This is a genomic window from Nocardioides sp. L-11A (genome assembly GCA_029961745.1).
Lineage (GTDB): Bacteria > Actinomycetota > Actinomycetes > Propionibacteriales > Nocardioidaceae > Nocardioides.
Genome location: CP124680.1, coordinates 574,699 through 632,369, shown reverse-complemented (window position 1 = coordinate 632,369; position 57,671 = coordinate 574,699). Strand labels below are relative to the sequence as shown.

General features: G+C 73.2%; 46 protein-coding genes and 1 tRNA gene (1 of these 47 running past the window's edge). 24 read left to right on the top strand and 23 right to left on the bottom strand.

The genetic code is table 11. The features are described 5' to 3' along the window. On the top strand, positions 1 to 35 hold the 3' end of the coding sequence (locus QJ852_02850) for a hypothetical protein (GenBank protein WGX97381.1). The gene continues 910 nt to the left of window position 1, outside the view; only the last 35 of its 945 coding nucleotides appear in the window; its start codon lies beyond the left edge, outside the window; the stop codon is at positions 33 to 35. Next, on the top strand, positions 32 to 1,468 hold the full coding sequence (locus tag QJ852_02845) for a hypothetical protein (GenBank protein ID WGX97380.1): 1,437 nt from the start codon (positions 32 to 34) through the stop codon (positions 1,466 to 1,468). Before QJ852_02850 ends, QJ852_02845 begins: the two co-directional genes overlap by 4 nt. Before the next feature lie 77 nt (positions 1,469 to 1,545). On the opposite strand, the gene QJ852_02840 is transcribed toward QJ852_02845, so the two are convergent. Further along, on the bottom strand, positions 1,546 to 2,103 hold the full coding sequence (locus QJ852_02840) for a hypothetical protein (protein WGX97379.1): 558 nt from the start codon (positions 2,101 to 2,103) through the stop codon (positions 1,546 to 1,548). Between the two features lie 203 nt (positions 2,104 to 2,306). On the opposite strand from QJ852_02840, the gene QJ852_02835 reads away from it, so the two are divergent. The 4 genes from QJ852_02835 to QJ852_02820 are packed head-to-tail and all read left to right on the top strand — an operon-like array spanning position 2,307 to position 7,235. After that, a complete protein-coding gene (locus QJ852_02835) occupies positions 2,307 to 3,311 on the top strand; it encodes a diiron oxygenase (GenBank protein ID WGX97378.1) in 1,005 nt (334 codons plus the stop codon). Positions 3,312 to 3,345: 34 nt separating this feature from the next. After that, positions 3,346 to 5,037, top strand: a complete 1,692-nt coding sequence (locus QJ852_02830) for an FAD-dependent oxidoreductase (protein WGX97377.1) — start codon at positions 3,346 to 3,348, stop codon at positions 5,035 to 5,037. A gap of 20 nt (positions 5,038 to 5,057) precedes the next feature. Continuing rightward, positions 5,058 to 5,768 carry a TetR/AcrR family transcriptional regulator gene (locus tag QJ852_02825; protein WGX97376.1) on the top strand — a complete coding sequence of 237 codons (711 nt, stop codon included), beginning with the start codon at positions 5,058 to 5,060 and terminating at the stop codon, positions 5,766 to 5,768. Then, the gene (locus tag QJ852_02820; GenBank protein ID WGX97375.1) at positions 5,769 to 7,235 is read left to right on the top strand and encodes an NAD(P)/FAD-dependent oxidoreductase; all 1,467 of its coding nucleotides are present in this window, start codon (positions 5,769 to 5,771) and stop codon (positions 7,233 to 7,235) included. 153 nt (positions 7,236 to 7,388) lie between these two features. Here QJ852_02820 and QJ852_02815 read toward each other — a convergent pair whose 3' ends face one another. Beyond that, positions 7,389 to 7,913: a TetR/AcrR family transcriptional regulator gene (locus QJ852_02815; protein WGX97374.1), complete on the bottom strand. Its 525-nt coding sequence runs from the start codon at positions 7,911 to 7,913 to the stop codon at positions 7,389 to 7,391. 75 nt (positions 7,914 to 7,988) lie between these two features. Between QJ852_02815 and QJ852_02810 the strand changes: the two genes are divergently transcribed. Together QJ852_02810 and QJ852_02805 are read left to right on the top strand one after the other, a co-directional pair. After that, complete coding sequence (locus QJ852_02810) at positions 7,989 to 8,636, top strand: lysophospholipid acyltransferase family protein (protein WGX97373.1); 648 nt, start codon at positions 7,989 to 7,991, stop codon at positions 8,634 to 8,636. Between the two features lie 44 nt (positions 8,637 to 8,680). Further along, on the top strand, positions 8,681 to 11,119 hold the full coding sequence (locus tag QJ852_02805) for a hypothetical protein (GenBank protein ID WGX97372.1): 2,439 nt from the start codon (positions 8,681 to 8,683) through the stop codon (positions 11,117 to 11,119). On the opposite strand, the gene QJ852_02800 is transcribed toward QJ852_02805, so the two are convergent. Together QJ852_02800 and QJ852_02795 are read right to left on the bottom strand one after the other, a co-directional pair. After that, the gene (locus QJ852_02800; protein ID WGX97371.1) at positions 11,088 to 12,530 is read right to left on the bottom strand and encodes a VWA domain-containing protein; all 1,443 of its coding nucleotides are present in this window, start codon (positions 12,528 to 12,530) and stop codon (positions 11,088 to 11,090) included. The genes QJ852_02805 and QJ852_02800 overlap by 32 nt on opposite strands. A gap of 7 nt (positions 12,531 to 12,537) precedes the next feature. Beyond that, positions 12,538 to 13,431 (bottom strand): MoxR family ATPase, encoded by an 894-nt coding sequence (locus tag QJ852_02795; GenBank protein ID WGX97370.1) that lies wholly within the window; start codon positions 13,429 to 13,431, stop codon positions 12,538 to 12,540. 121 nt (positions 13,432 to 13,552) lie between these two features. On the opposite strand from QJ852_02795, the gene QJ852_02790 reads away from it, so the two are divergent. The 3 genes from QJ852_02790 to QJ852_02780 all read left to right on the top strand — a co-directional run bounded on the left by QJ852_02790 (position 13,553) and on the right by QJ852_02780 (position 16,825). Further along, positions 13,553 to 13,933, top strand: coding sequence for a hypothetical protein (locus QJ852_02790; protein WGX97369.1), 381 nt, complete (start codon positions 13,553 to 13,555; stop codon positions 13,931 to 13,933). A 361-nt stretch (positions 13,934 to 14,294) separates the two neighbouring features. Then, positions 14,295 to 15,620 (top strand): right-handed parallel beta-helix repeat-containing protein, encoded by a 1,326-nt coding sequence (locus QJ852_02785; protein WGX97368.1) that lies wholly within the window; start codon positions 14,295 to 14,297, stop codon positions 15,618 to 15,620. A gap of 5 nt (positions 15,621 to 15,625) precedes the next feature. Continuing rightward, positions 15,626 to 16,825 carry a Dyp-type peroxidase gene (locus QJ852_02780; GenBank protein ID WGX97367.1) on the top strand — a complete coding sequence of 400 codons (1,200 nt, stop codon included), beginning with the start codon at positions 15,626 to 15,628 and terminating at the stop codon, positions 16,823 to 16,825. Between the two features lie 33 nt (positions 16,826 to 16,858). On the opposite strand, the gene QJ852_02775 is transcribed toward QJ852_02780, so the two are convergent. From QJ852_02775 to QJ852_02755, 5 genes are all read right to left on the bottom strand, one after another. Continuing rightward, positions 16,859 to 17,671 (bottom strand): hypothetical protein, encoded by an 813-nt coding sequence (locus QJ852_02775; GenBank protein WGX97366.1) that lies wholly within the window; start codon positions 17,669 to 17,671, stop codon positions 16,859 to 16,861. A gap of 125 nt (positions 17,672 to 17,796) precedes the next feature. Next, complete coding sequence (locus QJ852_02770) at positions 17,797 to 22,518, bottom strand: SdrD B-like domain-containing protein (protein ID WGX97365.1); 4,722 nt, start codon at positions 22,516 to 22,518, stop codon at positions 17,797 to 17,799. Positions 22,519 to 22,722: 204 nt separating this feature from the next. After that, the gene (locus tag QJ852_02765; protein WGX97364.1) at positions 22,723 to 24,303 is read right to left on the bottom strand and encodes a LuxR C-terminal-related transcriptional regulator; all 1,581 of its coding nucleotides are present in this window, start codon (positions 24,301 to 24,303) and stop codon (positions 22,723 to 22,725) included. 195 nt (positions 24,304 to 24,498) lie between these two features. Further along, complete coding sequence (locus tag QJ852_02760; GenBank protein ID WGX97363.1) at positions 24,499 to 25,188, bottom strand: class F sortase; 690 nt, start codon at positions 25,186 to 25,188, stop codon at positions 24,499 to 24,501. Between the two features lie 326 nt (positions 25,189 to 25,514). Then, on the bottom strand, positions 25,515 to 26,210 hold the full coding sequence (locus QJ852_02755; GenBank protein ID WGX97362.1) for a response regulator: 696 nt from the start codon (positions 26,208 to 26,210) through the stop codon (positions 25,515 to 25,517). Between the two features lie 356 nt (positions 26,211 to 26,566). Between QJ852_02755 and QJ852_02750 the strand changes: the two genes are divergently transcribed. Beyond that, positions 26,567 to 28,408 carry a hypothetical protein gene (locus QJ852_02750; protein ID WGX97361.1) on the top strand — a complete coding sequence of 614 codons (1,842 nt, stop codon included), beginning with the start codon at positions 26,567 to 26,569 and terminating at the stop codon, positions 28,406 to 28,408. Between the two features lie 177 nt (positions 28,409 to 28,585). On the opposite strand, the gene QJ852_02745 is transcribed toward QJ852_02750, so the two are convergent. Next, a complete protein-coding gene (locus QJ852_02745; GenBank protein WGX97360.1) occupies positions 28,586 to 29,257 on the bottom strand; it encodes a response regulator transcription factor in 672 nt (223 codons plus the stop codon). Between the two features lie 141 nt (positions 29,258 to 29,398). Between QJ852_02745 and QJ852_02740 the strand changes: the two genes are divergently transcribed. Next, positions 29,399 to 31,741, top strand: coding sequence for a hypothetical protein (locus QJ852_02740; GenBank protein WGX97359.1), 2,343 nt, complete (start codon positions 29,399 to 29,401; stop codon positions 31,739 to 31,741). 108 nt (positions 31,742 to 31,849) lie between these two features. Here the strand turns inward: QJ852_02740 and QJ852_02735 are convergent, their stop codons facing one another. The 4 genes from QJ852_02735 to QJ852_02720 all read right to left on the bottom strand — a co-directional run bounded on the left by QJ852_02735 (position 31,850) and on the right by QJ852_02720 (position 37,307). Continuing rightward, the gene (locus QJ852_02735; protein WGX97358.1) at positions 31,850 to 34,408 is read right to left on the bottom strand and encodes a VaFE repeat-containing surface-anchored protein; all 2,559 of its coding nucleotides are present in this window, start codon (positions 34,406 to 34,408) and stop codon (positions 31,850 to 31,852) included. 196 nt (positions 34,409 to 34,604) lie between these two features. Beyond that, the gene (locus QJ852_02730) at positions 34,605 to 34,934 is read right to left on the bottom strand and encodes a hypothetical protein (protein ID WGX97357.1); all 330 of its coding nucleotides are present in this window, start codon (positions 34,932 to 34,934) and stop codon (positions 34,605 to 34,607) included. Between the two features lie 79 nt (positions 34,935 to 35,013). Beyond that, a complete protein-coding gene (locus QJ852_02725; protein WGX97356.1) occupies positions 35,014 to 36,573 on the bottom strand; it encodes a sigma-70 family RNA polymerase sigma factor in 1,560 nt (519 codons plus the stop codon). A 203-nt stretch (positions 36,574 to 36,776) separates the two neighbouring features. After that, the gene (locus tag QJ852_02720; protein WGX97355.1) at positions 36,777 to 37,307 is read right to left on the bottom strand and encodes a GNAT family N-acetyltransferase; all 531 of its coding nucleotides are present in this window, start codon (positions 37,305 to 37,307) and stop codon (positions 36,777 to 36,779) included. Positions 37,308 to 37,378: 71 nt separating this feature from the next. On the opposite strand from QJ852_02720, the gene QJ852_02715 reads away from it, so the two are divergent. Continuing rightward, the gene (locus QJ852_02715) at positions 37,379 to 38,764 is read left to right on the top strand and encodes an MFS transporter (protein ID WGX97354.1); all 1,386 of its coding nucleotides are present in this window, start codon (positions 37,379 to 37,381) and stop codon (positions 38,762 to 38,764) included. Here QJ852_02715 and QJ852_02710 read toward each other — a convergent pair. Together QJ852_02710 and QJ852_02705 are read right to left on the bottom strand one after the other, a co-directional pair. Then, complete coding sequence (locus tag QJ852_02710) at positions 38,718 to 39,554, bottom strand: cytochrome c biogenesis CcdA family protein (protein WGX97353.1); 837 nt, start codon at positions 39,552 to 39,554, stop codon at positions 38,718 to 38,720. The genes QJ852_02715 and QJ852_02710 overlap by 47 nt on opposite strands. 5 nt (positions 39,555 to 39,559) lie before the next feature. Beyond that, positions 39,560 to 40,366 (bottom strand): DsbA family protein, encoded by an 807-nt coding sequence (locus QJ852_02705; GenBank protein WGX97352.1) that lies wholly within the window; start codon positions 40,364 to 40,366, stop codon positions 39,560 to 39,562. A gap of 137 nt (positions 40,367 to 40,503) precedes the next feature. Here QJ852_02705 and QJ852_02700 point away from each other — a divergent pair, with 137 nt between their 5' ends. After that, entirely contained in the window at positions 40,504 to 41,166 is a 663-nt protein-coding gene (locus QJ852_02700) for a GntR family transcriptional regulator (GenBank protein ID WGX97351.1), read from the top strand. A gap of 104 nt (positions 41,167 to 41,270) precedes the next feature. Here QJ852_02700 and QJ852_02695 read toward each other — a convergent pair. Beyond that, positions 41,271 to 41,360, bottom strand: a tRNA-Ser gene (locus QJ852_02695). A 231-nt stretch (positions 41,361 to 41,591) separates the two neighbouring features. Here QJ852_02695 and QJ852_02690 point away from each other — a divergent pair. From QJ852_02690 to QJ852_02675, 4 genes are all read left to right on the top strand, one after another. Next, entirely contained in the window at positions 41,592 to 42,770 is a 1,179-nt protein-coding gene (locus QJ852_02690) for a GAF domain-containing protein (protein ID WGX97350.1), read from the top strand. 102 nt (positions 42,771 to 42,872) lie between these two features. Continuing rightward, positions 42,873 to 44,396 carry an aldehyde dehydrogenase family protein gene (locus QJ852_02685; protein WGX97349.1) on the top strand — a complete coding sequence of 508 codons (1,524 nt, stop codon included), beginning with the start codon at positions 42,873 to 42,875 and terminating at the stop codon, positions 44,394 to 44,396. Next, on the top strand, positions 44,396 to 44,803 hold the full coding sequence (locus tag QJ852_02680; protein ID WGX97348.1) for a DUF779 domain-containing protein: 408 nt from the start codon (positions 44,396 to 44,398) through the stop codon (positions 44,801 to 44,803). Before QJ852_02685 ends, QJ852_02680 begins: the two co-directional genes overlap by 1 nt. Before the next feature lie 10 nt (positions 44,804 to 44,813). Continuing rightward, positions 44,814 to 45,182, top strand: coding sequence for a VOC family protein (locus QJ852_02675; GenBank protein ID WGX97347.1), 369 nt, complete (start codon positions 44,814 to 44,816; stop codon positions 45,180 to 45,182). Between the two features lie 6 nt (positions 45,183 to 45,188). On the opposite strand, the gene QJ852_02670 is transcribed toward QJ852_02675, so the two are convergent. From QJ852_02670 to QJ852_02660, 3 genes are read right to left on the bottom strand one after another with little or no spacing between them, the layout of a single operon-like run. Continuing rightward, positions 45,189 to 45,764 (bottom strand): TIGR03086 family metal-binding protein, encoded by a 576-nt coding sequence (locus QJ852_02670; GenBank protein WGX97346.1) that lies wholly within the window; start codon positions 45,762 to 45,764, stop codon positions 45,189 to 45,191. A gap of 31 nt (positions 45,765 to 45,795) precedes the next feature. After that, on the bottom strand, positions 45,796 to 46,230 hold the full coding sequence (locus QJ852_02665; protein ID WGX99521.1) for a nucleoside deaminase: 435 nt from the start codon (positions 46,228 to 46,230) through the stop codon (positions 45,796 to 45,798). A gap of 35 nt (positions 46,231 to 46,265) precedes the next feature. Then, positions 46,266 to 46,760 carry a tRNA adenosine deaminase-associated protein gene (locus tag QJ852_02660; GenBank protein ID WGX97345.1) on the bottom strand — a complete coding sequence of 165 codons (495 nt, stop codon included), beginning with the start codon at positions 46,758 to 46,760 and terminating at the stop codon, positions 46,266 to 46,268. A 226-nt stretch (positions 46,761 to 46,986) separates the two neighbouring features. Here QJ852_02660 and upp point away from each other — a divergent pair, with 226 nt between their 5' ends. The 3 genes from upp (at position 46,987) to pntB (ending at position 50,800) form a co-directional block, all read left to right on the top strand. Beyond that, complete coding sequence (gene upp, locus QJ852_02655) at positions 46,987 to 47,631, top strand: uracil phosphoribosyltransferase (protein ID WGX97344.1); 645 nt, start codon at positions 46,987 to 46,989, stop codon at positions 47,629 to 47,631. 190 nt (positions 47,632 to 47,821) lie between these two features. Next, positions 47,822 to 49,372 (top strand): Re/Si-specific NAD(P)(+) transhydrogenase subunit alpha, encoded by a 1,551-nt coding sequence (locus QJ852_02650; GenBank protein WGX97343.1) that lies wholly within the window; start codon positions 47,822 to 47,824, stop codon positions 49,370 to 49,372. A gap of 3 nt (positions 49,373 to 49,375) precedes the next feature. Continuing rightward, positions 49,376 to 50,800, top strand: a complete 1,425-nt coding sequence (gene pntB / locus QJ852_02645; GenBank protein ID WGX97342.1) for a Re/Si-specific NAD(P)(+) transhydrogenase subunit beta — start codon at positions 49,376 to 49,378, stop codon at positions 50,798 to 50,800. Between the two features lie 82 nt (positions 50,801 to 50,882). On the opposite strand, the gene QJ852_02640 is transcribed toward pntB, so the two are convergent. After that, positions 50,883 to 53,135 (bottom strand): ATP-binding protein, encoded by a 2,253-nt coding sequence (locus tag QJ852_02640; protein WGX97341.1) that lies wholly within the window; start codon positions 53,133 to 53,135, stop codon positions 50,883 to 50,885. Between the two features lie 213 nt (positions 53,136 to 53,348). On the opposite strand from QJ852_02640, the gene QJ852_02635 reads away from it, so the two are divergent. Both QJ852_02635 and QJ852_02630 read left to right on the top strand, forming a co-directional pair. After that, the gene (locus QJ852_02635; GenBank protein ID WGX97340.1) at positions 53,349 to 55,538 is read left to right on the top strand and encodes a hypothetical protein; all 2,190 of its coding nucleotides are present in this window, start codon (positions 53,349 to 53,351) and stop codon (positions 55,536 to 55,538) included. Then, complete coding sequence (locus QJ852_02630; GenBank protein ID WGX97339.1) at positions 55,535 to 56,152, top strand: response regulator transcription factor; 618 nt, start codon at positions 55,535 to 55,537, stop codon at positions 56,150 to 56,152. The genes QJ852_02635 and QJ852_02630 overlap by 4 nt, the downstream gene beginning before the upstream one ends. Positions 56,153 to 56,347: 195 nt before the next feature. Here QJ852_02630 and thpR read toward each other — a convergent pair whose 3' ends face one another. Both thpR and QJ852_02620 read right to left on the bottom strand, forming a co-directional pair. Next, positions 56,348 to 56,905, bottom strand: coding sequence for an RNA 2',3'-cyclic phosphodiesterase (gene thpR / locus QJ852_02625; protein WGX97338.1), 558 nt, complete (start codon positions 56,903 to 56,905; stop codon positions 56,348 to 56,350). Between the two features lie 3 nt (positions 56,906 to 56,908). Beyond that, positions 56,909 to 57,643: a VIT family protein gene (locus QJ852_02620; GenBank protein ID WGX97337.1), complete on the bottom strand. Its 735-nt coding sequence runs from the start codon at positions 57,641 to 57,643 to the stop codon at positions 56,909 to 56,911. Positions 57,644 to 57,671: the final 28 nt, after the last annotated feature.

Sequence of the window (57,671 nt, the reverse complement as noted above, 5' to 3'; positions counted from 1 at the left end):
TCGTCGCCCCCGCGCTCGGGGAGGCGATCCGGTGACCGACGCCCACGAGACCGAGCTCGGCCGCGCGGCCGGCAGCGCGGCGGACGGCGGCGAAGCCGCATCGCGCGACGCCCGCGGTCCGAGCGGAGCGAGCGACCGTGCGGCGAGCTCGATATCCGACACGCTCGGCCCAGACGGGCCGTACGACCAGATGCTGCGCCTGGCCGACCTGTTCGACGACGCGGGCGCCCGGATGCGGGAGTGGTCCCAGCTCGGCGCCGACGTGCTGGTCGACCCCGAGGTCGCCGAGGCGGCCCCGCTCTCGCCGGCCACCTGGGCCACGGCCGAGGAGGAGGTCCGCGCCGCGACCTCCGGCAAGGGCAGCCTGCTCAGCCGGTCGATCGAGCTCGACGCCGACGCGCTGGTGCTGCGGGCGACGGTGATGACCTACCGCTGGATCGACGAGCTCCAGGCGGCGGCGTACCAGACCCTCGGCTCGATCGCCGGCAAGGCGATCGGGTATCTCGCGCCCGAGGTCAACCTGGGCGGTGCCATCGTCGCCGCCGGTCTGATCGAGACCGACGCGCTCGACCGCGACGGCGTCGCGGCCTATCTCGGCGAGCTCGCCGAGGCCAACCCCGAGCTGATGGAGCACGTCACCACCGGCGGCGGCGTCCTCGACAGCCTGCAGATGCGGGGCCTGCTCACCGCCGGGGTGCTGTCGGGCGGCGCGGGGCGCTCGGCCCGGGTCGGCGGCCTGCGGGCGGCCGGGATCGCGCCGCTGGCCGACGACTGGGGCGCCGCCCTGCGCGACGTCGCGGTCGGGATCACGGAGCCCGCGCCCGCGCCGCCGACCACAGCGGTGGACGACCCGGCGGAGGCGCCTGCCGGCCTCGGCGACCTGATGACCCTGCTCGACGGCAGCGCCGCCGGCGATCCGGTCCGGATCCTGCGGGTCGCGCCCGGCCGACTCCTGGCCTTCCTGTCCGGTGCGCCCGCGCCGGCCCCCGCCCCGGGTCGGCTGCGCCTGGTCTCCGGCGACCCGTCGAGCGAGGCGGCCGCCGTGGTCCGCGCCCTCGCCGACGCGGCCGGGCCCGAGGCACCCGACGACGGCCCGCCCCGGGTGATGCTCGTCGGCCGCGGCAGCGGCGGGGCGGTCGCCCTCGAGGTGGCGACCCGCGCCGACCTGCCCGGCTTCGTGGTCGACCAGGTCGTCACGGCCGAGGCCCCCTCGACCCAGCTGGCCCGGCTGCCCGACGACGTGCGCCTGCTCTCGCTCGAGGACCGCAACGACCCGGTCGCCCTGCTCGGCTCCCTCATCAACGCCGGTGCGGCCAACCGCCTCACCGTCGTGTACGACGCCGGGGCGGACCCCGGCGTGCCCGCTCTCGTCGCGGGCGGACGGGCGGCCGACCGCGCGGACCACCCGGATCTGGTCGCGGCGCTGGCCCGCTGGCGCGCGCTGGGCTACCTGCGCCCCGGCGCCTGACGCCCCCGGTCGCGGGTTCACCTACCGAATTCGTCGTCGCGAGGCCGGTCGGACGACAAATCCGGTAGGTGAACCGTTCAGATGCTGAAGTCCCCGGGCAGCATGCCGGAGGTCCGGGCGTAGCGGACCGTCCACTCCTCGCCGTCGGGGGGACGGTGCGCGACGGTGGCCCGCCGCTCGTCGGCCCGACCCTTGCGCAGGGCCGCCATCGCCGCCTCACAGCCGGCCGCGGCGTCGACGACGCGGGCGTACAGGTTGACCACCAGCCTCCCGTCGCCGCCGCGCTTGCCACGGTCGTAGCCGTCGACGTAGCCGAGCCCGCGCTCGTCGAGCACCGCCGCCAGCCACGCGGTGGCGTGGTCGATCAGGCGCTCGTCGGAGCGCTTGTCGCGGGTGGGGTACTGCACGACGATCCAGGCGCGGAGGTCGTCGTCGACCTCGGTGAACCCGTCGGCGAGATAGGGGGCCGCGAGCTCCGCGGCGCTCGACGCGTCCGCGGCGAGGCCGAACTCGGTGATCCGGCCGGTCCGGCCGACGATCCCCTCCCGTCGGACCCACTCCCCCGTCCCCTCGCTCACCCAGATCTGGACGAACCGACGCGGCTCCCCGCCCATGACCAGCTGCACCGCTCGCACCCCTCCCGCTCCCCCGTGGATCAGGAGCCGGACGATACCGCCTCGTCGCGAGCGATCCCCGTCACACCTCGGCGGTCAGGCCGGGGCCATCGGCACGTCTTCGCCCGATTTCCTTGACAAAACCGGGGTCAATGTATGCAACATGTTGTTGCGCTAACAGCGCGCACGCTCCCGCTTTCGATGAAGAGAACGGATGGACGACCATGACTGCGACCGCCGACGCCCCGATCGACACCCCTGCCCCGAGCGACCTGGACGGCCTGAGCTACCAGGACACGCTGCGCGTCCTCTCCGAGGCGTCGGTCCACCAGCACTTCGACGCCTTCCTCGACATCGCCTGGGACAGCCCGGAGTTCGAGGTGATCCCGGACGACCCGCGCTGGATCCTCCCCGAGATCGACTCCCTCGGCGGCACCGAGTGGTACCGGTCGCTGCCTCAGGAGCGGCAGATCGAGATCGGCATGTACCGGATGGCCAACATCATGAAGGTCGGCCTCCAGTTCGAGCAGCTGCTCATCTCGGGCGTGATGAACCACCTGATCGGCATGCCCAACGGCCAGGCGGAGTTCCGCTACTCGACGCACGAGGTGACCGAGGAGTGCCACCACACCCAGATGTTCCAGGAGGGGGTGAACCGGATCGGCATGGACGTCCAGGGCGGCCCCGGCTGGTTCGTGAGGGTCGCCCCGCTGCTGGCGCTGGCCGGCCGCGGCCTGCCGAACATCTTCTTCATGGGCATCCTGGCCGGCGAGGAGCCGATCGACTACCTGCAGAAGTCGGTGCTGCGCTCCGGCCACGAGATGCACCCGATGGTCACCCGGGTCATGCAGATCCACGTGGCCGAGGAGGCCCGCCACATCGGCTTCGCCCACTCCTACCTGGTCGAGCGCTCCAAGGACTACGGCGCGCTCCAGCGGTTCGGGCTGTCCCTGGCCTATCCCGTGATCATGCGGGTCCTGTGCGACGTGATCATGAAGCCGACGCCGAAGATGCAGAAGGACCTCGGCATCCCCAAGAGCGTGATGCGCGAGGTCTACTGGAAGTCCGAGAAGTCCGAGAAGCTCCTGCGCGACACCTTCGGCGACGTCCGGATGCTCGCCGACGAGCTCGGCCTGATGAACCGGGTCTCGCGTCGCGTGTGGCGCGTCCTCGGCATCGACGGCCGCGCCTCGCGCTTCCGCAGCGAGCCCAAGTCCGCCGCGGTCTGACCGGACGCCCCGGACCCGCCCGAGAGCCCGCGCCATGGCCTATGTCGTCACGCAGTCGTGCTGCGCCGACGCCTCGTGCGTCGTCGCCTGCCCGGTCAACTGCATCCACCCCGCGCCCGGAGAGCCGGGCTTCGGCACCACCGAGATGGTGTACGTCGACGCGGCGGCCTGCGTCGGCTGTGGAGCCTGCGCCACGGCCTGCCCGGTCGGCGCGATGGTGCCCGACGCCGCTCTGACGACCCGGCAGCTGCCCTTCCTCGATCTCAACGCGTCCTACTACGACGCCTTCCCGCACGCCGACCGCACGCCCGTCGCGCTGGTGCCCCAGCAGCGGCGGCTCACCCGCCCCGGACCGTTCCGGGTCGCGGTGGTCGGCGCCGGTCCGGCCGGCCTCTACACGGCCGACGAGCTGCTCAAGCACCCCGAGGTCGACGGCGTCGACGTCTACGACCGGCTGCGCACGCCGTACGGCCTGGTCCGGCACGGCGTCGCCCCGGACCATGCCTCGACCAAGCTGGTCACCCGGCTGTTCGAGGCGATCGAGCGCCAGCCCCGGTTCCGCTACTTCCTCGGCGTCGACGTGGGCGCACCCGGCGACGCCGACCGCGTGACCCTGGACGACCTGCGCGCCCACTACGACGCCGTCGTCTACGCCGTCGGCGCGTCCGCCGACCGCACCCTCGACATCCCCGGCGAGGAGCTCGCCGGCTCGCTCCCGGCGACCGCGCTGGTCGGCTGGTACAACGGCCACCCGGAGCAGCAGGACCTCGACGTCCCGCTGACGCACGAACGCGCCGTGGTCGTGGGCAACGGCAATGTCGCGCTCGACGTTGCCCGCATCCTGGCCCGCCCCCTCGACGTCCTCGAGCGCACCGACCTGGCGCCGGGGCCGCTCGAGCAGCTGCGTGCCAGCGACGTCCGCGAGGTCGTCGTCCTGGGCCGGCGCGGTCCCGCTCAGGCGGCGTTCACGGTGCCCGAGCTGATCGGCCTCGCCGCGCTCGACGACATCGACGTGGTCGTCGAGGCCGACCCCGCCCTGCTCACCGGCGACGACCAGCGCAGCACCCTGCTGCGCGAACTCGCCGAGCGGCCGGTCGACCCCGCCTCCGCGAAGCGCCGGATCGTGCTCGCCTTCACCTCCTCGCCCGTGGAGGTCCTCGGCACCGACGGCCGGGTCACCGGCGTCCGGGTCGCGCGCAACGAGCTCGTCGCGGACCCCGACGGCACGGTCCGCGCCGTCGCCACCGACGACGTCCGCACCATCGAGGCCGGCCTGGTCGTGCGCTCCGTGGGCCACCGCGGCCGTCCCGTCGCCGGGCTGCCGTTCGACGAGCGGACCGCCACCGTGCCGCACCACGAGGGCCGGGTCGAGCCCGGCCTCTACGTCGTCGGCTGGATCAAGCGCGGCCCGGTCGGCTTCATCGGCACCAACAAGACCGACGCCCAGGAGACCGTCGAGACGATCCTCGACGACCTCGACGCCGGGCTCCCCGCGCCGGCCGGGACGGCGGCCGCCGTCAGCACCCTGGTCGCCGCCCGCCACCCCGGCTTCGCCGACCTCGCCGCCTGGCAGCGGCTCGATGCCGCCGAGCGCGAGCAGGGCGCACGGACCGGCCGCCCGCGCGCCAAGATCACCGACGTCGCCGAGCAGCGCGCCGTCGCCGCACCCCCGGCCGACGTACGCCGGCGAGGGCTGCTGCGGCGTACCGTGGCGCTGATGTCGTGACGAGGCGAGGAGCGCAGACCATGGGGACGGCGAAACGGGACCAGACCGACGGTCGCAAGCGACGCTGGCAGCAGCACAACGCCGACCGCCGGCAGGCCGTGATCGACGCCGCCCTCACCGTGCTCGCCCGCGACCTCGAGCCCGGCGCCGAGCTGAGCGTCCAGCAGATCGCCGACGAGGCCTCGGTGCACCGCACCGTCCTCTACCGCTACTTCGAGGACCGCACCGACCTCGACGTCGCCATCCAGCGGGAGATCTGCAACCGGGCCGGTGAACTGCTGCTCGCCACGGTCACCCTGGAGGGCACGCCCCGCGACATCGTGCGCCGGATCGTGGCCGCCTACGTCGGCTGGGGTGCCGAGAACGTCGCCCTGATGAGGTTCGCCGAGCGCGACATCGCCGGCGCCGCCTCCAAGCCGCTCGACGACGCCATCGGACAGATCGCCGAGCAGATCGAGCTCGTCATCGGCGGCTTCCTCGCCGTCCTCGAGGCCGACGTCGAGGAGGACGACCGCGACGCGCTGACGCCGTGGGTCTTCCTGCTCGTCGGCGGCGTGATGGCCGCTGTGCGCAGCTGGAGCTCCCGCGAGGAGCTGCGCCCGCCGGCCCCACAGTTCACCCGGCTGCTCGCCGACGTGACCTGGCTGCAGATCGAGGGTCTCGCAGCCTCCCGCCGGATCGAGGTGCCCGACCTCCCGATCGAGCAGCTCCTCAACCTCAAGGAAGCCTGAATGAGCGACACCACTGACGCGACCACGCACCTCGACGTCCTCATCATCGGCGCCGGGCTGTCCGGCATCGACGCGGCGTACCACGTGGGCAAGGCGTTCCCCGGCAGGTCCTACGCCGTCCTCGAGATGCGTGACTCCCTCGGCGGCACCTGGGACCTGTTCCGCTACCCCGGCATCCGCTCCGACTCCGACATGCACACCCTCGGCTTCAGCTGGAAGCCGTGGAAGGGCACCAAGGCCATCGTCGACGGGCCGGACATCCTCGCCTACCTCGAGGAGGCGGCGGCCGAGAACGGCATCGACCGGCACATCCGCTACCACCACAAGCTGGTCCACGCGGAGTTCTCCACCGAGGACGCCCGCTGGACGGTGACGGTCGAGCGCACCGACACCGGCGAGACCATCGAGCTCACGTCGAGCTTCCTGTGGTCGACGTCCGGCTACTACCGCTACGACGAGGGCTTCACCCCCGACTTCGCGGGCACCGAGGACTTCGAGGGCCGGATCGTGCACCCGCAGCTGTGGCCCGAGGACCTCGACTACCAGGGCAAGCGCGTCGTCGTCATCGGCTCGGGCGCGACCGCCGTGACCCTGATCCCCGCCCTGGCCGACTCCGGCGCCGGCCACGTCACCATGCTGCAGCGCACGCCGACGTACATCATCAGCCAGCCGACCTACGACAAGGTGTCGGCGCAGATGTACCGGCGGCTGCCCGACAAGGTCGCGCAGACGCTCGTGCGCACCCGCTACCTCACCAGCCGGATCGCGTTCTACGAGTTCTGCCAGGCCCGGCCCAAGGAGTCGCGCGCCCTGCTGCGCAAGCTGCTCGAGCGCCAGCTGCCCAAGGACGTCAGCTTCGAGGAGCACTTCAAGCCGCCGTACGACCCCTGGGACCAGCGGCTGTGCGCCGTCCCCGGCGGCGACCTCTTCAAGGCGCTGCGGCACCACACCGTCGACATCGTCACCGACCACATCGACCGGTTCACGCCGAAGGGCATCCTGCTGACCTCGGGCAAGGAGCTCGAGGCCGACATCATCGTCACCGCCACCGGCCTCAATCTGCAGATCTTCGGCGGCGCCACCCTCGGCATCGACGGCACCAAGATCACCCCCGCCGAGACCATGGCCTACAAGGGCCTGATGCTCAGCGACATCCCGAACTTCGCGTTCATCATCGGCTACACGAACGCCTCCTGGACGCTCAAGGCCGACCTGGTCTGCGAGTACGTCGTCAAGGTGCTGCGGCACATGGAGCGCACCGGCACCCGGATGGTCGTGCCGCGCCGCGACCCGGCGGTGGCCGAGGAGCCCTTCCTCGACTTCGAGGCCGGCTACGTCATGCGCTCCATCGACGCGCTGCCCAAGCAGGGCGCGACCTTCCCCTGGCGGCTGAAGATGAACTACTTCAAGGACGTGCTGGTGTTCCGCAAGCCGGTCGCCGACGACACCCTGGAGTTCACCGCCTGACGACAGTGCTTCCGGCGCGGTCGACGACGAGATCATCTGGGTGGCCCTCGCCAGCCGCCTGCCCGAGGAGGCTGATCACGTGCGTCGGATCCTCGACGACCGGTAGCCGGTCCTGGGCGCAGGGTGGGACGATCGACCGGCTCCGCGCTCCGCTCAGGTGGCCCAGGCGAGCAGGACGTCGAGCGCCGCGACCGGGTCGATGCCGGTCGGCTCGGTGGCGCGCCGGCTGGCGAGCGCGGTCAGCCCGTGCACGCCCGACCAGAGCGCGAGGCACTGCTCGGGCGAGGGGCGGCGGCCCGTGGTCCGGGCCAGGACAGCGCCGAGGTCGGCGAACCAGCGACCGGTGATCGCGCGCAGGTCCCCGCCGGCGCCCTCGAGCAGGTCGTGCCGGGAGATCAGGGCGAACAGCTCCGGTCGCCGGCGGCCGAAGTCCAGGTAGGCGTGGGCGGCGCGCCGCAGGTCGTCGGCGGCCAGGGCCGGCGCGATCCGGGCGTCCAGCTCCTCCAGGCCGCGCCGGGCGATGGCCGCGAGCAGGCCGTGGTAGGTCGGGAAGTAGCGCCGGGGAGCACCGTGGGACACCCCGGCCGCGCTCGCGATCGAGCGCAGCGAGATCCCGGCCAGGCCGTGCTCCTCGAGCAGCTCGGTGCCGACGGTGACGAGGCGGTCGCGGGCATCCACATAGACATTGTCTACCGGCCTGGGGCAGACTGCCAGTAGACAGTGTCTACTGGCAGTGCGCCGGAAGGAGGGGACATGTGGTTCTGGGTGCTGAGGCGGGTCCTGCTCGGACCGGTCGTCCGCTGGTACACGCGGCCGCGGGTCACCGGCCTCGATCACCTCCCCGCCACCGGGCCGGTGATCGTGGCGGCCAACCACCGCGCCGAGATCGACTCGTTCGTGCTCTCCCTGGTGCTGCCGCGCCGGCCGCGGTTCCTGGCGAAGGCCGAGTATTACGACGGCACCGGGCTGCGCGGCCGCCTGGACCGCTGGCTGTGCTCGGTGACCGGCCAGATCCCTGTCGACCGCGCGGGCGGCGACGCCGCGACCGCCTCCCTGCGCGCGGCCGAGGGCCTGCTGCGCGGCGGCGGCGTGTGGGCGATCTACCCCGAGGGCACCCGCTCCCCCGACGCCCGGCTGCATCGCGGCCACACCGGCGTGGTCCGGGTCGCCCGGGCGGTGCCGGACGCCGTCGTGCTGCCGGTCGGCCTGCTCGGCACCGAGGCCGTCGACCCGCCCGGCCGGAGCCGGCGGGGCTGGCGCCGCGGTCAGGTCACCGTCGTGGTGGGCCCGCCCGTCGACGTACGCGAGGGCGAGGTGCGGGGGGCGACCGACGCGCTGATGGCGGCGATCGGCGGGCTGACCGGGCAACGGCCCCTCGACAGGTACGTCGCGCGCCGCTGAGGCGCCCCGACAGGGCCCGGCCCCGGCTTGTGAGAATGGCCGGCGTGCGCCACCCCGACAACCCAGCCGCCGACTCCGGGGCACCGGCGGCACCGGCGGCCGCCCGCCGGGGGGACTGGACCGTCCGCCAGTCCCTCGGTGGCGCCGTGTCCCGAGGGCTGGCCCTGTGGCAGTTGGTGATGGTCTGGGCGATCCTGACCTCCGCCACCGCGCAGCCACCGGCGCTCCTCGTTCTGCTGCACCTCGCCCTCGGCCTGCTCGCGCTCGCGGCCGGGCGGGAGCTGCCGCGCGTCGTCGCTGTCGTGATCGCTCTCTACGCCCTGCTGCTCCTCGACTACCGCGCGATCGCCGACTCCGGGGACGCCCTCGGCTTCGTGACCAGCTGGACCTCGGTCCTGACCGCGGCCACGCCCTTCCTCGTGCTGCCCGTCTGGAGGGCAGCCGCCACGGCCGCACCGGCACTGGTCGGACTCGCGCTCGGGGCACCCGCGTCGTCGATCGACGGCGGCTCGCTCGCCGTGTGCCTGGCGCTGGCGATCACCATCGCGGCCGCCGCGGCCCTGATGCGCGCCCGCCTGCTCCTGCTGGCCGCGCGGCTCGACGCCGACGGTCTCGTCGAGGAGCAGGCGCTGCACGCCGCCGTCGCGCAGGCGGTCGCGTCGGAGATCGCCGAGGACGCTCGCACGGTTCACGACACCGCGATCAACACGCTGGGGGCGCTCGCCTCCTCCCGGTCCTGGAGCTCCGACGGCGCCGCGCTGCGCGAGCAGTGCCGCCGCGACGCGGCCACCGTCGAGTCCCGTCTCCTCCGCGACCGGGACGCGGTCGGCGACGACATCGGCCAGCCGCTGGTCGCCCCCACGCTCATCACCGTGCACCGCACCGGTCTCAGCGACCGCGAGTTCCAGCACTACAGCGCCCTTCTCCCCCGCCCGACCGCCCTCGGGCTCCGCAGCGCCGCCGCGGAGCTGATCCGCAACGCCGAGAGGCACTCGGGTGCCGGGCACGTCACCGTCGATGTCCGTCTCTCCGGCTCCTCGCTGGTGTGCAGCGTCGCCGACCGGGGCCGCGGTTTCGACGGCGCGCTCGTACCTGGCCGCGGCCTGGCCGAATCCGTCGTCGGGCGGGGCCGGGACGTCGGCTTCACCACCAGCATCGCCACCCGGGCGGGCGCCGGTACGACCGTCACGCTGACCTGCGCGCTCGACGCACCCCCGAGCGAAGGCGTCGACCCCAGCACCGTGACCGGGTCGGACGCGTCCCTGCCCGCCCTGGGGCGCGCGGCGACCCGGATCTGGACGGGGCTGGTGATCGGCGTCGGCCTGGTGATCACCGCGGTGACGCCCGCGCCGCAGCGCTGGCCCATGGCGGCGATGGTCGGCGTGCTCGTCGTGCTGGGAGGAGCGGAGTACCTCGCCACCCGGCGAACGGGCCGGACCCCGTGGTGGCTGATCTGCACCCATGTGGGCGCGATCCCCGCGCTCTTCGCCTTCGGCGCCCTGGTCCCGGACGTCGCCACGACCCCCGTCAGCTACTGGCAGGCACTCAGCGTCACGCCCCTGCTGTCGACGACGCTCGCGCGCCGAGGTCCGTGGCGGCGAGCACCGGGCATCCTCGTGGCGTCCGCGGTGTTCCTGGCGAGCTGCGCGGTCGTGGTCGGCGGCACCGTCGCGGGGGAGCGCGCGGCCGCGCCGACGGTCGTTCCCGCATGGGCGCTGGCGCAGCTCGGGCTCTTCGCGGGCATGGCAGAGCTGCACCGGCTCTTCGGCACCATGACCGCGCAGCTGCGCCGCGAGCAGCGCGAGATCCTGCGGCTGCGCCTGGCGACGGCGGCCGTACGGGCCCGGACGACGGCCCGCCGCCGCTGGACGGCCGCGGAGCTCCATGCATCCCTGGAGGTGTTGAAGCGGATCGGCGCCGGGATCGACGACCCCGGCGATCCGGCCGTCCGCGAGCGGTGCGGGCGCGAGGAGCACCACCTACGACAGGTCATCTCACTCAGCGCGATGCAGCCTCACCTGAACCCGTGGTTGGCGCGAGCCATGGCCGACGCGCGATCCCGCTCCGTGATCCTCACGGTCAGGATCGACGACACCGCCACCGTCTCCGAGGCGGAGGCGGCCACCGGGGGCGCCGCCGTCCTGCGGATCGTCGGCAATGCTCCCCGCGGCACCCGGCTCCAGGTCACCGTCCTCCACACGGCCAGCGGCCTGCGGACCTTCCTGGTGTCCGAGCAATGGTCGCTCGCGCCCTGGGCCGCGCTTCCCCTGCCACCGGGGTGGACGGTGTCCCACCGGTCCCTCGGTGCCCAGGACGTGCTGGAGCTGCACCTCCCCGCGTCCACGACGGCCGCCGCACTCCCCCGAGCGCCGGTGGATCCCCTCGCCCCTCCTGCCCGGCTCGCGCGGAGCTCTCGGCGCATCGACCTGCTTCGGGCCCGCGAGCTGATCCTCACCAGGCCAGGTCGTGCACGAACTCGCTGAGCTGGGTGAGGTTGCGGCACTCGATCATCCGCACGATCTCGCCGTACGCCGGAGCGGCGGAGTCGCCGGTGCCCCAGTTGCGCTCGTGCTCGGGGTTGAGCCAGAACGCCCGCTTCACCGAGCCGGCCAACCGCTTCAGGGTGTCCTCGTGCAGGTCGCTGTAGTTGGAGCGGGCGTCGCCGAGGATGAGCAGCGTGGTCTTCGGGGTGAGCGCGTCGAGGTGCGCCTCCTCGAACTTCGTGAACGCCCGACCGTAGTTGGTCCGGCCCCACAGCGCGGCGTGTGAGGTCGCCGCGGCGAGGTCGCCGAGCACGTCGACCGGGTCGGCGCCGGGCCGGAAGTGGCCGGTGACCTCGTGCACGTGGTCGATGAAGGTGAACGCCCGCATGCTCTGGAAGACCTCACGCAACGCGAAGACGAAGAGCAGCGTGAACTGCGCGAAGTTGGCCACCGAGCCGCTGACGTCGCAGAGCACGACGAGGTCCGTGCGGTGCGGGCGCCTGGGCCGGTGGTGGGTGGTGATCGGGACGCCGCCGGTCGCGATCGAGGCCCGGACGGTACGCCGGAAGTCCAGCGGGGCCGTGCGCGCATGACGGGAGTGCTGCTCCTTGGCGAGCCGGGTCGCGAGCCGGCGGGCGAGCGGGAAGATCTCCTTGCGCATCTCGTCCAGGTCGGCACGGCGGGCGGCCATGAACGCGAGCTTGTCGATGCTCGGGCGGATCGCGACGTCGGCGACGTGGTCGGGGCCCTTCTCCTCCGCGATCCGGCGGCGGGCGTCCTGCTCCACCAGTGCCGTGAACGAGCCGATCCGGCCGTGGGCCCGACGCCGGGCCTCCTCCTCGTCGGCGCCCTCGCCCATCAGACCGGCGACCAGCCGGTCGACCAGCTCCTGGGGCGCGACCCGCTGGAGCGCGGTGTAGGCCGACCACGACGACAGGCCCGGCCCCCGGCCGGGCATCGCGCCGAAGACACCGACCATCTCGGCAGCCATCCGGCGCAGCTCGGCCTCGTCGGGCTGCGCCGCCTCCAGCGCCTCGGCGAGACGGTCGCGGAAGTCCGCCAGCGCGGCGGCGTTGTCCCGGACCCCGGTCTCGGCGCCCTCGCCGGACCCGGCCGCGTCGCCGTCCCCGGCCTCGGCAGCCGCCCCGTCGCCCATCATCGCGGGGAAGTAGACGTCGAAGAGCGCGTCGAAGGTCGTGCGCTGCGCCTGCTTCTTGACCAGGGTGGCCGCGAACGCGTCGCGCACCGTCGCCCGCTCGCCCCAACCCTCGTCGTTGCGGCTCAGCGCGCCGAGCGCGGCCACGGCGTCGATGTCCTCGGCCAGCGACACCGAGAGCCCGGCCCCGCGCAGCGCCTCGACGAAGGCCAGCTGGCGCTCGAGGAGACCGGACTGCTCGGCGTACTCCGTCACGGCGTTCTCAAGCCCGGGCGAGCTTGAGCTCCTTGACCGCACGCTCGTGGTCGGACTGGTGCTTGAGGACGGCCCCCAGGGTGTCGGCGATCGCCGTCGCGTCGAGGTCGCGGATCTCCAGCGCGATCAGGGTTCGCGCCCAGTCGACGGACTCCGCGATCGAGGGCGCCTTCTTCAGCTCCAGCTCGCGCAGCCGGGCGATGGTCGCCACCACCTGCTCGGCGATCCGGTCGTCGAGCCCGGGCACCTGCTGCTGCAGGATCTGCCGCTCGCGCGCGGCGTCGGGGTAGTCGATGTGGAGGTACAGGCAGCGCCGCTTCACCGCCTCGGACAGCTCACGGCTGGCGTTCGACGTGAGGACGACGAAGGGGCGGCGGGTGGCCGCGACGGTCCCGAGCTCGGGGATGGTCACCTGGAAGTCGCTGAGCACCTCGAGCAGCAGGCCCTCGACCTCGATGTCGGTCTTGTCGACCTCGTCGATGAGCAGCACGGTCGGCTCCTCGCGGCGGATCGCCGTCAACAGCGGCCGGGTGAGCAGGAACTCCTCGGAGAAGATGTCGTCGTGGGTCGCGTCCCAGTCGACGCCCCCGCCGTCCCCGCCGCCCGCGTTGGCGGCCTGGATCCGGAGCAGCTGCTTCTTGTAGTTCCACTCGTAGAGCGCCCGCGCCTCGTCGAGGCCCTCGTAGCACTGCAGCCGCACCAACTCGGCGCCCGTCGCCCGCGAGACCGCCTTGGCCAACTCGGTCTTGCCGACACCGGCGGGGCCCTCCAGCAGCAGCGGCTTCTCCAGCGCGCCGGCGAGGTAGGTGGTGGTCGCCGTGGCGGCGTCGGCGAGGTAGCCCGCGGTCGCGAGCCGGGCGGCCGCGTCGGCCGGAGCATCGAACCAGGTCATGGACGCCATCCTGCCGTGCGGGCGTGTCGGACGCGTCACGCGGTCGTGACCCGAGCGGCCCGCGGTCGTTGTGATCGGCAGTGGGGAAGGCCCGGTTCCGGGCGATCGGCGAGCTGGCAAGGGGGACGTCGTGAACGACTCCGTCGCGTCCCCGGGCTGGGTCCGGGTGAGCGTCCACGCGGTGCGGACGGCGATCACGATCGCCGCGCTCACCCTGCTCGTCGGCTTCGGCGCGATCAGCCCCTCGGCGTCACCGCGACCGTACGGCCCGACGCCGCATCTCGACATGTCGTCGGGCCCGCTGGACGCGATGATGCAGGCCAACCGCTGCTCGGTCACCGGATTCGACCGCAGCGTGATTCCCAGCAAGGCGATCGTCCGCACCCCCCAGGGCACCACGGAGCTGGTCTCCTTCGACCGCGGCTGGGCCGTGTTCAGCGGCGAGGTCGCCGGCGAGCTGGTCGCGGTCTGTCTGGGGCCCGACGTCGCTCCGGCCGCCCGCCTCCCCTGACCTCGGCATCCGGCCGGATTCCGCTCAGGGAGTGCGCGCCAGGAGGCGCCCTGGAGGTGCGGCGAGCGCGCCGCGCTGATCCGCGCGTCCACGCAGATCAGCACGGGATCTCCGTTCCTCGGCCATGAGACCTCCTTGTTCTGTGCGTCCGCGCAGAACAAGGAGAAAGTCGACGCGGATCGACCTGTTTCGCCACTGATCTGCACGGACGCGCAGTTCCGATCAGCCACCTGGCCCCGGGCGCATCGGGGTGACCCGGATTCACCCGTCCGCAGCTGACCGGCGGGGCCGTGCGCCGCGAGAGCCCGTGGCTGACTACCGTTGGCGTGCGCACCGACGTACGAAGGAGCAGTGGTCGCCCGTGTCCGCAGTCCGACCTGCCGCAACGCTGCTCGCCGTACTCCTCGGAGCCGCCTGGCTGAGCGGGTGCTCCTCTGCCGACGAGGAGCCGGAGCCGGCGACTCCCGCCGCCGAGCGGTCCGAGGTCGTGCGGGTCCCCGAGGACGCGGCGACGCTCGGTGAGGCGCTGGAGTCGGTCGCGGAGAACGGACTGGTCCTCGTCGGCCCGGGCACTTACCCGGAGCAGGTGCTGGTCGAGATGCCGGGCGTGACCATCCGCGGCACCGACCGCAACGCCGTCGTGGTCACCGGCGAGGGCCGGCGGACCTCCGGGATCGTCGTGATCGCCGACGGCGTCACGGTCGAGAACCTCACCGTCACCGGTACGACGCTCTACGGCGTGCTGTTCACCGGCGTGCACGAGGGCCGCGAGGTACTGACCCCGGGCCAGGACGGCTACGAGTCGTTCGACCCCGAGCGCTTCCCGCCGTTGGAGCGGTTCCGGATCGACCACGTGACAGCCACCAACAACGGGCTCTACGGCATCTACGCCTTCAACACCCGGCACGGCGTGATCGTCGACTCCTGGGCGTCCGGGTCCGCCGACAGTGGGATCTACGTCGGCCAGTGCCGCGAGTGCGACACCGTCGTGTCCGGCAATGTCACCGCCCGCAACGCGGTCGGCTTCGAGAACGCCAACGCCTCCGACTCGCTCTCGATCGTCGGCAACCGGTTCAGCGACAACCGGGTCGGGATGACGCTCACCTCCAACTACCAGGAGGCGTTCGTCCCCCAGCGCGGCAACCTGGTGGCCGGGAACGTCGTGACCGACAACAGCGAGCAGCGGTCGCCCTCCCAGGCCGACGGCGGCTGGGGCATCGGCATCGGGATCGGTGGCGGACAGGACAACCGGCTGGTGCGCAACCTGGTCGCCGGCAACCTGCGCGCCGGCGTGCTCATCGACAGCGTCGAGGACGTCCCGAGCACCGGGAACGCCCTGGAGGACAACACCTTCCGCGACAACGGTGTCGACCTCGCGAACACCTCCGCCGAGCTCACCCCCGCCAGCGGCAACTGCGTCGCCGACGCCGCCGGCCTGTCCCTCCTCCCCCTCGACCTCCTCGGCCGCTGCGGCGCCGCGCAGCCGGCCGCCACCACCGCCGACCTGCCGGGCGGCCAGGCGCCCGAGGGGATGAGCTTCCTCGAGGTGCCGCTGCCGGGCGACCTGCCCTCGCTCGACGTCGGCGACGACGTACCGGTGCCGCTGCCGGCCACGATCATCCACCCGGACCTGTCCCAGATCACCGTCCCCGCCGCCTCCCTGCTCGCCGACCTCGGGCGAGGCTAGGTCCGGTGGAGGAGGAGCGGCGCCCGGCGACGACGCGCCGGCGACTGCTGGCCGGGTCCGCCGCCGGCCTGGCCGTCGGCGGAGCGGGCGGCCTCTGGGCCGGGAGCCGGACCGCCGACGACGCCGGTACGACGCCCGACGCCTCCGCCGACGGGCGCGGCGTCCCCGTCGCGGCGACCGGGAACCGGCAGGCCGGCGTCGACCGCCCCGCCACCCCGCCGCGCCAGCTGTCCTTCGTCGTCCTCGGCGAGCCCGCGGGCACGCGTCTGGACCGGGCCGCGGTGGCCGCCCTCCTCGCCGGCCTCGGCGAGGAGATCCGTGCCCTCACCGCGGCCGGGACACCGGACCCGCGGATGCCCGACGGCCCGGGGAACCTGACGGTCCAGGTCGGGATCGGCGCCGCCTGGGCGGACCTCGCCGCGCCGGGACTCGGCGACCGGGTCCGGCTGCCCGCCTTCCGCGGCAGCGACGCGCTGCCCGACCACCTCCGGGACGGCGACCTGGTGCTGGCCGTCGCCGCCGACGATCCCGCGCTTCCCGACCACGTCGTCGACCTGCTCCTCGCGGGCCTGACGGGTCCCGAGGGCCTCCGGGTGCGGTGGGTCCAGCGGGCGTTCCGCTCACCGGGGGAGGGCGCGGTCGTCCGCAACCCGCTCGGCTTCCGTGACGGCATCGTCCAGCCCGCGGACGCGGCCGCGATGGACGAGGGCGTGTGGCTCGCCGACGGGCCCGCGGCGGGCGGGACGATCGGCGTGGTCCGCCGATTCGCCCTGGCTGCCGCGGCCTTCGGCGCCCTCGACGCCGACGCCCGGGCGGCCGTGATCGGGCGCCGCGCCGACGGCACGCCGCTGAGCGGCGGCGACCCCGACGGCGAGGTCGACCTGACGGCGAAGACCCCGCACGGGGAGTACCTCGTGCCGGCCGACTCCCATGCCCGGGCCGCCCACCCCTCCTTCACCGGCTCCCCGCTGATGGCCCGGCGCAGCTATGCGATCCGGATCGACGGCGACGGCACGGCACCGCAGCCGGGGCTGCTGTTCTGGAGCTTCCAGAACGACGTACGGATCTTCGCTCGCACCCAGCAGCGGATGGATCGGGTCGACCGGCTGATGGACTTCGCGACACCGACCGCCGAGCTGGGCTACCTGGTGCTGCCGGGGTTCACCGCGGACCGGGCGCTCGGGGCGGGTCTCTTCGGCTCCTGATCGACCCGGCGCGTTTGAACGCGCCGGGTCGATTCAGCGCCGGGACGCCAGCACCTCGGTGGCCCGGTTGCGCAGGGCCGCGTCGGCTCCCCCGGAGTCGTCACCGGCGTCAGTATCGGCGTCGTCACGGACCACATCGATGCGAGCGAACTCGCCCTGGGCCTGGCCGAGGTAGGCCTCGAAGCGGAGCAGCGAGCCTTCGGCGTCGATCCAGTACCGGGTGCGGCCGGACTCGGTCGATCCACCCCCGGCGGACGGCGACGCCGTCGCCGACGCCGGCTGGGGACCTTCGAGGACGGAGACCCTGGTGCCGTCCAGCTCGTCGGCGCGCAGGTAGCGCGCTGTGCTCTGCCTCAGCAGCGCCGGGTTCTCCGGCCGGTCGCTGCCCAGGTTGAGGGCGAGCGCCAGGAAGATGTCGTGGGGATACTGTCGCGACATCGCCCGCTGGGTCCAGGCGCCCAGGTCGGGTGGCGGGTCGCCGACCGCCCCAGGGGCCGTCGCGACCGTGGCGAGGTCCCAGGCGGCGAAGCCGGTGTCCGTGTCGTCCTCGCTGGCGTCCTCACGGGTCGCGAAGGTGCCGTACGCCCGGTGCTCGCGCAGGTCGAGGGTGATGGCGTACGAGATCGTGGGCGAGCCGGGCCAGGCCATCGCGACCCGGATCGGGGACGCGGAGTACAGCTGGAAGCGCACCAGCGCCAGCAGCTCGGCCTCCTCGCCGGTCAGTGCCCGCGGCTTCTCGGGAGCCGGCGCCGCGTCGTCCGACCCGCAGCCGGTCGCCGCCATGGCCAGGCCGAGGACGCCGAGCGCGCCGCCGAGCAGGGTCCTGCGCTGTGCTCGCACCGTCATCCGCTGTCTCTCCGTCCTGATCCGATCCGGCCCATGCTCCCGGAACCCCACCGACGAGCCGCACCCCGGGTCCCGCTCACGCGGGAACCCGGGGTGCGGTTCGTCCGTGCTGCCGAGCCCCCGGCTCAGCTCACGGGGACCAGCGTCACCACCAGGTTCTTGCGGTAGTGGAACCGGCCGTTGCCGTAGGTCACCTTGTCGGTGCAGGTGACCAGCTGGACCCGCGACTTGCTCGTCATGGAGAACAGCTTCTTCGGCAGCAGCTTGGACCGGAGGTACCGCTTGGTCTTGACGACCTGGTACGTCCGGACCACGCCGGCCTTGTCGGTCAACTCGACGGTCTGGCCCTTCTTCGCCTTCTTGAGGTCGAAGAACGCGCCCGGCCGGTCGTGGTTGTCGGAGACGTGACCGACGATGACCGCCGTACCGATGACGTCACCCAGCTCGGCCGAGGTCCGCAGCCAGCCGGTGAGGTTCCGGTTGCCGGGGACGTTGGCCTTCTTGCCGGTCAGTCCGATCGGCTTGACCTTGGCCTGGATGCCGAGCTTGGCGAACCCGAGCTTGGCCGGCCGCGTCGTGCGGGCCGTGCCGCTGCGGTCGGCGCTGCCCTCGAAGCCGGTGTCGATCACCCGGACCGGGTTGACGCCACGGTGGACCAGGGTGGTCTCCTCGCTGAGTCCGCACGCGTGGGTGGCGGCCTTGTTGAGGTCGTCGGCCGTGGTGCTGGCGACCCAGGTGTAGTAGCCCGGGGCGTTGACCGTGATCGACGGGGTGGTCACCCGGCCGTTCTGGGGCGTGAACGCCACCGTGCCGACCGCGGTCGCGGGCGTGCAGGTCGCGGCGGCCCGGCTGCTGAACGGTCCGTACAGCGTCGCCGACCCGGTGGCGGTGCCACCGGCGCGGAAGCCGCTGATGGTGACGATGTCCGACAGCGCCACGCCCACCTTGGCCACGGCCTTCGACGTCTCCGTCGTCAGCGTGACCGCCGCCGGCAGCAGGACGAACCCGAAGTCCAGGCTCCGGTCGCTGTCGCCGTCCTCGAAGAGGCTCTTGGACTCCGCGCTCCAGGTCGAGGAGTCCGCCCCCCGGTCGTTGCCGGCCCCGGCCTGCGTCGGCTCGTACGGCGCCAGCGCCGTCTTGGTCGACGCCGCGTCGCGGTCGATCGAGACCGTGTAGGTCTGGCCGGAGGGAAGCAGCGGCAGCCCGTCGAACAGGTAGGCACCGTTGGCGTCGGTGGTCACCGGGCCCACGGGGTTGCCGTAGACGTCGGTCACCGGGTTGCCGTCGGGTCCGGTCAGGACCAGCACGACACCGGGGATTCCGGCCTCGCCCGCGTCCTGGACGCCGTCGCGGTCCGCGTCGACCCACACCAGGTCGCCGACCGAGACCGCCGGCCGCACGAACCCGAAGTCGAGCGTCGGGTCGCGGTCGCCGTCACCGGTCAGGTCGCCCGACTCCGCCTCCCAGGTCGAGGAGTCCGTGGCCGGCGTGCCCTGCCCGGTCTGGGTCGGGATGTAGTCGGCCAGTGCCGCGACCGTCGACGGGTGGTTCCGGTCGATCTTCACCGTGTAGTGCTGACCGGCCGGCAGGATCGGCAGGTCGTCGAACGAGTAGCCGCCGTCGGGTCCGGTGGTCACCGGGCCCACCACGTTGCCATGGATGTCGGTCACCGGGTCGCCGTTCGGACCCTCGATCGTGAGCACCACGCCCTCGATCCCCGGCTCGCCGCCGTCCTGGACACCGTCGCGGTCCGTGTCCGCCCACACCAGGTCGCCGACCGACACCTTCGCCGGCACGAAGCCGAAGTCCAGGGTCATGTCGCGGTCCTGGGGCTGCGTGAGCGGCCCGGAGGTGGCGCTGCCGGTCGACGAGTCCTTCGCGGGGTCGCCGCCCTGACCGGCCTGGGTCGGGACGTACGGCGCGAGCGCCGGCTGGCTGTTGTCGATCCGGACGGTGTAGCGATCATCCGGATCGGTGAGGACCGGCAGGTCGGTGAAGCTGTAGAAGCCGTTCGCGTCCGTCACGACCGGCCCGACGCCGGGAACCGGGTTGCCGTCGGGGCCCACCAGCGTGAGCGTGACTCCGGGGATGCCGGGCTCACCCGGGTCCTGGACGCCGTCACCGTCGGTGTCGACCCACACGAAGTCACCGACCGCGACCGGCTTCGGGGTGAACCCGAAGTCGAGCGTGAGGTCCTTCGCCCCCGCGGTGGTCAGCTCGGTGGAGTCCGCCGTCCACAGGGACGAGTCGAGCGCGGGGTCGCCGCCCTGACCGGCCTGGGTCGGGTTGTACGGCGCGAGGGCGGTCTGCGTCGACGCCGCCGTCTGGTCGATGGTCACCGTGTAGTGCTCACCGGCCGGCAGGACCGGCAGCTTGTCGAACAGGTAGTGGCCGTTCGCGTCCGTGGTCACCGGTCCGACCGGGGCGCCGTTCACGTCGACGACCGGGTCACCGTTCGCGTCGGTCAGCTTCAGCACGACGCCCTCGATGCCGGACTCGCCTGGGTCCTGGATGCCGTCGCCGTCGCTGTCGATCCACACGTAGTTGCCCACCGACACCGACGCCGGGCTGAAGCCGAAGTCGATGCTGTGGTCGTTCTCGCCGCGGTTGCCCGTGGTGATCGACGCCTGCGGATAGCTGGCGACGATCGTGCCGTCGGAGTCGAGGCGGTCCTGCTCCGGGCCGGCGCCCTGGTCCTCGTCGCTGAGAGTGACGCCCGCCAGCTTGCCGCTGCCCGTGTAGTCGGCCGGCTTGTCGAGGCGGATGACGTAGTCGGTGTTGAACCCGACACCGTCGGTGACGGAGTCGAAGTAGTACTCACCGCGCGAGTTGGTGACCTTGGTGGCGACGAGGTTGCCCTGGTCGTCGTAGAGGTTGACGGTGACACCGGCGATGCCTGCCTCGCCCGGGTCCTGGATGCCGTCGCCGTTCTGGTCGTCCCAGACCCGGTTGCCGATCTGGATCGGCGCGAAGTCGCAGAGCACCTCCATGTCGGCCATGCCCTGGCCCTTGCCGAAGCCGTCGGCCCCGGTCAGCCGGTTGCCGGTGTTGCCACCGCCGCCGGTGTCGACCTCGTCCGGGTCGCCCGTGGCGCCGCTGCCCACGGTCTGCAGGGCGTTGCCCGTACCGCGCGAGATCGAGGCGTAGCCCTGGGTGAAGATGCCCGCCGGGTCCATGATGTTGGTCGCGACACCGCGCTCGCCGCGGCTCAGCGCCATGCCGCCGAAGGCCGCCTCGGCGTGGATCGTGGCGTCGCCCTGGAAGTACTCGCCGGCCACCTGGCCGGTCGCGACCGGCGCGACACCGCAGGCACCGTTCATGTCCAGCGTGAAGGTGGTGTCCCCGGGCTCGATGCAGGCCTTGTTGATGTCACCGGTGACGTTGTAGTTGACCAGCCCGATGGACGAGCCACCGGTGCCCGTGGTGTCGGCGAAGTAGGTCGAGTTGACACCGAGCATCTGGTCGCCGGTGCGGTCGCGGAAGCCCACGATCAGGCTGCCGTCGTTCTCGACGACGATGTCGGTCAGCCACGCCTGCGGGTCCGGGATCTGGCCCGACTTGTTGCCGCAGGTGATGCCCTCGTCGTTCCACGGCCGGTAGGTCGTGTTGTCCCGGCCCCAGCATCCGGAGCCGCCGTTGCCCTGCCGGCGCGCGGTGAGCGGCTGGTCCATGACCGTACCGATCGGCGCGTAGGTGTCGGCGTCGTAGGTCAGCACGATCGCCTTCATGTCGGCGGGAGCCTGGCTGGACTCGGCCGAGCAGACGCCGCCGACGTAGAGCACACCCTTGCGCTCGCCCAGGGCGGCCGGGCGCCAGTCGGACGCCGCGGCGCAACCGGGGTTCGCGGACAGGTCCACGACGTGCGTCGGGGCGCCCATCGTGGCGGCGGACGCGTCGTACACGTAGAGCTTGCGCTCGAACAGGTTGATCACCTGGAGGTCGTCGCCGTCCTCGCTGACGTCGAGGTCGCCGAGCGACTCCTTGCCGACGGCGGGCGCGAAGTTCCAGTCCAGGCGTCCGCCCGGCAGCGTGTCGTTGGTGTGCGCGCGCGTGCCGACGTTCGGCACCGTGCCCCACAGCGTGGCGGGACCGCCGCTCGCGTCGGTCACGTAGATCGCACCGGCACCGCCGGGTCCGTAGGCGCTGCCGCGCTTGGCGAAGGCGCCCGCGAAGACCCGCCGGTCCTGCTTGCGGTAGCCGATGCCGTAGAGGGCGCCGGTCTCCGCCTTGTCGGACAGCGTGGTCTTGCCCAGGTCCGCACCCTCTGCGCGGTAGGGAGCGGTGACGAGCGTGTCGCCGTCGGCGTTGTCGGCCAGGCCACCGCCGCTGTTGAACATCGGCGGCTGGCAGGCCGTGACGATGAGGGGGTTCGACTGGCAGTAGTCGCTGGAGTCCCAGAAGGCCGTGGTCATCTCCACGGTCTGGTTGGCGTTGACGGTGACGAACTCCTCGTTCGGGGAGAGCCACTTCTTCGCCGGGGTCTCGGCCGTGCCCGTCTTCTCGTGCGCCGGCGCGGGTTCGAGGGTGGCCGGATCGGGGTTGATCGCCACGATCCGGTAGGAGCCCGGCGGGCCCACGATGTCGACAAGGCCGTCGGCGTCGGTCGTCAGGTCCTGGGTCGCCCCGGCCTGGTCGGTGACCCGGACGGTCACGCCGGCCAGGCCCGGCTCGATGAACGGGTCGTCCCATCCGCCGTCGCCGTTGTAGTCCTGGACGACGCGGACCTTGATGGTGCCGTCACCCGGCGCCGCCAGGGCCGGAGCCGCCAGCTGGGTGCCGCCCAGCACAGCCATCCCCGACGCCGCCACGGCCAGGGCCGTCAGACGTCGGGTCGTGTATCTGGGCACGGGTGGCGCCATCTGTGCGAACCAGCGCTTCTTCAACGTGTCACTCCTCGGTCGGGGCATGCCGTGGACATGCGCGCGATCGTATTTCCGAGCGGGAGCGCTCGGACGGCTTCGGTTAAAAGAGATGAACGGGGATGAGATGCACTCACCCCGGAGCCCCGGACGAGGACCACCAGACAGGACGGATCGGCTGGTCGCGCCACCTCAGGCCCCCGACCAGTCGGGCACGTCGTAGGTCCATTCGGGCGGCATCAGGGCGACCTTCTGCAGGACCTCGCCGCGGCTGGAGACGCCGAGCTTGGCGTACAGGCTGCGGATCTGGGTCTTCACCGTGTTGATCGAGACGCCCAGCCGCTCGGCGATCTCGGCACGGGCCACGCCCTCGAGCAGCAACCGGAAGACCTCCCGCTCCCGGGGCGACAGGGGTGCCGAGAGGGCCGGACCCGGCACCCACACCCCCACCGCGTCCCGAGGCGCCTCGGCGAGCTCGGCGGGCAGCCGCCCCTCGCGGAGCGCGAAGGCGACGAGCGGGCGGGGCAGGTACGAGACGAACGAGCGCCACCCCTGCCGCCGGGCCAGGTCGACGACTACCCCCAGGAGCCGCCGCGCACTGTCCTCGTCGCCGGCGGCGAGGCAGGCCGCCGCCTCCAGGCCACGGAGCCGGACCGACTCGCGCAGGGTGAGGTCGTGGGCGGCCCGGGCCACGCGCGCGGCGTACCGGACCGTCTCGAACTCGCCGCTGACGTAGAGCACCGTCGCCTCCGCGACCGCCGACCACGGCGACCGGGAGCTGCCCGGCTCGACGGCGACCCAGGCCTCCCGGACGTTGCCGACGGCGAGGTTGAGGTCGGCGCGCGCCGCCCGCGTCACCTCCCCCGCGATGCCGTCCTCGGCTTCGGCCCCGGCGGGCAGGCCCGTCACGGACCGGGCCAGCAGACGCAGGCCACGCTCGTACTGGCCCGTGAGCAGGTGGAGCTGCGCGTGCGACCAGAGCGCGAGCGGCCACAGGGTGCCGTAGGAGCCGGGCGGCCGCGCCTGCACCAGTCTCCCGGCCCCGGGCAGGGCGCGCCGGTCGACGAGCAGGATCAGCCGGGTCAGCCGCAACGCGTCGGCGGTCGCCGCGACCAGCGGGCCGGGAGCGGCGGCGAACTCCTCGGCCCGCGCGAGGTGCTCCTCAGCCGTGAGCAGCTCTCCGGCGACGGCACACACCAGCGCGAGGTGGGCGCCGACATGTGCCCGGCCGGCCGGCGAGCCGTGCAGCCCCTCGGCGTCGTACGCCGTCTGGAGCAGGTTGCGGGCGCCGGCCACGTCACCGCCCAGCAGCGCGGTGAGCCCGTGCTGCAGTCGGGAGAAGGCGACCAGGGCCGGGTCCACGTCGCCCTCGGGCACGACCGCGATCCGTGCGGCGGCGGACCGGGCACCGTCCAGGACCAGGCGGGCCTGGAGGACCTGTCCGGCCGCGCGGTGCTGGAGACCGGACAGCAGGTGGGCGAGCAGGATCTCCTCGTCCGGCCGATGTCCGCGACGGACCTGCGCCATGGCCTCGTCGACCAGCGCCCAGGCGTCGGCCCCCGTCGTCAGGCCGCTGGCGACCGCGACGAACCGCATGCCCGGGTTGCGGGCGACCGTCTCGGCCGGCAGCGCCGCGAGGACGGCGCGCAGGACCTCGGGCTCGGTCGTGTACCAGAGCTCCACCCAGTCGGCCTCGAAGGCGTCGGTCGCCTCGTCCAGCCGGCCACCCGCGACCAACGCGCCGAGGGTGTCGGCGGAGCTGACCGTGGACATCGGGCGGACTCTCCTTGCCGGGGCTCGTCCCCGGCCGAGTACCGGGGCACGCACAGTGCGTCGCGATGCAGCGTGGCGCAGTGGCGCACCCGGGGTGGCCGGATGTCCCCTGCAGGGGGCGGTTTTGCCCCCCGATCGGGGGACGCGGCATCACCCGCGCTCGAGTCGACGGCCCTCAGTGGTGGGGTGGTCCACTCATCCCGTCGCCGCACCATCGACGGGCGTCGCGTACCAGATCGTGCGGTGCGTCCAGCGTCCCGGGCCGAGCCGCTTGCCCGAGCACACCACGATCACCAGCTGTTCCGGCCCCCACCAACGGAATGCCTTCTTACGGGGGACCTTGGTGGCGCGGTACTTCTTGCGCTTGGTGACCTGGTAACAGGCAGTGGCGGAGCCGTTGGCGAGCAGAAGCCGGTCACCCACGGCGAACGAGCGGAGCAGCGCATTGCCGAGCGCCGAGTTGTCGGGCCAGGTGTGCGCCGCCAGGATCACGGTGCCCTTCCCGCCGCCCGGCCGGACCTGCGGGTCGAGGCCCATCAGCCACTTGCCGCGCTTGGTGACCGGCGGCGTGCCGACCGCACCCGAGGGGGTACGGCGCACGCGGACGACGCCCACGGACCGGCCGATCGCGGGGATGCTGGTGGTCGTCGGCGAGAAGGGGCCGGCCGGCGTGGCGCAGGCCGCGGCGACGCGCACCCGCTCGGCGGTGGTCGCGTCCGCGCCGGGGACGACGACCCCGCCCAGCGCGGCGGCGAGGCTGACGGTCAGCGCCGCAGCGACGCCTGCGTGGGCGACGGCACGCAGGCCGGTCGTGCCGTTCCTGCGGGCCGCAGCGGACCGGGCGCCTGCTCGACCCCCTGCGGTCGGGCTGGTTCGGGGGGGCATGGGCATGCGTACCTCCAGGAAGCTGATGCCTGCGGGCGCGGTCGCCGCGCGGGTCACGTCGGGGCCACCGGGGCTACGGCCGCGCGGCGCTGAACCAGGACGCGCACCGACGGTCGCCACGTCGCGCCGCGTTCCTCGCTTCTCCCACTGCCGGAGGGCGCGAGTCGTCGATCCCGTCCATCGACCTGGACGCTAGCGGCGCGATCGAGACCCACTCCACGCTTCGGCAGATCCGGTTGACGAATGTCCCCCGTAAAGGGGGCAGAGCCGGGTCATGGGAGGCCGGGCGACCCGGGCGCTCGAGCCTCATCGGGCGAGGGGCTCGGCTACCTGCGGTCGTTCTCGACGGTAGAGGCAGTCATCAGGCCGTCTCGGATCGCCTCCCGGTTGAGGTCGATCTTGGTCCGCACGGGACGCCCGACGTCGGCGTACTTGGTCTTGACCCGCTCGAGGTACTTCTTGACGGTGTCGCGCTTCACCCCGAGCGCGACGGCGACCGCGTCGAGGGTCAGGCCGGACGCGTAGAGAACCAGCGCGCGCTCCTCCTGATCGCTGAGCCGGGGTCGCTGAGCGTCTCCCGCCATCACGCTCGCCAGCTCCGGGGTGATCCACTGCCGGCGCCGGAGCACCGCCCAGAGCGCGGCGACGATGTCCTCCTCGGTGTCCCGCTTGCCCACGAAACCGGTGACTCCGGCGCGGATCATGGCACGCACGAGCGGCACCGAGGCCATCGCGGAGAGCACCAGGACGCGCATCCCGGAGCGCACCAGCCGCTCGACGACGGCCGGGTCCGCGTCGCGACCACGGTCGACGACGAGGTCGAGGACGACGACGTGCGGCAGTGACTGCGGCGACCCGCCCGCCATCCAGGCCATCAGCTCGTCGAGCGTCTCGCAGGAGCGCACCACCCGCAGGCCGGGCTGCCGGCCGACCAGCTCCTCGGTACGCAACCGCTGCAACCGGTGGTCCTCGACGATCGCGACGCGCCAATACGCCGGCCCGCCGTCCTGCACGTGTGTCACTGGCTCCGAGCCTTCCTGATTCTCCGCGGTCCATCACCTGCGTCCCTCCGAGGTCTCGGGCGCAACGGTGACGCCGACCCCGGGCTCGACCCGGTGGAAGGATGGGGGGAACCCGGGACGGCGCGCCAGGGCGAGAGTGTCGGACCGCCCGGGTGTCGGGGCCGCGGGTGCTCGACCCCGGTGGCCGACACGACCGAATCCCATCGCCCCGAGGATGAGGGCCCCTCGTCCTCGGTCCCGCCCTCGCCGCGGCTGGTATCGGCCGCCCACCACCTGTCACCCGTTCGGGGGGCATTTGAGCCGAGTTGACTCTCGGAGGGGGACCCAGGCGCCGGGAGGCCGATAGAAAGCCGACCATGTCCGCATTGACTACGCACCCCCGTCGTCGCGTGAGGCTCGCCGGCATCGCCGCGCTGGCCACCGCGACCGCCACGATCAGCATCTTCGGCAGCGTGCCGAGCTCGCACGCCGACCCCGCCCCCGAGCCCGAGGGGCCGACCCTCCTCGAGGTCGGCGACTTCGAGGAGGCTGCCGCTCCCGGCTCGTGCGCCGCGGTGGTGACCCTCGAGGGCGCCAACGGCGGCACGGCCGTCTCCGGCGGCGACGACGACCCGGAGACCGAGGACCCGGACGACCCGATCCAGATCGGCGGCGGCCAGGGCGCCCGGGTCCAGTTCCGGATCCCGGTCGCGCCCACCGACGTGCTCACCGGCGTGATCGGCGACGGCGGATCCGGCGGCGGCGTCGGCGGCGCGGCCGGTGACGACAAGGGCGGCAACGGCGGGCCGGGCGGCCACACCGGTGGTGGTGGCGGCGGTTACACCAGCTTCCTCCTCAACGGCACTCTCGTCGCACTCGCCGGCGGCGGTGGCGGCTCCGGCGGCGGCCACAACCCGGACGCGGGCGGCGGCGGTCACGCCGGCGTCATCGACGGTGCGGGCGTCTGGGCCGGCCAGGAGGGCGCGGCCGGCAACGACGCCACCGCCGAGACGCCCGGCGCACCCGGCGGCGGCGCCGGCGGCGACACCGGCGCACCCGGCGCGGGCGGTGTCCACGCGTCCGACGCCGACAACAACGGCCTGCCCGGCGACGGTCGCAACGGTGGCGACGGCGGCGGTCCGAACGGCGCCGACCAGGGCGGCGGCGGTGGTGCCGGCTACTACGGCGGCGGCGGCGGTGCCACCACCATCGGCGACGTGAACGGCCCGAACGGCCTGATCATTGGCGGCGGAGGCGGCGGCGGGTCCAGCTTCTTCGACGCGGCCCAGGGTGCTGTCTTCATCCCGCAGGCCGAGGGCGAGGCGCTGGCCGACGACGAGCCGAGCCGCGACGGCACCGGCGAGATCGAGTGGGTGCCGTGCGACTACGACCTGTCCGTCACCAAGACGGCCGCGGCCGAGGTGTTCGAGTCCGGCACGCCGGTGACCTACACCCTGGTGATCACCAACAACGGTCCCGACCTGATGGGCATCGACGACACGGTCACCGTCACCGACGACAAGGCCGGCGGCGGCACCCTGGTGTCGGTGCAGGCCAGCGGCGGCGGCACGCCGTTCACCTGTGACACCGCGGTCGGGTCGGCGATCCCCGCCGACGGCGAGCTCGACTGCTCGCGGCCGGTCGGCGACGACGCCGTCCGTGGTCTCGACAACGGCGAGAAGCTGACCCTGGTCTACAGCAAGGTCCTCACCGGCTCCGCCCCCGTCCTCAACAACGTGGGCGTCACCGACCGCGGCAACCAGGCCAACAACTCCGCGGCGGCCACCGTGCAGCCGGCGGCACCCAGCGTCGCGCTGGTCAAGAAGGCGAAGCCCAAGAAGGTCGCCAAGCTCGGTCAGAAGATCAAGTACACCTTCACGGTGACCAACACCGGCAACATCGCGCTGAAGACCATCTCGATCGCCGAGCAGCAGTTCAGCGGCAAGGGCACCCTGACCCCGAAGTGCCCGGCCCTCGCGGCCACCGGCCTCGCGCCGGGCGCCTCGATCACCTGCACGGCCACCTACAAGGTCCACAAGCGTGACCTGGTCGCCGGCAAGGTCGTCAACGTCGCCACGGCCACCGGCACCACCCCCGCCGGCAACCCGGTCCAGTCGCTGCCGTCGAAGGCCAAGGTCAAGACGCCCAAGGTGAAGAAGACCAAGAAGAAGCTGGCGGGTACGCCCGCCACCGGCGCCCGGAGCCTGTCCGGACGCTGAGTCAGACAGACATCTCCCGGGGGGAGGATGTCGAAGGTGAAGGGGCCGCACCCGACGGGGTGCGGCCCCTTCGTCGTAGGTGGACCAGGCGCAGGAGGCGCGCCGCACCGCCGGTCGACGGACGCGGTCAGGCGGGCATCCGGCGGCGGCCGCGCCGGCCCTCGGCCCGGGGCATCGTCACCCGCGCTCGACGTACCCGTCGTCCACCGCGATCCGGCTGAGCTCGACCTTCGAGCGCACCGGCCGCCCCGCCGCGGCGTACTTGCCCTTCACCCGGCCGATATAGGTCTTCGCCGACTCGGGCTTGACCCCCAGCGCCTCGGCGACCGCACCGAGGGTGAGCCCGGAGGCATAGAGCACCAGGGCCCGCTCCTCCTGGTCGCTGAGCTGGGGGCGGTCGGCGTCGGCGGCGATGACGGCCGCCAGGTCGGGCGTCATCCACTCGCCCTGCCGGAGCACCGTCCACACGGCCTCGATGACGTCCTGCTCCGAGTCGCGCTTGCCCACGATGCCGGACACCCCGGCCTTGATCACCGAGCGGACCAGACCGGGCGAGGCGAGCGCCGAGAGCACGAGGATCCGCAGGCCGGCGTCGACGAGTCGTCCGACGACGTCGGGGTCGACACTCGGCCCCCGGTCGACGCTGAGGTCGAGGACGAGCAGGTGGGGGCGGGTGTGGGCAGGCGCCCGCTGGACCCAGGCCAGGAACTCCGGGAGCGTGCTGCAGCTCGCCACCACCACCAGCCCTGACTGGTGGCCGAGAATCTCCTCGGTACGACGGCGCTGCAGCAGGTGGTCCTCCACCAATGCCACACGCCAGACCTCGGACGCCGCCTCCCCAGCTGCCACAGGGGCATTGTGGCAGTTCATCGGTCGGTTGTGTGCGGGTGAGTCGAACTCGTCCGCCCCGGAGCGCCGGCGGCGGTGCGCTCCGGGGCGAAAGTGGCGACTTCCGCCACGACCGCACGCGGCGTACGGCAGGGTGATCCGGTGCAGACCGTCCGAGTGCCCGGCGGGAACCCGGGACGGGAGCGCGCCGTCGACGTGGCCCGTGACCTGATCGGCCGTGCCGCCCCCTTCGTCCCCGCGACGGAGGGCTGGGCGACCCGCACGCTGACGGACGCGCTGGTCCGCGCTCTCCTGACGGCGACCGCCGGCTGGCAGGTCGTCATGCTCCTCGCCGTCGTCGCGTCGCCGGGCCCGCTGCCGCCGCTGCTGCCACTCCTCGCCGCCCACGCGGTCGCGTTGGCGGCGACCCTGGTCGCGCGCGCGGGACGGCTGCCGGCCTGGGTCCCGGTCGTCGCGGTCTACCTGCTCTTCGTGGCCGACTGGGCCGCGGCCGACTCCATGGACGACCCGCTGCTGTTCGCGTCCTGCTGGATGATGAATCTCGGCGGGGGCGCGCCGACATTCGTCCTGCGTGGCCGCACCGCCCTGGTGCTGCCCGCGCTCGCCTCGGTGTCGGTGCCGACGGCGATGCTGCTCCTGCGGCCCGACCTGCCCCCGACGCTGCCGGTGGCCGTGTTCGTGACCCAGTGGTCGATCGTGCTGGCCACCCGGATCGGGCAGTCCTATCTCTTCGAGTTCGCGGCCCGGGCCGACGAGGAGGGGGCGGCGGCACACCGCGACCAGGCCGCTGTCGTCGCCCACGCGGCCGCCAGCCAGGCCGCGGCCGAGGACGCCCGGGTCCTCCACGACACCGTGATCAACACCCTCGCCGCCATCGCCAGCGGGGGCGGCGCGGTCCGCGATCCCGAGGCGGTCCGGCAACGCTGTGCCCGCGACATCGCGACCGTCGCGGCGCTGCAGGCCGGCGCCGAGCCGGTGGCCGACGAGGGCGGGATCCGAGCGGCGTCGTACGACGCGCGGGTCCGGGTTCGCCACCTCGGCCTGGATGACGACACCCTCGCCGACCTCGAGGGCCGGCTCGCCCCCCAGCGGCTGCGGGCGCTGCGGCGCGCGACGACCGAGCTGGTCCAGAACGCCGCGAAGCACGCCGGCGTCGACGAGGTCCGGGTGCATGCCGAGATGCGGAACGGCGACCTCGTGGTCACGGTGTCCGACGACGGGGTCGGCTTCGAGAGCGGTGCCGGACTGTCCGGCGGCCTGGCGACCTCGGTCGTCGAGCGGGCCGCGCAGGCCGACATCGATGTCGCGCTCGACACCGCCCCGGGCCTCGGCACCCGGGTGACCCTCACCGTGCGCCGGCCCTCCGCCCCTGAGCGGCGCCCACACGGCGGCCGGGGCGATCTCGCCCGCGTGGTCCGGGTCCTGCGCCGACGCGCCTGCCTTCTGTACGGCGCCGGGGTGGCGGCTGTCGGCTTCGTCCTCGCCGTGGGCAACCACCCCGGTGAGCCCACCACGGAGTACCTCATGGCGACCGTCGCCGCCCTCGGCGCCGCCCTGGCCTGGTGGACCACGCGGAACCGGCGCACCCTCCCGCTCGGAAGCGTGGTCCTGATCGCCGTGGCGGCAGCCGCCGCCTTCGTGCTCTCCGCCGCCGCCGTCGACTACGGCCGCGACGATCCGGTGCTGTGGCAGGCCGTCGGCGCCACCGGTCTCCTCGTCATCCTCGCCGAGTTGGGCCCCCGACCGACGACCGTCGTCTGGGCCGGCGTCGGGTACGCCGTCGTGGTGCTCGCCGTCGCCGTCGCCGTCGGGCGCTCCTCCACCTCGGCCCAGACGATCGTGCTGATGGCGGGCGCGGCGGCCCTGGGCCTGGTCGCCGCGTGGCGGCGGTTCCAGCACGCGATCGGCGCGATCGGCGCCCGCGCCGCCGCCGACCAGCGCGCCGCCTGGGCCGCGCGGACCGAGCTGGCGGCACGCGCGGCCGCCGACCGGACCCGGGCCCGATGGCGCGCGGCCGGACTGAACCGCTCCCTCGGCCTGCTGGAGAACGCCCGCGGTGCCACCGACCCCGGCGACCCCGTGCTGCGCGCGCAGTGCGCCGTGGAGGAGGCCTACCTGCGTCAGCTCACCCTGCTCCACCCGGACCTGGTGCACATGGGCCACTGGTTCGCCCAGGCCCTGAGCGACGCCCACGACCACGGCGTACGCCTGGTCGTGCGGGCGGGCGGCGACGATCTGCCCGCCGACGTGGCAGCCGACCTCGGCGGTCTGCTGCTCACCGTCGTGGCCGGTACGCCGTCCGGCACGGAGCTGACCGTCACCCTCTTCCCCGGGCCCACCGGAGCGCGCGCGACCCTGGTGGGCGCCCACCCGCACCTGCGCGACGGCGTCCGGGCGGCGTCCGGCCCGCTGGCCACCAGCGCGACCGTGCTGTCGGTCGCCGACCAGGACGTCGCCCAGATCGTCGTCGGTCCCCGGTCCTGACCCGCTCGGGCACGCGACGGCGGCCCCGATCCCGTGGCACCCGGACAGGGGGCCCGGCGACGGTGGTCGAGAACGCAACCACCGCCGCCGGGACCTGCTCGCGGGACCTCAGCGGAGCGGGACCGCGGTGACCACGACGTTCTGGCGGTAGTGGAACCCACCGCCCGGCGTCGTCACCTTTCCGGCGCAGCTGATCAGCACGAGCTGGTGCTCACCGGTCGTCGAGAAGAACCGGTCGGGCAGCGTCGAGGCCCGCGAGAACCTCTCGACCGAGGTGACCCGGTAGCGCACCTTCATGCCGCCCTGGCGCACCGTGACGACCTTGCCCTTGCGGGCCTTGGCGAGCTTCCAGAACGCACCCGGCCGGTCGTGGCGGTCGGAGACGTGGCCGGCGATGACCGTCGTACCGATCAGGTCACCGACGGCGGCGGACTGCCGGAGCCGGCCGGTGCGGGCGACATTGCCGGGCACCTGCATCGTGCCGCGCTTGATGCCGACCGGCGACGTGCGGGCGTCGACGCCCAGCGACGGGATGCGGATCCGCTCGATGCCACGGCGTCCGGCGACATCCGCTCCGGCGGCGCTGAAGCCCGTGCTGACCACGGGCGCCGGGTAGGCCGGCTTGCGCACCAGGGTCGTCTCCGACTCCAGGCCGCAGGCGTGCGACGCGGCCGTGTTGCGGCTGTCGGCCGTCGTCGACGCGACCCAGGTGTAGTAGCCCGTCCGGTTCACCTGGACCGTCGGCGTCTGGACGAGTCCGTTGCCGGGCGTGAAGCTGACCGTCCCGACAGCCGTGGCCGCGGTGCAGGTGATCTCGTCGCGCGACGCGAACGGTCCGTACAGGGTGGCCGAGCCGGTGGCGCCGTGTCCTGGCACGAAGCCGGTGATGGTGACCTTGTCGAAGAGGTGGACGCCGGGCTTGGCCTGGTCGTGTGAGGTCTCCGTCGTCAGCGAGACCGTCGACTGACCGCCCGCGCCGGTGTCCGGCTGCACGACCTTGGTCGTCTCGGCCGCCAGACCGCAGGCGTGGGTGGCCTTGTCATTGCGGTTGTCCGCGCTCACGGTGACCTGCCAGGTGTAGAGACCCGGCTGGGTGACAGTGACGGTCGGGGTCGAGAGCGTCCCGTTCTGAGGGGTGAAGGTGACCGTGCCGGCCACGTTCGCCGGGGTGCAGACGGTGTCGTCGACCGCGGAGACCGGGCCGTAGAGGACCGCGGTGCCCGTGGCGTTGCCACCCGGGACGAACCCGGTGATGGTCACGACGTCGTGCAGGGCCGTGCCGACCGTGGCGGTGGCCCCGGAGGCCTGGGTGTTGACGGTCGGCGCACCCTTGGCGACCGCCACCGTCTGCGCGTCGTCATCGATGTCCTTGTGATCGACGAGGAACATGTCCTCGCCGTCGACCGTCACCCACAGCTCTTCGAAGGCCACCAGCGACTCACCGGCATAGCCCGACGGAACCGTGAACTCGACCTCGACGCTGCCCTCGGCCGACGTCGGGGTGAAGGTCCTGGTGCCGGTGATCCCGGTCGGGAAGCCGTCCGACTTCCTCATCAGCTCTCCCGTGACGGTGTACGTCGCGCCGGGGGTCAGGCCCTGGTAGGCGATGGTGTCCACGACCGTGCCACCCCCGGCGGGGATGGTGTGGTCGCCGTCGGCCTTGTCGACCAGCGTGGTCCCGATCGACGGAGCCTGGGCGGCGGTCCAGGTGACGGTTGCCGATCCGGTGGTGGTGGCGGTGCTCGGCTCGATCAGGATCAGCGTCTGGGCGTGGTCGCCGGCCGTCGGCGTACCGCCGGCCGTGTTGGGCACCGAGATGATGTTCCCGCTGCCGCCGGCGCCCTGGGCGGTCACGGTGACCGTGGCGGCGCCGGCGGTCGTCGAACCCCGCAGGTCGAGGTAGATCTGCTGGCCGTCGGTGACGGCCGCGTCGTTGACCGGCGTGCCCGACGCGTCGGTCACGGCGACGTCGGGAGCGACGGTGAGGCTGACCGTCGGCTGGTTGGTGTGCACCGTGAACGGGCCGACCAGGGTGCCCGCCTGCTGCGCGCCGGCCGGGGCGGTGACGGACGCGGTGACGGACGGGAAGGTGGTCGTGCCGGTGCTGGCGTTGGCGCCGTTGACGAGATACCAGTAGGCGGCCTCCGAGTCCGGAGTCTCCCAGTCCCAGGCGGCGTCGAAGGTGAGGTCGGTGTAGCGCCAGATGGCGTACTGGGCGGCCTCGATCGCGTCGTCGACCGAGATGTTCGCGACACCGGAGGCGGCCGCGAACTCCGCCAGGCTCAGGTACGGATAGCTGTGCGCCAGCACCCACCGGACCTTCTCCTGGATGGCGGGATCGTTGAAGTGGTTGCTGCCGAGATACTCCGAGGGATCGACGACCTCGCCGTTCCGGTAGGACTTGGCCGAGACGGGCTGCTCGATGCAGTAGCCCCAGTAGTCCGGCGTCCCCAGGTTGGTGATGTCGGGAGGGGTCTCCTTGAAGATGCCGTGGATACCCGTGCCCGGGTAGCCCTGCATCTTCGGGCCGACCCACAGCGTGTCTCCCGGCACGACGCCGGCTGACGCGGAAGGCGTCATCGACGGCATCGCCACCGCACCCAGGGCGAGGGCCAGGCCCACCACCCAGATCCGCCACGCTCGGTGGCCCCAACTCCGTCTGCTCACTGATCTGTCCCCTTCATCTCGACGTCGCGTGGTGCGCGACGAACAGGTCGTTCGACATGGATCCGCACGTCTCCGGCCCGGTCCCGGGACGGCACCCGGGGCGCCGGGATCTCGTATGAACCGAAACGAGCCATGAGGTCGGGAGCGCCGGTGCCACGGCCGAATGTCCCCCGTACGGGGGACAGGAACGGGCCGCTCATCCGCGTCCCCTCGATCGCTCCACCAGGTGGCGGCAGAACGGCGGCAGCAGCGGCGTGACGCGATAGCTGCGCTCTCCCTCCACGTCGGCGTTGACCCGTCGGTCGTCCTCCGATGCGCACAACGCCGCCTGGGCGTCGGCGTACGGACCCGAGACGTAGGTGGAACCGGCCTCGGTGATGGTCAGGACGTGCGGCCGGTCGAGGTCGGCGACGCTCTCGCTGATGACGTGATCGAGCAACAGCTGCAAGGCCGCCTCGGTCCGAGGATCGTCGGCCCGTTCGGGCGACGGATCGTCCGACCAGCGGTTCGTGGTGACTGCTCCCATGCCCGGGAGACACCCGTGCTCGGCCGACATGACGCGACTCGGAAGAAAAAGTTCTGACCATCCCGGGACGGGCGCCGGATCAGTCGACGGAGCCGGTCGTCTCCGCGTCGTCGCGTCCTGGCGAGGGCACCGAGATCGCCCGCTCGTTGTTGCCCGGGTCGGCGTCGCGACCCTCGACCCCGACGATGCCGAAGCTGAGGTACGTCGCCTGCGCGGCCTTGACGTCGACCGTCAGCTGCGTGGTCCCGGACCCGGCCAGGACCGTGTCGACCCACAGCGCGTTCCCGGGTCGGGAGGCGCAGGCGTCCGCCGCCGCGTCGCCGACGGCCAGGCAGTAGCGGGTCGCGCCGACGCCGCTGATCACGACCTGGACGGGATGTCCGTCCCCGTCCACCCGGACCGTGACCCGCCGCCACGCGGGGCCGGCGGGCGACGTGCCCCAGGCCGGGACGGCGAGGCGCGGGTCGCCGGCGCCGGCGGTCGGGGTGTCGGTCGGGGTGTCCGTCGGCGAGGGCAGCGTGCTGCTCGGCGGGACCGCGGGCGCCTCGGCCCGTGGCGGCAAGGGCGTCGGCTCCGCGGCCGCCGAGCCGAGAGCGCCGTCCAGCTCGTCGACGGAGCGGTCGCGCCCCGAGGGGCCGACCGGCGCAGCGACCCGGGGTGCCGCTCGGGAGGCGGCCCGCGGAGGCCGACGGTCCGTTCGGGGGTGCACGGAGGGGGCCGGAGACGCCGCCGCGCCGGTCTGGGTCCGCGCCGTCGTGACCGGCACGTCGGTCACGTCCGGCGCGGCCATGCGGACCGCCGCCAGCGCGACGCCGACCACCGCGCCGGCGACGGCCGTCGAGGCGAGGACGGCCGTGAGCGACTTGCCCGTCGAACCGCCGAGGACGGCGCCGATCCCACCGGCCGCCGCCGTCCCCGCCGCTCCCGACGCGGCCACCGACAGCGCGAGCGGAGCGAGCAGCGCGCTGACGTCGCGGCGCGCCTCGCCGAGCTCGATGATCGCGACGGCACAGGAGCCGCAGTCCCGCACGTGCCGGTCGACGACCTCCCGTCGCGACCGGGCGAGGTGGCCGTTGACATACCCGGGCAGGTAGCTGACGACCTTCGTGCACTCGGCCGCGCCGGCAGCCTGCGCGTACTGGGCGAGGTAGGCGTCCGCGAGCCCGCGTCGGGCCCGCAGGGCCAGCGCGGCGACAGCGTTGGGCTTGATGCCGAGGAGGTCGCCGACCTCCTCGTGCGGGACCCGGTCGACCTCGCAGAGCCACAGCACCTGCTGCCAACGGGCGGGCAGCGTCGTGAACGCGTCACGCACCACCCGGTTGGTGAGGTGCTGGCCGGAGGCGTCGTCCTCGATCAGCAGCGGGATCAGATCGTTCGGCTCCGTGGTCAGCTCACGGCTCTGCCCCCGCAGTCGGTTGACGGCGACGTTGTGGACCGTGACGCTCAGGTACGGCCGGAACGTCGTCGTCGGCCCTCCACCGTTCTTGATGATGGCGAAGATCCGGGCGAAGGCATCGGCGACCGCGTCCTCCGCGTCCCGGTGACCGACGACGCGTCGTGCCACGCCCAGCGCATAGGCGCGGTGCCGCACGAACAGCACGTCGAACGCGGGCTCGTCCCCCCGACGAACCCGGTCCAACAGCTCTTCCTCGGAGCAAGGCTCCATCTTCCCCCCTGAGCCCGGCCCTGGCCGCGCTGCGGCATCTCGCCGGTCACCCGTACGGCCCGTGGCCGTAGACCTGTCCCTCCCGCAGGCTAGGTCGAACGTCCCGCCTCGGGCGGGCGAACGCCGTCCTGGGCCGGCGTTTGTCACCCGAACGGGGGACACGGACGCACCGGGGGTCAGCCGAGCAGCTTCTCCAGCAGCGTGAACTCCAGGTCGTCGCGCTGGGGCAGCCCGAACCGCTCGTCGCCGTACGGGAACGGCGAGCGCACCTGCGTGTCGACGTACCCGCGGCGCAGGTAGTAGGCGATCAGGTCGGTGCGCTGGCGGATCACCGTCATCTCCAGGTGGCTGCTCCCCCAGGTCGTCCGGGCGACCTCCTCGGCACGCTCCATCATCTGCCGGCCCAGGCCACCGCCCTGGCTGGTCGGGTCCACCGCGAACAGTCCGAAGTACGCGCGCTCGCCCCGCCGCTCCACATGGCAGCAGGCCACGAGGCGACCGTCCTCGGGCGCGACGGCGACCAGCACCACGCTGTCCGCCGCCTCGACCACCCGCGCGACGTCGTCGACGTCGGTGCGCTGGCCGTGCAACAGGTCCGCCTCGGTGGTCCAGCCCGCGCGCGACGCGTCGCCGCGGTACGCCGACTCCACCAGTGCCACCAGCGCGGGGACGTCGTCGGGCGTGGCGGTGCGGAACTCCGGGCGCATGGCCCCATCCTCTCCCGGGCCTTCGCCGGGCTCGGTACGGACACTGGGATACAAGTTGTACCCTAGTCGCGATGCCGCGGCCGCGGCCGCACCACGACAGGAAGCGCAGTCACGTGGACCCCTTCGCTTCGCGTTCCACACACGCAGCCCCACCGCTTCGCGGGGCCACGGCCGATGACCCGGCGGTCCGCGCGATCCAGCGTCGGACGCTGGCCGTCGTCATCACCTCCCAGGTCTTCGGCGGTGCCGGCCTCGCGGCCGGAGTCACCGTCGGCGGGCTCATCGCCGAGGACATGCTCGGCAGCGAGGGCGTCGCCGGACTGCCTTCCGGCGTCTTCACGCTCGGGTCGGCGGTGGCCGCGTTCTCGATCGGGCGCTACTCGCAGCGCGCCGGTCGCCGCCTCGGACTGGCCGCAGGCTTCCTCGCCGGAGCCGCCGGCGCGGTCGGCATCGTCGCCGCCGCCGTGATCGAGAATCCGGTGCTCCTCTTCGCATCCCTGCTGGTCTACGGGTCGGGGACGGCGACCAATCTGCAGGCCCGGTACGCCGGGACGGACCTGGCGACACCGGCGACGCGTGCGACGGCCGCCGCGGCAGCCATGGTGGCGACCACCTTCGGCGCGGTCGCCGGCCCCAACCTGGTGGGCCCGCTGGGCGAGCTCGCCGGTGCCGTCGGCGTACCCCGCCTGGCGGGTCCGTTCCTGCTCGCGGCGGTCGCGTACGGCGCCGCCGGGCTGTGCCTCCTCGTCCTGCTGCGCCCCGATCCGCTGCACGTGGCGCGCACCCTGGCCGTCGAGCCGAGTGCGCCGACGAGCGAGCAGGCCGTGCCCGGAGGGGCTCCCCGCCGGCGCGGAATCGCCCCGGGGGTCGTCGTCGGCGCGACCGTCATGGTGCTGACCCAGTGCACGATGACCGCGATCATGACGATGACGCCGATCCACATGCGCCACCACGATCACGGGCTGCAGGCCGTCGGGCTGGTGATCAGCCTTCACATCGCCGCGATGTACCTGCCGTCCCTGCTCACCGGCCGCCTCGTCGACCGGGTGGGCCGGCTGCCGATGGCGGCCGCCGCCGGGGCCACGCTCCTCGCCGCGGGCATCGTCGCCGCGGCTGCGCCTCCGACGTCGATGACCTGGCTGACGGTCGCACTGGTCCTGCTCGGCCTGGGCTGGAACTTCGGCCTGCTCGCCGGTACCACCCTGATCGTCGACGCGACCACGTGGCACGACCGGGCCCGCACCCAGGGCACGGTCGACGTCCTCATCGCCCTCGCCGGCGCCACCGGCGGCGCCGCGTCCGGGCTCGTGGTCCGACTGACGGGCTTCCCCACCCTCGCCCTCGGCGGGGGCATGCTCGCCCTCGCCCTCGTCCCGGTCGTCCTCTGGTACGCGGCCGGCCGGCGCGCGGCTACGCGTCCGGATCGCGGTGGGGCGCCGAGCGCAGGAACCGGATGATGCCGAGGAGCGCGACGAGGATCAGGAGCGCCCCCAGCAGGGTGCGGTCCGACGCGTGCCTGGCGAGGTCCGAGGCCCGCTCCTCGAACCAGGCCTGGGTTCCGACCGAGCCGAGCCCGCCGACCTCGGCGAAGCCGTCGGTGAGAAGGAGCACGACGCCGATCGCGATCGTGACCGTGCCGCCGGCCACCTGCGCCCAGGTCGTCCGCACCGGGCCGACGACCAACGGCCGCGGCCGTACGGCGACCCGCGCACCCGGGGAGCGTCGCCAGACCAGGGCCAGGAGCAGCAGGGGGATCGCCATGCCCGCCGCGAAGAAGGCCATCAGCGTGCCGCCGTACGCCGGGCCCGCACCGAAGGCGGCGTAGGCCAGCACTGCGCCGAGCAGCGGACCGGAGCAGGCACCGCTGACGCCGTACACCGTGCCGAGCAGGTAGACCGAGACGGCCGAGGTGGACCTGGCCGGCCCCGCCGTCCGTCCGGGCAGCCGCAGGGACAGCGCCTGCCCACAGCCGAGCAGCACCAGCACGACCGCGGTGACGGCGACGATCGTCGAGCGGTGCTCGACCAGGACGCCGCCCAGCGTCGCGGCCGCCACGCCCATCGGCACCAGCACTGTCGCGAGGCCCAGATAGAAGACCGCTGTGCGCCCGAGGAGGCGACGCGGGTCCCCGAAGGCGGCGGAGAAGAAGGCGGGCAGGAGCATGACCGAGCAGGGGCTCAGCAGCGTGAGCAGTCCCGCGAGCAGGGCGGCGACGAGCCCGACGTCGACGCCGGCCTGGAGCTGCACGGTCCTCAGTCCCCCTCCGGGAGGCCACGCTCCTGGAGCTGCTCGTCGATGACCTGCTCGAACACCTCCCACGGCTGCGCACCGGAGAGGGCGACGTCGTCGATCACGAAGAAGGGCACCGACGTGAGCCCCAGCTCCCGGGCCTCGGCGAGATCGGCCTCGACCGCGCGCCGGGTGGCCGGGTCGTCCATCTCCCGTTCGAACCGACCGAGATCGGGCACCCCCGCCTCCTCCGCGAGCTCGAGGAGGCGCTGCCGCGGCAGGGGCGGGTGGCCCGAGTCCGGCGCCGCCCCGTAGAGCGCGTCGAAGAACTCCCAGAACCGGCCCTGGCTGCCCGCGGCGCGGCCGGCGAGGGCGGCATTCTCCGAGTCCTCCCCGAACATCGGCAGGTCACGGAACTCGTAGCGCACCAGACCGGCGTCGACGTACTTCTCGACCAGCCGCGGCAGCGTCTCCCGCGCGTACTTGGCACAGAAGGGGCAGCGGAAGTCGGCGTACTCCACGATCGCCACCGGTGCCCGCGGGTCGCCGACCGCCATCGGGTCGCCGGGCAGCCGGCGCGCCAGGCCGGGGTCGTCGTCCCGCGCCGCCGGCTCCGTGGACGCGCCGTCCTCGCTTTGGGCGTCCCGCTCGCTGCCGGCCGCCCGGTCGCCGCCGTCGCCGCCGTCGCCGCCGCCTCCGTCGTCGCGCAGGCCGGAGACGAGGAGCGCGACCCCGAGCACACCGACGACCGCCAGTGCCACGACGAGGAGTACGCCGCGACGGCGGCCCCCGCTCGGCCGGGTGAGGTCGGGGCGGTCGAGGGGTGGCACAGGAGATCCTCCGCATTCGAGCAGGCATGGGTCAGGAGACTTGTATCCTAGATGCATCCCAGTCGTGCCGAGCAGTCGGCCCGCGGCGGTCCCTAGGATCACGTCGGACACCGGCACGGTGAGCGGAAGGAGACGCCATGAGCGGTCGGGGGACGGGCCCGAGCGCGGGCGAGCGCGCCTACGCGCACATCCGGGAGGCGATCCTCGGCGGTGAGCTCGCCGTCGGCACCATGCTGAGCGAGAACGAGCTCGCCGCGACGCTGGCGATGAGCCGGACTCCGGTGCGCGCGGCCCTCGTGCGCCTGCAGGAGGAGGGCTGGGTCACCATCTACGCCCAGCGCGGGGCGCTGGTCAACGGCCTCAGCGCGCGCGAGGTGCAGCAGTCCGCCGAGGTCCGCCACGCTCTCGAGACAGCGGGCGTCAGCCGGTCCACCGCGCCCGCGCGCCAGGAGATCGAGAGCCGGCAGCGGGAGAACCTCGACGAGCAGGAGCGAGCCCTCGACGCCGGCGACGTCCCGGCGTTCGCCCGCCTGGCACTGCGGTTCCATCGCACCTTCGTGGCGCTCGCCGACAACGACCTCATGCTCGCGATGTACGACCGCCTCCAGGATCGCCAGCTGCTGTCGATCAATCAGAGCGCGGGCCGCATCGCCGGTGAGCCGCAACAGGTCCTCGCCGAGCACCGCGGGCTGCTCGACGCCGCCCTCGCCGGCGACAGCGCCCGGTTCGCCGACCTGCTCGAGCGCCACCAGGCGCGCAGCCACGGGTTCGAGGGCGGTTCGCCCGCCGCAGCGTACTGATCCCGGAGGCGGCGCCGCGCGCGCCGACGCGGACCCGGACGTCCCAGAACGACGAACGGACCCACGTTTCCGTGGGTCCGTCGCCGATGTCGTGCGACATCACATGGCGGTGGCGGAGGGATTTGAACCCTCGGTGGACTTGCGCCCACAAACGCTTTCGAGGCGTTCTCCTTAGGCCGCTCGGACACGCCACCGCGGGAGACCTTACCGGAGCGGCGGGGCGGGCCCGAAATCGCCCGGGACCACGGCGTACGGCAGGTCCGGCCGACGCTCGGGCAGCCCGTGGGCCCGGGGCGCAGCGCGCCGATGCAACCTGATGGCAACCTCTGTGCGGGATCGTCGGCGCGAGAGAGGCTCATCATGTGGGGAGAGACGCCGTGCCCGGACTCACGACTACCACCGCCGGACCGCGCCGAGGCGGCGGGATGCGCGCGGAGGTCGCGGCGTCGTGGGAGCGGTCGGCGGCCGCCGGGGTGGATGTCACCCTGCGGGAGGCTCCGATCGCGCTGGACATCCCCGACCTGCGGGGCCAGCGGGAGGCGCATCCGCTGGCGCGGGTGTTCCCGCTGCTCGACGACGTGCTCGGGCGGGAGGTGCGGGCCTGCGGTGCGGTGATGGCGCTGGCCGACGCGGAGGGCACCCTGCTCTGGGTGTGCGGTACGCCGGAGCGACTGCGCGAGGCGGAGCGGATCGGCTTCGTCGAGGGGAGCAACTGGGACGAGCGACTGGCCGGCACCAACGCGCCGGGGCTCGCGCTCGCGACCGGCCGCGAGGCACTGATCACCCGCGACGAGCACTTCCGCTCGTCGGTGCGCTCGTGGAGCTGCGCCGCGACGCCCATCCACGACCCGGGGACCAGCCGGCTGTTGGGCGTGCTGGACGTGACCGGCGGCGACGCGATCGTCGTACCCCAGACGATGGCGATGGTGCGGGCCGCCGCCCGCCTGGCCGAGGCCGAGCTCGCTCGGCAGGCGCCGCCGCCGGCGCGCACCGACCGCGACACCGGGCTGCGGCTGGTGCTCGAGCTGCTGGGCCACGACGAGGCGCTGGTCAGCGTCGACGACGGGCGGGGACGGCCCACCCGGCTGCGGCTCTCACGCCGCCACAGCGAGATCGTCGCGCTCCTCGCCGCCTCCCCCGCCGGCCTGACCGGCGACGAGCTGGGCGTGCTGCTCTACGAGGCCGACGGCGGTACCTCGACCCTGCGTGCCGAGCTGAACCGGCTGCGCGGGCTGCTGGGCGACGAGCTCCTCGCCTCGCGTCCCTACCGGCTCGGCGCGCCGGTCAGCGGCGACTGGCTGGCTGTCGAGGCCCAGCTCGCGGCCGGCGACCTGCGCGGCGCCATGCGCGGGTACGCCGGGCCGGTGCTCCCCCGGTCCACGGCGCCCGGTGTCGTGCGGCTGCGCGAGGGCCTGGCCGCCTCGCTGCGCCAGGCACTGCTCCGCTCGAAGGCGCCGGACCTGATGTCGACCTGGACCCGGTCCGGGTGGGGACGCGACGACTACGAGATGTGGCTGGCCCAGCGGGCCGTCGTACCGGCGGCGTCGCCGATGCGGGCCCTCGTCGACGGGCAGGTCGCCCGACTCGACGCGGAACTCGCCTGAGGAAACGAGGCCGCGGTCCGCGCAACGAACCTGCAACGTCGCGCTCCCTAGCGTCGTGATCGCCGTCACACCGACGGTCCCGACACCTCCAAGGGAGCAGACATGACCGTCTACGCCGCGCCCGGACAGCCCGACTCGCTGGTCGCCGTCGAGAGCCGCTACGGCCATTTCATCGGCGGCCAGTGGGTCGACCCGATCAAGGGCGACTACTTCGAGAACGTCTCGCCGGTGAACGGCAAGGCCTTCACCGAGATCGCCCGCGGCACCGCGGAGGACGTGGAGGCCGCCCTCGATGCCGCCCACGCCGCCGCGCCGGCGTGGGGCCGGACCTCACCGGCCGAGCGCGCGAACGTCCTCAACCGGATCGCGGACCGGATCGAGGAGAACCTCGCCGCGCTGGCCGTGGCCGAGACCTGGGACAACGGCAAGGCGGTCCGGGAGACCCTCAACGCCGACCTGCCACTGGCGGTGGACCACTTCCGCTACTTCGCCGGCTGCGTCCGCGCCCAGGAGGGCGGGATCTCGGAGATCGACGCGAACACCTATGCGTACCACTTCCACGAGCCGCTCGGCGTGGTCGGCCAGATCATCCCGTGGAACTTCCCGATCCTGATGGCCGTCTGGAAGCTGGCTCCGGCGCTCGCCGCGGGCAACGCGGTCGTCCTCAAGCCGGCCGAGCAGACGCCGTGGTCGATCCTCAAGCTGATGGAGGTCATCGGCGACCTGCTGCCCGCCGGCGTCGTCAACGTCGTCAACGGATTCGGCGTCGAGGCCGGCAAGCCCCTCGCGTCGAGCTCCCGCATCGCCAAGATCGCGTTCACCGGCGAGACCACCACCGGCCGGCTGATCATGCAGTACGCCAGCCAGAACATCATCCCGGTGACCCTGGAGCTCGGCGGCAAGAGCCCGAACATCTTCTTCGACTCCGTCTCCGCCGAGCGCGACGCCTTCTACGACAAGGCGCTCGAGGGCTTCACGATGTTCGCGCTCAACCAGGGCGAGGTCTGCACCTGCCCGTCGCGGGCGCTCGTGCAGCGCAGCATGTACGACCGGTTCGTCCCCGACGCGATCGAGCGGGTGAAGGCGATCAAGCAGGGCAACCCGCTCGACGACACGACGATGATGGGCGCTCAGGCGTCGAACGACCAGCTGGAGAAGATCCTCTCCTACCTCGAGATCGGCCGGCAGGAGGGCGCTCGCGTCCTCGCCGGCGGCGACCGGCTGGTCCTCGACGGCGACCTCGCCGAGGGCTACTACGTGCAGCCGACCGTGTTCGAGGGCGACAACTCGATGCGGATCTTCCAGGAGGAGATCTTCGGCCCGGTCGTGTCGCTGACCAGCTTCGACGACGAGGCCGACGCCCTGAAGATCGCCAACGACACGCTCTACGGTCTCGGCGCCGGCGTGTGGTCGCGCGACGGGTCCCAGGCCTTCCGCGCGGGCCGGGAGATCCAGGCCGGCCGGGTGTGGACGAACAACTACCACGCCTATCCCGCGCACGCGGCCTTCGGCGGCTACAAGCAATCGGGCATCGGCCGTGAGAACCACAAGATGATGCTCAAGCACTACCAGCAGACGAAGAACCTGCTCGTGTCCTACAGCCCGGACGCGCTCGGCTTCTTCTGATGGCCCCGACCCGCGGGGTACGGCGGGTGGACGTCACGGGTGAGGCGGTGGACCTGCTCCGCCGCCTCACCGCGGCCCACGGTCCGCTGCTGTTCCACCAGTCCGGCGGCTGCTGCGACGGCTCGGCGCCGATGTGCTACCCCGACGGCGACCTGCTGCTCGGCGATGCCGACGTCCGCCTCGGCGACCTCGACATCGGCCTGGACCGGGCGGTGCCGGTCTGGATGTCGAAGGCCCAGTTCGCCTACTGGTCGCACACCCACCTGACGATCGACGTGGTGACCGGGCGCGGGGCCGGCTTCTCCCTGGAGGCGCCGTACGGCGTGCGCTTCCTCATCCGGTCGCGGCTGCTCACCGACGAGGAGCTGCGCGCGCTCCCGGGGCCGGGTGTCGGTGGCGCGGTCTAGCGTCCCGGGCATGGCACTGACCCTGGGCATGATCACGACCGACTCCACCGACCCCGCTCCGCTCGCGGCGTGGTGGGCCGGCCAGTTCGGCGCCGAGGTCGACGACCCCTACGGCGGCGAGTTCGTCTTCGTGCGCGGGGGCTCCCTGCCGGTCGCGCTCGCCTTCCAGAAGGTCGACGACCCGACGCCGGGCAAGAACCGCCTCCACCTCGACCTCGCCGCGTCCGACCCGGCCGCCGAGGTCGAGCGGCTGGTCGCGGCCGGGGCCACGATGGTCGGACGGCGCGGCGAGGAGGGCTTCTCCTGGGTCACGCTGAAGGATCCCGCCGGCAACGAGTTCTGCGTGGCCGGAGCCGACGAGGCCGCCGCCGAGCTCTGAGCGCGGTCAGGCGCGGCGGCCGAGCAGCGCGAGCAGCCGCACCAGCGGCGGGGCCCCGGCCGGGACGGGCAGCACCTCGCCGAAGGCGTCACCGCGGAAGGCCGCGGCCTCGGGCGTGGAGAACGGCTCCGCGAAGGCGAGACACGCGGCGACGTCCTCCTCCCGCACGGTGAACGGCACGCCGAGGGCGATCGCGAGGTCCCAGCCGTGCACGACCACCTCGTTGAGGGCGACCGCCGCGGCCTCGGCACCGGACATCTCGACCGGTCCGGCCAGGGTGTCGCCGTCGTACGCCGCGGGGTCGCGCCATGCCTCAGCGAGCTCCGCCAGGCTCCGGTCGATCCGATCCCGCCAGCCGGGCTCGAGCCGGGAGGCGTCGCCGCTGCCGCCCTGCTCGGCACCGGGCACCGGCTCCTTGCGGGCGGCGCCCGTGAACGCGATGGCGAGGCCGCCGACGTGGTCGACCAGGTCGCCGACGGAGTACGCCGAGCACGGCGTCGGGAGGGCGAGCTGGTCGTCGCCCACCGAGGTCACCAGGTCGCGCAGGGTGGTGGTGGCAGGGCCGAGGTCGAGTGTCGTCATACGGGGTACGGACCGGCGGCCAGGCCCGGACTCATCGGCGCCGGCCGGCGAAGAAGCCGTCCAGCAGCGCGGTGGACTCCACGGCCAGGACGCCGGCGACGACTTCGGGCCGGTGGTTGAGCCGGCGGTCCCGGACGACGTCCCACAGCGAGCCCACCGCCCCGGCCCTGTCGTCGTAGGCGCCGAAGACGAGCCGGTCGATCCGGGCCAGGACGGCGGCGCCGGCGCACATGGTGCAGGGCTCGAGGGTGACGACGAGGGTGCAGCCGGACAGCCGCCACTCGCCCCGCGCCGCCGCGGCCTGTCGCAGGGCGACCACCTCGGCGTGGCCGGTCGGGTCGGCGTCCCGCTCCCGGACGTTGCGGCCGGTGCCGAGGACAGCCCCCGAGCCGTCGACGACGACCGCGCCGATCGGGACGTCGCCCGTGTGGAGCGCGGCGGATGCCTCGGCGAGCGCGGCCCGCATCGGCTCCTCCCAGCGGGCGACCGGGATCGGCGCCCTCACGCGGAGGTGAGGCCGACGGCGTCGTCGAAGAGGTCGCCGAAGCCGAGGCCGCGGGCGATCTCGGACAGCATCTCGTCGGGGTAGAGCTCGTCGTCGTCGAGGATCGCGGCGAGATCCATCGCGTCGACGCCGAGGTCGCTGAGCAGCTCGAGATCGCCGGCGGGCTCGGGGTCGTCGTCGTCATCGACGGCCGGCAGGCCGAGGTGTTCGACCACGATCGCGGCCAGCTCCCACTCGGTCGCCGCGGTGACGTCGGAGAGCATCACCCGCGTGCGGGGACCGGCGACCCGGACCACGACGAAGAAGTCCTCCTCGACCGCGACCAGCCCGACAGCTCCGCCGTCACCGGGGAACCGGCGCAGCGCGCCGGCCAGGGTCTCGACGTCGAGGGCATGGTCGGGCGCCAGCTCGGCGACCTGCCACACGCCCTCCTCGCGGTAGGCGGCGAGGGCGAAGTCGACCGACTCGATGGCCGTCCCGCTAGCGGTCATGACATCAAGCGTGACACGTGGACCCCCGCAGGGCCAGAGGATTTGCCGACGTCCCTGCCCGCCCTCCACTCCGGGGGAGGGATACGTCCTCCGCGTCGGGTCGTGGCCACCTGCGTCACGGACCCCGAGACGCTCGCGCCGGCAGGGCGGAGCCCGCTGGTCGCCCGACTTCTCCCCCTGTCGGGTGACGTCCCGTGATCCCGACGACGGCACTAGGCTCCCGTGCATGCGCACCCTCGTCGTGGACCACCCCCTCGTCGCCCACAAGCTGACCGTGCTCCGCAACAAGGAGACCGACTCGCCGACCTTCCGCTCCCTCGCCGACGAGCTGGTGACCCTGCTGGCCTACGAGGCCACCCGCGACGTCCGGGTCGAGCCGACGCAGATCGAGACCCCGGTCGCGCCGACGACCGGCACCCGCCTTGCGACGCCGCGCCCGCTGGTGGTGCCCATCCTGCGCGCCGGCCTCGGCATGCTGGACGGCATGGTCCGGCTGCTCCCGACCGCGGAGGTCGGCTTCCTCGGGATGGTCCGCAACGAGGAGACGCTCGAGGCGACGACCTACGCCGAGCGGCTGCCCGACGACCTGTCCGGCCGCCAGTGCTATGTCGTCGACCCGATGCTGGCCACCGGCGGCACCCTGGCGGCGGCGATCCGGTTCCTGGTCGACCGCGGCGCCGACCACATCACGGCGGTCTGCCTGCTCGCGGCGCCCGAGGGCTGCGCCCGGCTCGAGCAGGAGCTGGGCGACCTGGAGATCCCGGTGACGATCGTGACCGCGGCGATGGACGAGCGGCTCAACGAGAAGGGCTATATCGTCCCGGGCCTCGGCGACGCCGGCGACCGGATGTACGGGATCGCCGCCGGCTGATCCGCCGACCCCCACGACCCCGGCCGGACACCCCGGCCGGACACCCCGCGAGGCAGCCACGAGGCACCCCGGAGCGGTCCGGCGCAAGCGTGCGTCCCCTAGACGTACGTCACACGTAAGACGCCCCCCGCGAGGGGGTGCGCTCTGTGTAGGTTGGCTCGCGTTTATCCACAGAAGGGCTGGAGGCTCGATGCTGATCGGCATCCCGCGCGAGTCGAAACAGGGCGAAACCCTGGTAGCGGCGACCGCAAAGACCGTAACCCAACTGACCAACCTCGGCTACGACGTGATCGTCGAGTCAGGCGCCGGCGACCTCGCCGACCAGCCCGACAGTGCGTTCACCGAGGCCGGCGTGCGGGTCGGGACGACGCAGGAGGTGTGGGCCGCCGACGTCGTCGTCAAGGTCAACGCTCCCACCGACGAGGAGATCGGCCGGCTCCGCCGCGGCGCCACGATCATCTCGATGATGGCGCCGGGCCGCAGCCCCGAGCTGCTCGAGAAGCTGCAGGCGCAGGGCGTGACCGCGCTGGCCATGGACGCCGTGCCGCGGATCTCGCGCGCGCAGTCGATGGACGTGCTGTCCTCGATGGCGAACGTCGCGGGCTACCGCGCCGTCGTCGAGTCGGCCCACGAGTTCGGCCGGATGTTCACCGGTCAGGTCACCGCGGCCGGCAAGATCCCGCCGGCCCGCGTCTTCGTCGTCGGTGCCGGTGTCGCCGGCCTCGCCGCGATCGGCGCCGCGTCCGCGATGGGCGCCGTCGTCCGCGCGTTCGACGTGCGTCCCGAGGTCGCCGAGCAGGTCGAGTCGATGGGCGCGCAGTTCGTCCACGTCGACATGGAGCAGGAGGTCTCCTCCGACGGCTACGCCAAGGAGATGTCCGCCGCCCAGGTCGCCGCGACCGCCGCGATGTACGACGAGGAGGCGCGCGCCGCCGACATCGTCATCACCACCGCGCTGATCCCCGGGCGCCCGGCTCCCAGCCTGCTCACCGCCGAGACGGTTGCGGGCATGCGCAACGGCTCCGTGATCGTCGACATGGCCGCGGCCAACGGCGGCAACGCCGCCGGCACGGTCGCCGACCAGAAGGTCGTCACCGCCAACGGCGTCACGATCCTCGGCTACACCGACCTCGCCGGCCGCCTGGCCGCGCAGACGTCGCAGCTCTACGGCACCAATATCGTCAACCTGCTCAAGCTGCTGACCCCGGAGAAGGACGGCAGCCTGGGCCTGGACTTCGACGACGTCGTCCAGCGCGGGATCACGGTCGTCGATGGCCGGGACGGCGCGGCTGCGCAGATCACCTGGCCGCCGCCGGCCGTGCAGGTCTCCGCCGCTCCGGCCGCCGCGCCTGCCGCCGCTGCCCCCGTCAAGGAGGCCAAGCCGCCGATGTCGGCCGGCGCCAAGGTCGGCTGGGTCCTGGGCGCGATCGGCGTGTTCTGGCTGATCAACGCCCTCGCCCCGACCGAGGACCTGCGTCGCCACTTCACGGTGCTGATGCTGTCGATCGTGATCGGCTACTACGTCATCGGCAAGGTCGCGCACGCCCTGCACACGCCGCTGATGTCGGTCACCAACGCCATCTCCGGTGTCGTCGTGGTCGGCGCCCTGGTCCAGGTCGCCAGTGACGACAAGCTGGTCGTCGGCCTGTCCGTGGTCGCGATCCTGCTGGCCTCGATCAACGTGTTCGGTGGGTTCGCGGTCACGCGCCGCATGCTCTCGATGTTCAGCAAGGGAGCCTGATCCATGGACATCCTCTCCATCACCGGCGCGGCCTATATCGTCGCGGCGCTGCTGTTCATCCTGTCGCTGGCGGGCCTGTCGAAGCACGAGTCGGCGCGCAGCGGTCTGACCTTCGGCATCGTCGGCATGGCCGTCGCCCTCGTCGCGACCGTGGCTGCCGTCATCGACGTCAGCGAGTTCATCGACGACCGCGCGCTGGTCATCGTCCTGATGCTCGCCGCCATCGCCATCGGCGGCGCGATCGGCCTGTGGCGCGCGAAGATCGTCGAGATGACCGGGATGCCCGAGCTCATCGCGCTCCTGCACTCGTTCGTCGGTCTCGCGGCCGTCGCCATCGGCTGGAACGGCCACATCCTCGGCTCGCACGAGTCGATGGACAGCCTGGTCAACATCCACGAGGCCGAGGTCGCGATCGGCATCTTCATCGGTGCGGTCACCTTCACCGGCTCGATCGTCGCCAACCTCAAGCTGTCGGCGAAGATGAAGTCCGCCCCGCTCATGCTGCCGGGCAAGAACGTCATCAACATCGGCTCGCTGGTGCTGTTCGCGATCCTGACCGCGATCTACGTCTCGATGGACACCCACGACAACACCTCGGCGGACATCCTGCTGGGCGTCCTCACCCTCCTGGCACTGGCGCTGGGCTGGCACCTGGTCGCCTCCATCGGCGGCGGCGACATGCCGGTCGTGGTCTCCATGCTGAACTCGTACTCCGGCTGGGCCGCGGCCGCGTCGGGCTTCCTGCTCGGCAACGACCTGCTCATCGTCACCGGTGCGCTCGTCGGCTCCTCCGGTGCCTACCTGTCCTACATCATGTGCAAGGCGATGAACCGCTCGTTCATCTCCGTCATCGCCGGCGGCTTCGGCATCGAGGCCCCCGCGGGCGACGACAAGGACTACGGCGAGCACCGCGAGATCCAGGCCGACGCCGTCGCGGAGCTGCTCTCCGGCGCGTCCTCGGTCGTCATCACGCCGGGCTACGGCATGGCGGTGGCGCAGGCGCAGTACCCGGTCGCCGACCTGACCGCGAAGCTGCGGGCCAAGGGCATCGACGTCCGGTTCGGCATCCACCCTGTCGCGGGGCGTCTCCCGGGCCACATGAACGTGCTGCTCGCCGAGGCGAAGCTGCCCTACGACATCGTGCTCGAGATGGACGAGATCAACGACGACTTCCCGGAGACGGACGTCGTCCTGGTCATCGGTGCCAACGACACGGTCAACCCGGCCGCGTCGGAGGACCCGTCCTCGCCGATCGCCGGCATGCCGGTCCTCGAGGTCTGGAACGCCAAGGACGTCATCGTCTTCAAGCGCTCCATGGCCGCCGGCTACGCGGGTGTGCAGAACCCGCTGTTCTTCCGCGACAACAGCCAGATGCTGTTCGGCGACGCCAAGGACCGCGTCGAGGACATCGTCAAGGCACTCGGCTGACACCTGTCGTACCCAGCAGTACAACGAGGGCCGGCTCCGCACCGCGGGGCCGGCCCTCGGCAGGTGAGCCGCCGCCGACCGCTCACACGGGCAGCCGCGCCTCGAGCATGTCCATGCCACCGACGGTCGTCACCGACACCGGCGCGCCGCCGAGATCAGCCGGGGCGGCCGCGAACAGCGGGTGCGGGGCGACCAGGATCAGCGAGAGCTTCCCGCTGTCGAGCTGGTACAGCGAGGCCGTCACCCCCTCACCGCGCTCGGCGGAGCGCACCGCCGCGAGGATCGTCGTCCCGATCCCTTCCACCGTCGCCTGGTCCGAGGGCTCGATGGCACCGCTGCGGACGTTCAGGTCGACGCCGCGCTCGCGGGCGGCGCCCACCGCCTGGAGCAGCCAGGGCATCAACCGGATCAGCTCGGGGTCCAGCTGGATGAGCTTGCGGAGCTGGAACTCCTCGTCGCCGCAGTCCTGACGGACCTGCTCGTCACCGGGGTCGAGCTCGCCCGAGGCGAGGCCGGCGAGCAGCACTTCGACCCGCTCCAGGCCGGCCCGGCGCCAGCTCTCCCGCAGCTCCTCCGAGCGCACCCGCAGGTCCTCCTCGACGCGCGCCCGCAGGACGGTCCGCTGGTTCTCGGCCAGCCGGCGTCCGATCGCGCCCAGGGCCCGGTCGAAGCGCAGCCAGCCGGCGAGGAAGTACGCGCCGATGGCAGCGCCGGCGACCACGATCAGCGCCGCCGTGCCGGAGTCGGGCCACACGACGCCGCCGAGCACGACGCCGGTCGTCAGGTGCGCGACCAGGCCCACGCGCAACGCGTGCGGTCCACCCACGCCGCGGAGCAGGACCAGCGTGCCGGTGTCCGCCAGCACCTGCCACAGCGCCGGCTCGACCCGCCCCAGCTCCGAGGTCGCGACGGCCAGCGCGAAGGACGCCACGACCACGCCCACCAGGATCCCGTCGACGAGCAGGCGCACCGGACCGGTCCGAACCCGTCGGGTCGCCCACCCGAGGACCACGCCCACCGCGCCGAGGCCCAGCGCACCGTACGTCGGAGTCAGCCGTCCGGCGAGGTTGGTCAGCTCGAGGCACAGACCGACCAGTAGCAGGCCGGTCGCCCACAACCAGACCGCACCCGCGCGCACCGACCTGACGACCGCCAGCAGCGCGTCGGCGTCGACGGACTCGGCGATGCCGCTTCGAGACGCCGTCGCGGGGCGCGGCGGGCGCAGCACGACGGTCGTTCCCCGGCCGGGCGACGAGCGGAGCTCGACCTCGACGCCGGCGTCGGCGGCGCGTGCGAACACCGAGCTCGCCAGGCCACGGCGCGGTGTCATGTCCGGGTCGAAGCCGACGCCGTCGTCGGCGATCACGATCTCGAGCCGACCGTCCACCGTGTGGATCTCGAGGCGGACCGACCCGGTGCCCGCGTGCTTCGCGGCGTTCTGGACGAGCTCGAACGCCGCCCGGTCCAGCGCCGTACGCACGACCGGCGAGCAGCCCGCCAGCTCTGCGGCCAGCGCGGTCTCGTCGAGGCCGCTGCGCTCCACCGCGATGCCGATCCGGTCGACGGCGGCGAACGGCCGCTGCGCGTCGCCGACGGCGCCCGCACGCAGCGCGGCCAGAACCCGGTGGTCGCCGGCACAGCGCTCTCGGACCAGGGCGAGATCGCGCGTCGCGCCGCCGCCACTGGCGATGGCAGCCAGGGTGTTGATCGCCGTGTCGTGCAGGATCCGGGCGTTCTCGGCGACCTCGCGCCCATGCACGCGGCGTTGGGCCAGACGGGCGAACTGCTCCTCGTCGGCGGCGGCGCGGGCATCGGCGCCGGCGGCCAGCTCGGCGAGGACCGCCACACCGGCGCGCAGCGCCAGCATGATCCCGTAGCCGGCGACGACCTGACCCTGCGGGATCACCGGACCCCACGAGGGATGGACGATCGCCACCGCGACCGAGTACCCGACGCAACCCACGAAGTGCGTGGCGAAGGCGTTCCAGCCGCGCAGCAGTACGGCAGGCAGCGCGGTCGCGAGGTGCACCATCCAGATGGAGACGAAGAGCAGCACGCTCTCGGCCGAGCTCGTCACGCACGCTGCAGCCGTCGAGACCGCGAAGGTCGCCCAGACCGAGGTCCAGGCCGGCACCCTGTCGACGATGCCGGCCCACGCCAGCCAGGTGGCGAGCGCGGTCAGCGCCAGCACCGGCGCCAGCCAACGGTGCCCGGCCCCCTCGACCACGACACTGACCGCGAGCAGCACGTCGAACCCGATGGCCCCCATCAAGAACGCGTTCCGCAGCGCCAGGTAGAGGCTCGTCGTAGCCCAGCGCGCCTGCGGCGACGGCACGATGCCGTCGACGAAGTATCTCCCGAGCCGCCTCGCCCTCGCCCCGTCGAGCACAGCCTCTCCTGCCCCTCGGTCACCGCACGACGGGGCCCACCGTCTCACGGCGGGGCGTGCGCCGCCGCCCCTCCCCCGCCGGACACGGCTGGGCCGTTTCAACGGTCGAGAACACTGAAACATCCGGCGTCGATCGCGGCCGATCCCTAGGGTGCGGGAGTGCAGCGATCCTGGCGAACCTCCGTCGACCGGGCGGTGCTCGTCTGCATCGCCTTCGCCGGCCTCGTCATGATGATGGCGACGGCGGGGAGCGTGGACGCGGCGGGCGGCCGGCCGTGGGTCGCCGTCCTGCTCGGCGCCCAGGCCGGAGTGGTCCTGCTGTGCCTGCTCGGCATGCGCGGCGGCGGGGCGACCGGGCTGACGGCCGCGGCCCTGGCCCCCGCCGGACTGGCGCTGCTGGCGTCCGTCGTCCTCGTCGCCAGCGCCGACGTCCCCTCCTACGCCCGCCACACACTCCCCGCGAACGGCATCCAGCTCATCCACCTCGCGGTGATCGGCTTCGGCCTGCGCACCCTCGCCGGCGTGGCCGCGATCGTGGCCACCGGCCCCGTCGCGGTGGCCGCGATGACCGCCGCGACGGACCTGACCTTCGCGGAGTCGGTCGACAGGTGGATCCTGCCCGCCGCATCCTCGATCACGGTCCTCGTCGTCCTCAGCCACATGCGGGCGGCCGCCGGTCGGGCCGACCTGCTCGCGGCGCAGACCCGGGCGGCCGCGGCGACGGCCCGGACGGCGAGCAATGCGGAGCACGCTCAGGACGAGGCGCGACGGCTCGTCCATGACGAGATCATCACCGCCCTGCGCGCCATCGAGCTCGAGCGCCCGCCGGAGACGGTCGCGTACGACGTCCGGCGGGCGCTCGGCGCCCTGGCAGGCACCCCGACCGCTCCGGGAGACATCGCCGCCGACCTGCAGCGCGACGCGCGAGCGACGGTGACCGCCGACGGCCGCGGCTGGCGCTCGGCCCCGCCGCCCCGGGTCGTCGACGCCTTCCGTGGCGCCGCGGCCGAGGCGCTGCGCAATGTGGACCGGCACGCGGGCGTGGCGGCGGCGACCGTGACGGTCGACGAGCTCGAGGGGACCCACCGGCTCGAGATCACGGACCGGGGGCGCGGCATGCCCGCCGGATCGGTGCCGGGCTTCGGGATCCGCGAGTCCGTCCTCGCACGGATGGACGACGTGGGCGGCGTCGGCATCGTGGAGAGCGACGTCTCGGGGACGAGGGTCCGGCTGAGCTGGCCGGCGGCCATCACGCCCGCCGAGCCGCCCGGGCCGAAGGGGCGGGTACGGCCACTGCCCCACCGGCGGGTCTACGTCCTGACGGTGCTCCCCTCGATCCTGGCCAACGCCTACCTGGCGGCCCGCTTCCCGGAGACATCGGCCTGGCGCAGCGCCCTGGTCTGGCTCGCCCTCACCCTCCTCATCGTGCTGCTGGCGGTCCGTCTCGGCCGACGCTCGGCCAGCTTCGGCGAGGTGGTGCTGGGGCCGCTGCTCGTCACCGGGTTCGCCCTCGCGACCTACGCCCTCGTCGTCCTGGACCTCGCCCGGCAGCCGGACGGCGCACTCCTCTCCGCCGAGTCGTGGGTGGTCGGCTACGCCTCGGTCGGGCTCCTCCTGATCGCCTTCGGCGCCCGGCCCGCCCTCGCCGTCCTCGCGATCGTCGGGCTGGCCGGAACCGTGGCCTGGTGCGCGGGACGGGATCCCTCCCTCGGCGTCCTCGAGCCGGTCGGCGCGTTCACCACCTGCCTGGTCAACGGCGGCACCGCCATCGTCGCCGCGGTGGTGTTCCGCCGGGCCGGCCGCGCGATCGCCCGGACGGTCGCCGTCCAGACCGCCCAGGACGAGGACCTGGGCTGGCGCACCGAGCTCGCCGAGGCCCGGGACCGGTTCCTGGCCCGGCTGGACGACGACGTGGTGCCCTACCTGGAGGCGGTGCTCGCCGGCACCGCGGCCGATGCGCCCCGGACCGCCGCCGTCCTGTCGGCGCAATGCCGCGACGAGCTCGGTGTCGCCGAGCCCCTTCCCGAGTCGACCCGCGAGCTCGCGCGCGCCGCCCGTACCCGCGGCGTCACGCTGAGCATCCGCAGCACCTCCGGCCCCGGGCAGATCCCGGTCGCGGCCTGGCACAGCCTCGACACCGTGCTGCGGGCGGCGACGGACCAGCACGTGGTCACGGTGGTCCCACCCCATCGCCCCGGCGAGGCGGTCCGGATCGTGTGCATCCCGCCGCTCCGGCTCGACGGTGGCCGGGGGTCGGTCCTCCAGGACGAGGTCCGGACCCTGGTCCTGGTGTGGCCGGATCCGCCGACTGGCGCCGAGGCCCGGCACCCGATGGAGTCGGTCCCGTGATCCGGGTGGCCGTCATCGACAACCACGAGTCCGTCCGCGAGGGCGTGGTCAGCCGCGTCCTCGCCCAGGACGGGCTCGAGGTCGTCGCGTCCTGCACCACCGTCGAGGAGTTCGCCACGTCCGGCGTGGGGGCGGACGTGGTGATCCTCGACCTCTGGCTCGAGGACGGCGCGTCGTACGACGCCATCCCGCTACTGGCCCGGGCCGGTGCCGCAGTGCTGCTCTACACCAGCGAGCAGACCGCGGTCCCCCTCCGCCGCGCCGTCGCCCTCGGCGCCGCGGGAGTGCTGCTCAAGTCCGACCCGCTGAGCACCCTGGTGGCCGCGGTCTCGGCCGCGGCGGAGGGCGAGTTCTGCTGCTCGGGCCCGCTCGCCCACGCGCTGCTCACCGACGCCGCCGTCGCGGACCTGTCCGCCCGGCAGGTCGACATCCTGCAGGCGCTGGCCGACGGACTGCCCTATCCGAAGGCGGCGCAGCTGCTCGACATCAGCGAGGGCACCCTGCGCACCCACCTGGCCCGCACCCGGGAGAAGTTCCGGAGCATCGGGATCGAGGCGGGCAACTCCAACGACCTGATCCGGCTGGCCCGGGAGCAGGGGCATCTCACCAACTGAGTCCCGCCGCTCCGGGTGTCGCGGCCGGGCGGCCGGTGCGGGTCGGCCGGTGCGGGTCGGCCGGTGCCGGTCGGCCGGTGCCGGATTCATCACGGGATGTAGGCGAGGCCGCGCTTCTGTAGCGGAGCTCCGCTACAGAAGTGGTGATTCAGCTACATCCCGTGATGAAGCCGCAGCGCGACAGCCACCCTGACCTCAGAGGACGATCTCGGCGAGGATCTCGTAGCGCGGCGAGCGGCGCGGGCCCTCACCGAGGTGGGAGGCGACCACCCGGACCGACCCGAGCGGCCATGCCGGTCCGGCGTAGGCGTCCAGCAATCGGACCCAGCTGGTCAGCTCGGTGGGCCGCCCGCCCGTGCGCGCGACGGTGACGTGTGGCCGGAACTGCTGGCCGTCGACCTCGATGCCGCAGGCCACGGCGGCATTGCGCGCCCGGACCGAGGCGGTGGCGAGGATGTCGGTCCCACCCGCGACACCGGTGGCGAGCACCCGGCCCTCGGCGACGTTCGGGAAGACGACGGCACCGGCGAGCGACAGCTCCGCGGGCGCGATGCCGTCGAGGACCTCGGCCAGCCGGTCGACGTACCCGTCGATGCGGTGCTCGGCCGCTGCCGGCATGAAGGCGAGGGTGACGTGCAGGTGCTCGGGCCGGGTCCAGCGGAAGGGCGCCGCGGCGCGGCGGGGCTCGAGGAAGGCGTCGAGATGCTCGACGGCGTCGTCCGGAGGGACGACGGCGGTGAAGATCCGCGGCATGGGCTAGACCTGGGTCCCGACCAGCTGACCGATGCCGTGGGTGACCGCCATCGCGAGCAGGCCGCCGAGGACGTTGCGCAGCACGGCGCGGCCGGGCGAGCCGTAGCCGAACCGGGCACTCAGCCAGCCGGTGAGCACCAGCGCGGCGACCACCGCCACGACCGTGACGGGGACCCGCGCCTCGGCGGTCACCAGGACGATGGTCAGCAGCGGCAGCAGCGCGCCGATGGTGAAGGACAGCATCGACGCGAAGGCGGCCTTCCACGGGCTGGTGAGGTCGTCAGGGTCGATGCCGAGCTCGACCTCGGCGTGCGCCGCCAGCGCGTCGTTGGCGGTGAGCTGGCGCGCCACCTGGAGTGCCAGGTCGGGGTCGAGCCCCTTGTCGACGTACAGGCCGGCGAGCTCGGCGAGCTCCTCGTCGGGGTCCTCGCGCAGCTCGCGGCGCTCCTTGGCCAGCAGCGCCTCCTCGGAGTCGCGCTGGGTGCTGACCGAGACATACTCGCCGGCGGCCATGCTCATCGCGCCCGCGGCCAGTCCTGCGATGCCCGCCACCAGGATGGCCGAGCGGTCGCTCGTGGCGCCGGCGACGCCGAGCACGATGCCGGCCGTCGACACGATGCCGTCGTTGGCCCCGAGCACACCGGCACGGAGCCAGTTGAGCCGGTCGTTGAAGCCCTGCTCGTGGGGTTCGTCCCCGTGGGGCCCGATCGCCTGTCCTGTCACGTCCGCATCGACCACGTCCTCATCATCCCCCAGGACCGGCTGC

Bases quoted from the DNA above. Each gene is read 5' to 3' on its own strand.
- QJ852_02835 (WGX97378.1), top strand. From the start codon at position 2,307: ATGACTGCGACCGCCGACGCCCCGATCGACACCCCTGCCCCGAGCGAC.
- QJ852_02830 (WGX97377.1), top strand. From the start codon at position 3,346: ATGGCCTATGTCGTCACGCAGTCGTGCTGCGCCGACGCCTCGTGCGTC.
- QJ852_02825 (WGX97376.1), top strand. From the start codon at position 5,058: ATGGGGACGGCGAAACGGGACCAGACCGACGGTCGCAAGCGACGCTGG.
- QJ852_02820 (WGX97375.1), top strand. From the start codon at position 5,769: ATGAGCGACACCACTGACGCGACCACGCACCTCGACGTCCTCATCATC.
- QJ852_02810 (WGX97373.1), top strand. From the start codon at position 7,989: ATGTGGTTCTGGGTGCTGAGGCGGGTCCTGCTCGGACCGGTCGTCCGC.
- QJ852_02795 (WGX97370.1), bottom strand. From the start codon at position 13,431: ATGGCGTCCATGACCTGGTTCGATGCTCCGGCCGACGCGGCCGCCCGG.
- QJ852_02775 (WGX97366.1), bottom strand. From the start codon at position 17,671: ATGACGGTGCGAGCACAGCGCAGGACCCTGCTCGGCGGCGCGCTCGGC.
- QJ852_02765 (WGX97364.1), bottom strand. From the start codon at position 24,303: ATGTCCACGGTCAGCTCCGCCGACACCCTCGGCGCGTTGGTCGCGGGT.
- QJ852_02760 (WGX97363.1), bottom strand. From the start codon at position 25,188: ATGCCCCCCCGAACCAGCCCGACCGCAGGGGGTCGAGCAGGCGCCCGG.
- QJ852_02750 (WGX97361.1), top strand. From the start codon at position 26,567: ATGTCCGCATTGACTACGCACCCCCGTCGTCGCGTGAGGCTCGCCGGC.
- QJ852_02730 (WGX97357.1), bottom strand. From the start codon at position 34,934: ATGGGAGCAGTCACCACGAACCGCTGGTCGGACGATCCGTCGCCCGAA.
- QJ852_02720 (WGX97355.1), bottom strand. From the start codon at position 37,307: ATGCGCCCGGAGTTCCGCACCGCCACGCCCGACGACGTCCCCGCGCTG.
- QJ852_02715 (WGX97354.1), top strand. From the start codon at position 37,379: ATGCCGCGGCCGCGGCCGCACCACGACAGGAAGCGCAGTCACGTGGAC.
- QJ852_02700 (WGX97351.1), top strand. From the start codon at position 40,504: ATGAGCGGTCGGGGGACGGGCCCGAGCGCGGGCGAGCGCGCCTACGCG.
- QJ852_02690 (WGX97350.1), top strand. From the start codon at position 41,592: ATGCGCGCGGAGGTCGCGGCGTCGTGGGAGCGGTCGGCGGCCGCCGGG.
- QJ852_02685 (WGX97349.1), top strand. From the start codon at position 42,873: ATGACCGTCTACGCCGCGCCCGGACAGCCCGACTCGCTGGTCGCCGTC.
- QJ852_02680 (WGX97348.1), top strand. From the start codon at position 44,396: ATGGCCCCGACCCGCGGGGTACGGCGGGTGGACGTCACGGGTGAGGCG.
- QJ852_02675 (WGX97347.1), top strand. From the start codon at position 44,814: ATGGCACTGACCCTGGGCATGATCACGACCGACTCCACCGACCCCGCT.
- QJ852_02670 (WGX97346.1), bottom strand. From the start codon at position 45,764: ATGACGACACTCGACCTCGGCCCTGCCACCACCACCCTGCGCGACCTG.
- QJ852_02665 (WGX99521.1), bottom strand. From the start codon at position 46,230: ATGCGGGCCGCGCTCGCCGAGGCATCCGCCGCGCTCCACACGGGCGAC.
- QJ852_02660 (WGX97345.1), bottom strand. From the start codon at position 46,760: ATGACCGCTAGCGGGACGGCCATCGAGTCGGTCGACTTCGCCCTCGCC.
- upp (WGX97344.1), top strand. From the start codon at position 46,987: ATGCGCACCCTCGTCGTGGACCACCCCCTCGTCGCCCACAAGCTGACC.
- QJ852_02650 (WGX97343.1), top strand. From the start codon at position 47,822: ATGCTGATCGGCATCCCGCGCGAGTCGAAACAGGGCGAAACCCTGGTA.
- pntB (WGX97342.1), top strand. From the start codon at position 49,376: ATGGACATCCTCTCCATCACCGGCGCGGCCTATATCGTCGCGGCGCTG.
- thpR (WGX97338.1), bottom strand. From the start codon at position 56,905: ATGCCGCGGATCTTCACCGCCGTCGTCCCTCCGGACGACGCCGTCGAG.